This is a genomic window from Micromonospora sp. NPDC049139 (assembly GCF_055586845.1).
This window is the reverse complement of record NZ_JBVJHK010000008.1, coordinates 230,687-275,380: the sequence shown is the minus strand read 5'-3', so window position 1 is coordinate 275,380 and position 44,694 is coordinate 230,687. Positions and strand designations below refer to the sequence as shown.

The 44,694-nt window shown below is 74.4% G+C and carries 36 protein-coding genes (1 of these 36 running past the window's edge); 13 read left to right on the top strand and 23 right to left on the bottom strand.

Translation table 11 applies throughout. The annotated features are described in order from the left end of the window. The coding region (locus tag ACZ6Q9_RS16990; RefSeq protein ID WP_396829338.1) for a helix-turn-helix domain-containing protein at positions 1–396 on the bottom strand (396 nt) is incomplete at its 3' end. Positions 397–439: 43 nt separating this feature from the next. Continuing rightward, the gene (locus ACZ6Q9_RS16985) at positions 440–3,904 is read right to left on the bottom strand and encodes a BTAD domain-containing putative transcriptional regulator (RefSeq protein ID WP_396829337.1); all 3,465 of its coding nucleotides are present in this window, start codon (positions 3,902–3,904) and stop codon (positions 440–442) included. Between the two features lie 172 nt (positions 3,905–4,076). Between ACZ6Q9_RS16985 and ACZ6Q9_RS16980 the strand changes: the two genes are divergently transcribed. Further along, a complete protein-coding gene (locus ACZ6Q9_RS16980) occupies positions 4,077–4,955 on the top strand; it encodes an alpha/beta fold hydrolase (protein WP_393460996.1) in 879 nt (292 codons plus the stop codon). A 107-nt stretch (positions 4,956–5,062) separates the two neighbouring features. Here ACZ6Q9_RS16980 and ACZ6Q9_RS16975 read toward each other — a convergent pair whose 3' ends face one another. From ACZ6Q9_RS16975 to ACZ6Q9_RS16955, 5 genes are all read right to left on the bottom strand, one after another. Continuing rightward, on the bottom strand, positions 5,063–6,619 hold the full coding sequence (locus ACZ6Q9_RS16975) for a protein kinase domain-containing protein (protein ID WP_393267956.1): 1,557 nt from the start codon (positions 6,617–6,619) through the stop codon (positions 5,063–5,065). A gap of 131 nt (positions 6,620–6,750) precedes the next feature. After that, entirely contained in the window at positions 6,751–6,954 is a 204-nt protein-coding gene (locus ACZ6Q9_RS16970) for a hypothetical protein (protein WP_396829336.1), read from the bottom strand. Positions 6,955–6,956: 2 nt separating this feature from the next. After that, positions 6,957–8,012 (bottom strand): LacI family DNA-binding transcriptional regulator, encoded by a 1,056-nt coding sequence (locus tag ACZ6Q9_RS16965; protein WP_396829335.1) that lies wholly within the window; start codon positions 8,010–8,012, stop codon positions 6,957–6,959. Between the two features lie 165 nt (positions 8,013–8,177). Continuing rightward, the gene (locus tag ACZ6Q9_RS16960; RefSeq protein WP_396829334.1) at positions 8,178–9,065 is read right to left on the bottom strand and encodes a helix-turn-helix domain-containing protein; all 888 of its coding nucleotides are present in this window, start codon (positions 9,063–9,065) and stop codon (positions 8,178–8,180) included. Positions 9,066–9,198: 133 nt separating this feature from the next. Then, positions 9,199–9,438, bottom strand: coding sequence for a DUF397 domain-containing protein (locus ACZ6Q9_RS16955; protein ID WP_393267947.1), 240 nt, complete (start codon positions 9,436–9,438; stop codon positions 9,199–9,201). Between the two features lie 265 nt (positions 9,439–9,703). On the opposite strand from ACZ6Q9_RS16955, the gene ACZ6Q9_RS16950 reads away from it, so the two are divergent. After that, complete coding sequence (locus ACZ6Q9_RS16950; RefSeq protein WP_393267944.1) at positions 9,704–10,354, top strand: GGDEF domain-containing protein; 651 nt, start codon at positions 9,704–9,706, stop codon at positions 10,352–10,354. Positions 10,355–10,406: 52 nt separating this feature from the next. On the opposite strand, the gene ACZ6Q9_RS16945 is transcribed toward ACZ6Q9_RS16950, so the two are convergent. Further along, positions 10,407–11,429: a phosphotransferase enzyme family protein gene (locus ACZ6Q9_RS16945; protein ID WP_396829333.1), complete on the bottom strand. Its 1,023-nt coding sequence runs from the start codon at positions 11,427–11,429 to the stop codon at positions 10,407–10,409. Between the two features lie 171 nt (positions 11,430–11,600). On the opposite strand from ACZ6Q9_RS16945, the gene ACZ6Q9_RS16940 reads away from it, so the two are divergent. Then, the gene (locus ACZ6Q9_RS16940) at positions 11,601–12,251 is read left to right on the top strand and encodes a flavodoxin family protein (protein WP_393267939.1); all 651 of its coding nucleotides are present in this window, start codon (positions 11,601–11,603) and stop codon (positions 12,249–12,251) included. 44 nt (positions 12,252–12,295) lie between these two features. Here ACZ6Q9_RS16940 and ACZ6Q9_RS16935 read toward each other — a convergent pair whose 3' ends face one another. Then, the gene (locus ACZ6Q9_RS16935) at positions 12,296–12,778 is read right to left on the bottom strand and encodes a type II toxin-antitoxin system PemK/MazF family toxin (RefSeq protein ID WP_350684091.1); all 483 of its coding nucleotides are present in this window, start codon (positions 12,776–12,778) and stop codon (positions 12,296–12,298) included. Positions 12,779–12,866: 88 nt separating this feature from the next. Between ACZ6Q9_RS16935 and ACZ6Q9_RS16930 the strand changes: the two genes are divergently transcribed. The 4 genes from ACZ6Q9_RS16930 (at position 12,867) to ACZ6Q9_RS16915 (ending at position 17,902) form a co-directional block, all read left to right on the top strand. Beyond that, positions 12,867–13,469, top strand: a complete 603-nt coding sequence (locus ACZ6Q9_RS16930; RefSeq protein ID WP_393267937.1) for a DUF4291 domain-containing protein — start codon at positions 12,867–12,869, stop codon at positions 13,467–13,469. A gap of 92 nt (positions 13,470–13,561) precedes the next feature. Then, on the top strand, positions 13,562–13,942 hold the full coding sequence (locus tag ACZ6Q9_RS16925; protein WP_393458697.1) for a hypothetical protein: 381 nt from the start codon (positions 13,562–13,564) through the stop codon (positions 13,940–13,942). A gap of 913 nt (positions 13,943–14,855) precedes the next feature. Continuing rightward, positions 14,856–15,077 (top strand): nucleoside monophosphate kinase, encoded by a 222-nt coding sequence (locus ACZ6Q9_RS16920; RefSeq protein ID WP_393267932.1) that lies wholly within the window; start codon positions 14,856–14,858, stop codon positions 15,075–15,077. Positions 15,078–15,280: 203 nt separating this feature from the next. Then, entirely contained in the window at positions 15,281–17,902 is a 2,622-nt protein-coding gene (locus tag ACZ6Q9_RS16915) for a tetratricopeptide repeat protein (protein WP_396829332.1), read from the top strand. Between the two features lie 110 nt (positions 17,903–18,012). On the opposite strand, the gene ACZ6Q9_RS16910 is transcribed toward ACZ6Q9_RS16915, so the two are convergent. The 9 genes from ACZ6Q9_RS16910 to ACZ6Q9_RS16870 form a co-directional block, all read right to left on the bottom strand. Further along, positions 18,013–19,497 (bottom strand): aminotransferase class V-fold PLP-dependent enzyme, encoded by a 1,485-nt coding sequence (locus ACZ6Q9_RS16910; RefSeq protein ID WP_393267928.1) that lies wholly within the window; start codon positions 19,495–19,497, stop codon positions 18,013–18,015. Beyond that, a complete protein-coding gene (locus ACZ6Q9_RS16905; protein WP_393267925.1) occupies positions 19,490–20,791 on the bottom strand; it encodes an amino acid adenylation domain-containing protein in 1,302 nt (433 codons plus the stop codon). The genes ACZ6Q9_RS16910 and ACZ6Q9_RS16905 overlap by 8 nt, the downstream gene beginning before the upstream one ends. Further along, positions 20,788–21,996 carry a cytochrome P450 gene (locus tag ACZ6Q9_RS16900; RefSeq protein ID WP_393267922.1) on the bottom strand — a complete coding sequence of 403 codons (1,209 nt, stop codon included), beginning with the start codon at positions 21,994–21,996 and terminating at the stop codon, positions 20,788–20,790. The genes ACZ6Q9_RS16905 and ACZ6Q9_RS16900 overlap by 4 nt, the downstream gene beginning before the upstream one ends. Continuing rightward, the gene (locus ACZ6Q9_RS16895) at positions 21,993–22,229 is read right to left on the bottom strand and encodes a phosphopantetheine-binding protein (protein ID WP_350708107.1); all 237 of its coding nucleotides are present in this window, start codon (positions 22,227–22,229) and stop codon (positions 21,993–21,995) included. Before ACZ6Q9_RS16895 ends, ACZ6Q9_RS16900 begins: the two co-directional genes overlap by 4 nt. Continuing rightward, complete coding sequence (locus tag ACZ6Q9_RS16890) at positions 22,201–23,292, bottom strand: condensation domain-containing protein (RefSeq protein WP_393458703.1); 1,092 nt, start codon at positions 23,290–23,292, stop codon at positions 22,201–22,203. Before ACZ6Q9_RS16890 ends, ACZ6Q9_RS16895 begins: the two co-directional genes overlap by 29 nt. Beyond that, a complete protein-coding gene (locus ACZ6Q9_RS16885; protein WP_393458706.1) occupies positions 23,285–24,616 on the bottom strand; it encodes an MFS transporter in 1,332 nt (443 codons plus the stop codon). Before ACZ6Q9_RS16885 ends, ACZ6Q9_RS16890 begins: the two co-directional genes overlap by 8 nt. Beyond that, positions 24,613–25,794: a condensation domain-containing protein gene (locus tag ACZ6Q9_RS16880; protein WP_393267915.1), complete on the bottom strand. Its 1,182-nt coding sequence runs from the start codon at positions 25,792–25,794 to the stop codon at positions 24,613–24,615. The genes ACZ6Q9_RS16885 and ACZ6Q9_RS16880 overlap by 4 nt, the downstream gene beginning before the upstream one ends. Positions 25,795–26,064: 270 nt before the next feature. Continuing rightward, entirely contained in the window at positions 26,065–27,354 is a 1,290-nt protein-coding gene (locus ACZ6Q9_RS16875) for an MFS transporter (protein WP_396829331.1), read from the bottom strand. Positions 27,355–28,064: 710 nt separating this feature from the next. Continuing rightward, positions 28,065–28,388 (bottom strand): GNAT family N-acetyltransferase, encoded by a 324-nt coding sequence (locus tag ACZ6Q9_RS16870; RefSeq protein WP_393267910.1) that lies wholly within the window; start codon positions 28,386–28,388, stop codon positions 28,065–28,067. 134 nt (positions 28,389–28,522) lie between these two features. Between ACZ6Q9_RS16870 and ACZ6Q9_RS16865 the strand changes: the two genes are divergently transcribed. The 6 genes from ACZ6Q9_RS16865 to ACZ6Q9_RS16840 all read left to right on the top strand — a co-directional run bounded on the left by ACZ6Q9_RS16865 (position 28,523) and on the right by ACZ6Q9_RS16840 (position 34,357). Further along, entirely contained in the window at positions 28,523–28,645 is a 123-nt protein-coding gene (locus ACZ6Q9_RS16865; RefSeq protein ID WP_393267907.1) for a hypothetical protein, read from the top strand. Between the two features lie 134 nt (positions 28,646–28,779). Next, positions 28,780–30,270 (top strand): glycerophosphodiester phosphodiesterase family protein, encoded by a 1,491-nt coding sequence (locus ACZ6Q9_RS16860; protein WP_396829330.1) that lies wholly within the window; start codon positions 28,780–28,782, stop codon positions 30,268–30,270. A gap of 244 nt (positions 30,271–30,514) precedes the next feature. Continuing rightward, positions 30,515–31,471: a class D beta-lactamase gene (gene blaOXA, locus ACZ6Q9_RS16855; RefSeq protein ID WP_396829329.1), complete on the top strand. Its 957-nt coding sequence runs from the start codon at positions 30,515–30,517 to the stop codon at positions 31,469–31,471. Between the two features lie 32 nt (positions 31,472–31,503). Then, positions 31,504–32,406 carry an alpha/beta fold hydrolase gene (locus ACZ6Q9_RS16850; RefSeq protein WP_393267902.1) on the top strand — a complete coding sequence of 301 codons (903 nt, stop codon included), beginning with the start codon at positions 31,504–31,506 and terminating at the stop codon, positions 32,404–32,406. A 99-nt stretch (positions 32,407–32,505) separates the two neighbouring features. Then, positions 32,506–33,021, top strand: coding sequence for an NUDIX hydrolase (locus ACZ6Q9_RS16845; RefSeq protein WP_396829328.1), 516 nt, complete (start codon positions 32,506–32,508; stop codon positions 33,019–33,021). Between the two features lie 64 nt (positions 33,022–33,085). Then, the gene (locus ACZ6Q9_RS16840) at positions 33,086–34,357 is read left to right on the top strand and encodes a hypothetical protein (protein ID WP_396829327.1); all 1,272 of its coding nucleotides are present in this window, start codon (positions 33,086–33,088) and stop codon (positions 34,355–34,357) included. A 39-nt stretch (positions 34,358–34,396) separates the two neighbouring features. On the opposite strand, the gene ACZ6Q9_RS16835 is transcribed toward ACZ6Q9_RS16840, so the two are convergent. The 5 genes in view from ACZ6Q9_RS16835 to ACZ6Q9_RS16815 are tightly spaced (at most 29 nt apart) and all read right to left on the bottom strand, a layout consistent with a single transcriptional unit that may run on beyond the window. Beyond that, positions 34,397–39,904 (bottom strand): amino acid adenylation domain-containing protein, encoded by a 5,508-nt coding sequence (locus ACZ6Q9_RS16835; protein WP_396829326.1) that lies wholly within the window; start codon positions 39,902–39,904, stop codon positions 34,397–34,399. After that, positions 39,904–43,023 carry an amino acid adenylation domain-containing protein gene (locus ACZ6Q9_RS16830; protein WP_396829325.1) on the bottom strand — a complete coding sequence of 1,040 codons (3,120 nt, stop codon included), beginning with the start codon at positions 43,021–43,023 and terminating at the stop codon, positions 39,904–39,906. Before ACZ6Q9_RS16830 ends, ACZ6Q9_RS16835 begins: the two co-directional genes overlap by 1 nt. After that, entirely contained in the window at positions 43,020–43,208 is a 189-nt protein-coding gene (locus tag ACZ6Q9_RS16825) for an MbtH family protein (protein WP_393458733.1), read from the bottom strand. Before ACZ6Q9_RS16825 ends, ACZ6Q9_RS16830 begins: the two co-directional genes overlap by 4 nt. Continuing rightward, on the bottom strand, positions 43,208–44,161 hold the full coding sequence (locus ACZ6Q9_RS16820; protein ID WP_393267892.1) for a TauD/TfdA family dioxygenase: 954 nt from the start codon (positions 44,159–44,161) through the stop codon (positions 43,208–43,210). Before ACZ6Q9_RS16820 ends, ACZ6Q9_RS16825 begins: the two co-directional genes overlap by 1 nt. 29 nt (positions 44,162–44,190) lie before the next feature. Further along, positions 44,191–44,694: the 3' end of a type I polyketide synthase gene (locus ACZ6Q9_RS16815; RefSeq protein WP_393267889.1), read on the bottom strand. 4,959 nt of this gene lie beyond the right edge of the window; 504 of the gene's 5,463 nt are visible here — the last part of the coding sequence; its start codon lies off the right edge, out of view; it ends in the stop codon at positions 44,191–44,193.

The window sequence follows — 44,694 nt, the reverse complement described above, 5'->3', positions numbered from 1 at the left end:
GATCCGCGACACCGCGGTCTGCGACAGCCCGGTCTCCTTCGCCATCGACCGCGTCGACCAGTGACTGTCCCGATTGGACGGCTGGCGCTCCAGCGTCTTGACGATCACTTCCTCAATGCGGTCGTCGGTGATTCGACGCGGCGCCCCAGGCCGCGGCTCGTCGGTGAGCCCCTCCAGCCGGCGCGCGAGGAACCGGCTACGCCACTTGCCCACCATGTCCCGCGACACGCCCAACCGCTCCGCGACGTGCGTATTCACCAGACCATCGGCGCACAGCAACACGATCTTCGACCGCAACGCCAACGCCTGCGACGACTTACCTCGCCGTGCCCACCGGGTCAGACACGCACGCTCGTCATCAGTCAGTTCCACCACGCCACGCGGACGACCAGCCATCCCGACAGCCTACTATCTGCCGGCGAATTAACGGCTCAGAACACTAGCGGGCCGCCCGCGCCGCGACCGCGCGGGCGGTCCGGCGGTGCGCGGCGGCCTCGTCGGGGCGGCCCAGCGCGGCGGCGAGGTCGCCGAGGTGGTGGGCGACCGGGCCGAGGGTGAGGATGCCGCTGCCGGCCCCGGCCAGCTCGTCGGCGGCGGGCGCCAGTTCGGCGTACGCCCACCGCATCGTCGCGCCGTCACCGAGGGCCAGGGCGGCTCGGGCGGCGAGGCAGAGCCGGGCCTCGCGGAGCAGGTCGTGCGGTGACTCCGGGAGGGCGCGCAGCGCGGCGGCGGCCTCGCCCCGGTGGCCGGTGGAGAGCAGCACCAGGGGCCGGGCCCAGGGCTCGTACGGCCCGAAGTCCCCGTCCGTCCGGTCGTGCCGCCCCGGCCCGCTGGCTCCCTGCTCCCCCGGTGCGGGTGACAGGCGCAGGCACAGCAGCGCGAGGGCGAGCAGGCCGTGTTCCATGCCGGGCATCCCGCTGCCGGTGAGCGTGGCCTGTGCGGCCCGGTACGCGGCCTCCGCCCCTTCCGGGTCACCGCCGACCGCCAGCCGCAGGGCGGCGTACCACCGGGTGAAGACGCCCACCAGCGGCAGGTCGTACCGCTCGGCGAGGCGGTCCGCGGCGTCGGCGTGCGCGTCCGCGACCGTGAGGTCGGCGAGGGCGCAGTGCGCCTGCAGGAGGACGAGGTGGCCGAGGACCTCGAAGCTCACCAGCTCGTGCCGGGCGGCCAGGTCGACCAGTTCGGCGCCGATGCGGGCGCGCTCGGCGGCGAGACCGGCCCGGCCGAAGGAGTGCAGGAAGCGGGCGTTGAGCGCGTGCGCGAGCAGCGCCGGGTGCGACAGCCGCCGGGCGATGGCCTCCGCCTCGCGCGCCGCCCCGTGACCCCGGTCGGTGGTCGTTCCGCGCAACTCCAGGGCGAGGGTGCTCAGCAGCCGGCTGCGCCGTTCCGGCTCGTCGTCGCCGAGCGCGGCCAGCGTGCGCTCGGCGGCCCGGACGACCTGGCGGGAGAGCTGCTCGTCGTCGTTGCGGGTCCAGATCGCCGGGACGTCGAACGCGGTCAGCACGCTCGTGGCCAGGCCCGGATCGTCGAGCCCGACGGCCGTGGCGATCGCCGCCGACCGGAGCCGCCGCGCCTCGTCGAGGTGGCCGGTGACGGCGAGTGCCCGGCCCAGTCCCATCGCCGCGTCCAACCGCCCGCGTACGTCGTCGTCGCCCGCACGGTCGTGGGCGGCGACCGCCTGCCGCCACAGGCGGGCCGCCTCGTGCGGGTGGAAGCGGCGTTCGGCCTGCGCTGCCGCCGCCCGGGCGTAGCGCGCGGCGCGGGGCGCGGTGGCGCGGGTCGCCGCGCGGGCGAAGTGGTGGGCGAGGGCAGCGACGTCGTGCGGGTACAGCCGCTCGATGGCGTCCCCGGCGGCGGCGTGCCAGCGGGCCCGGCGCGGCCCGGACAGGTCGCCGTAGAGCGTGTCCCGCACCAGGATGTGGGTGAACCGCAGCCGCCCGTCGGCCTCGTGCTCGCCGAGGAAACCGGCCGCCAAAGCGCGGTCCAGGGCGTCCAGCACCGGCGCGGGGTCGCCGGCCAGCGCGGCCAGCACGTCCGGGTCGACGTCGCGGCCGAGCACCGCCGCCTGCCGCAGCACGGTCTGCGCCGCGTCCGGCAACCGGGCGAGGCGGTGCCGGATCACGTCCCGCACCCCCGCCGGGACCTGGTGCAGCGCCGACTCGCCCTCGGCCGCGAGCAGCCGCGCCAGTTCCCGGACGAAGAACGGGTTCCCGCCGCTGCGACGGTGGATCAGGCGTACCACCGCGTCGTCCAGCGCAGGCCCGGCGACGGCGCGGGCCAGGTCGCCGGTCGCCGGCTCGGGCAGGCCGCCGAGGTAGACCCGGACCGGTTCGGTGGGGGCCACCCGGGCCAGCGCGGCGGTCAACTCCGGGGTGATCTCGGCGGCGCGGTACGTCCCCACGACCAGCAGCGGGCCGGCGACCGGCTCCGGCTCGCCGACCAGGGCGGTCAGCAGGTCCAGGGTGTCGGCGTCGGCGCGGTGCAGGTCGTCGACGACCAGCAGCACCGGCGCCCGGCCGGCCGCCGCCGACACCACGGCGGCGGTGGCGCGGTGGACCCGGAACCGGGCCGCCGCCGGGTCCTCGCCGGGACCGACGGCGTACGGCCCCGCGCCGGTGCCGTACGAGCCCGGGCCGGTGCCGTCCGACCCCGCACCGACGGCGTGCGGCCCCGGGTCGGGGCCGCCGGGCGACGGCGCCTCCCGCCAGCCGGTGGCGTGCGGCGCCGGGTCGGTGGCCCCGGTGAGCGCGTCGGTGATCTGGGTCCACGGCCAGGCGGCGGGAGCGCCCTCGTACTCGGGGCAGTGGCCCCACGCCGTCGTCCAGCCGTCGGCGGTCAACTCCCCGGCGAGCGCGTCGGCCAGGGCCGTCTTGCCCGCGCCCGCCTCGCCCGAGACGAGGGCCAGCACGGGGGCGACGTGCCGGGCGACGTGCCGGGCGGCCTGCCGCAGGAGGGTCAACTCCTCGTCACGGCCGACGAACGGGCGGCGGTCGTCGCGGTCCCGGGCACCGGTGGGCGAGGTCCCGCGCGGCGCCGCCGGGCGGTCGCGTCCCTGCTCGGTGCCGCCGCGAGCGGGCGGCACGGCGTCGGCCCGCGCCGGCGGGGACACCTCGGGCGGGATGAGTTCCGGCGCCTGGGCGAGGATGTCGGCCTCCAGTCGCCGCAGCCGGGGGCCCGGGTCGACGCCGAGTTCCGCCACCAGGGTGTCGCGGGCCTGCCGCAGCACGGCCAGTGCCTCGCCCTGGCGACCCGACCGGTACAGGGCCGTAGCCAGCAACTGCCAGGCGTCCTCCCGCAGCGGGTGACCGGTGGCGTGGGCCCGCAGCCCGGTGGCCGCCTCGGCGGCCCGGCCCAGGGCCAGCAGCGCCTCGGCCCGCTGCTCGACGGCCAGCATTCGCAGCTCGTCGAGCCGGTCGATCTCGGCCCGGGCCCAGGGCTGCCCGGCGAACTCGGCGTACGCGGGGCCGCGCCACAGGGCGAGCGCGCCGTCCAGGCACGCCAGCGCCGGGCCAGGCCCGCCCGCTGCCAGCAGCTCGCCCGCCTCGGCGACCGCCGCCTCGAACCGCCAGGAATCCACCGCCTCGGGCGCGGCACGCAGCGCGTACCCGGGTGGATCGGTCACCAACAGCCGGGCCGGCTGCCGGGGTGGCCGGCCCGGTTCCAGGGCCCGGCGCAGGTCGGCGACGAACGTCCGGATCGCCCCCACCGCGCCGTCCGAGGGCTCCTCCCACAGGTCACCGACGAGCCGGTCGACCGGCACGACCCGGCCCCGGGCGACGAGCAGGCGGGCCAGCACCGCCCGCTGGCGGGGGCCCTTCAGCGCGACGGGACCGAGGTCGTTCACCGCCTCCACCGGCCCCAGCACGCCGAAGGCCACCGGGGGTGCCGCCGACTGCCTGGTCATGTCACCAATCTAGGCACGCCCGAGCGCCGGCTCTCCCACGGCCGGGTCCGCGCGCCACTCACCCGTTGCTGACCGTTCACTGACCGGCCCCGGGCAGGCTCGACGCCGGACGACGTGGTCCCCGAGGACCACCGCGCCCGCCACCTCACCCGCACCGCAGAGAGGACCACCCGTGAACCCGACCATCAGGGGATTCGACTACCGGCGCGTCACCGTCGCCGACGGCGTCACGCTCAACGCGGCAGTCGCCGGCTCCGGCAGCCCGGTCGTGCTGCTGCACGGCTTCCCACAGACCCACCTCATGTGGCGGCACGTCGCCGCCGATCTCGCCGCCGACCACACCGTGATCTGCCCGGACCTGCGCGGCTACGGCGACAGCGACAAGCCCGCCGACCCCGACGGCACCGCGTACGCGAAGCGGACCATGGCCGCCGACGTCGTCGCGCTGGCCCGCGCGCTGGGGCACGACCGCTTCGCCCTGGCCGGGCACGACCGAGGCGCGCTGGTCGCCGTCCGCGCCGGCCTCGACCATCCGCGGGCGGTCACCCACCTCGCCGCGCTCGACGTGCTGCCGACCCTCGACATGTGGGACGTCCTGCACGGCACGACCGCCGCCGTCGGCTTCCACCTCTACCTGATGGCCCAGCCGCCCGGCCTGCCCGAGCAGCTCATCGGTGCCAGCCCGGACGCCTTCTTCGGCCACTTCCTCGACGCCTGGACCCGGGACCCGGACGCCCTGCCCGCCGACGTGCGGGCCACGTACCTGCGGGCGTCCCGGGAGGCCGTCACCTCGATCGTCGCCGACTACCGCGCCTCGGCCGGCATCGACGTCGAGCACGACCGGGCCGACCGCGCGGCCGGCAACAGGCTGCGCATGCCGGTGACGGTGCTGCAGCAGGACTGGGGCGCAGCCCTCGGCTACGACGCGGCCGGGCTGTGGCGGGCGTGGGCGCCGGACCTGGAGCACCGCACCGTCTCCTGCGGCCACTTCATGGCCGAGGAGTCGCCCGCCGAGGTCGTCAAGGCCCTGCGCGCCCTCCTGGCCAGGTGACCGGCCGGCGGCCGTAGTGGGCTGGGGTGACCCAGCGCACCCCGCACGCCGGCCCGGATCCGGGGTCCGGGTCGGCTGAGCGGGGCGTCGGATCGGCTCGGCGCGGCTCAGTCGTCGTCCTCGTCGTCGCCCGGCGAGCCGATGTCGACCCGGTCGAGCAGGGCATCGAGGCGGGCCGCCGTGTCGGGCGAGATCCGCCCCTCCTCGACCGCCTCGGCGAGCCGCTCCCGCAGGTCCTCGACCCGCTTCGGCCGGTCCTTCGGCTTGCCGCGGCTCAGGTCGGCGAGCTTGTCCCGCAGCTGCTCGACCGTCTTCCGGTCGATCTCGCCCCGGGCCTGTGCCTGCACGAGCGCGGCGGCGAACTCGGCGGCGAGTTGACGCAGGCCGATCGGGGCCGACTGGGCGGTCGACGGCGGGGCGGAGGGGCTGGCCTCCGGCGTCGGCGACGCGGTGCTCGGCTCCTCGGCCGGCGTGACCACGGACGGGGCGGCGGTCGGCGGCGGATTCCCGTTGTCGTCGAGGGCGAGCACCCCGACGAGCCCGACGAGCAGCGCGACGCCGGCGGCGACCAGCACGGCGATCGGCCGGTTCCCCGAGGCCCGCGAGCCGGTGGCGGGGACGGGACGCGGGCCGCCGGCGGCCACGGGTCGGCCGCCCGCCGCCGGCACGCCGGCCCGGCCGGCGGTCACCGGGGATCCCGGCCGACCGGTGGAGGCCGCCGCCGAGGTGGGCAGCGAGCGGTCGACCAGCGTGGGCGGGTGCGCCGGCGGGACCGCGCCCGCCGCCGGTGCGGGCAGGGTCGGCAGGACCGCGGTGTGCGGGTCGGCGGGCGCCGCGCCGGCGAGGCGGGCGGCGAGCTGGGCCGCGGTGGGCCGGCGGGCCGGGTCGGCGGCGAGGCAGGCCAGGGTCAGGTCGGCGACGTCGGCGGGCAGGCCGGGGATCCGCAGGGGCGGCACGGGCGTGTGCCCGGCGTGCACCTCCAGCGCGTCCTCCCAGGTCCGCACGGGCAGCGGGGCCCGGCCGGTGAGGGTGCGGTAGAGCAGCGCGCCGAGGGCGTAGACGTCGCTGGCCGGGTTCGGCGGCCCGGGCCGCATCCGCTCCGGCGCGAAGTAGGCGGGCGTGCCCATCAGCAGCTCGCCGGTCTGCCCGGCCAGCGGGTGGTCCGGGCCGGCGAGCGCGGCGATGCCGAAGTCGAGCACCTTGGCGCCGGTCTCGGTAAGCATGACGTTGCCCGGCTTGATGTCGCGGTGCACCACGCCGATGCGGTGGGCGGCGGCGAGGGCAGCGGCGACCTGACCGGCAAGCCGGACGGCGTCCGGCCAGGCGAGTGGGCCGTCGGCGAGCCGGTCGGCGAGGTTGCGCCCCTCCACCAGCTCCATCACCAGGTACGGCACGACCGCGCCACCGGCCAGGCTCGCCTCGCCGTAGTCGTACACCTGGGTCACGTGGGGGTGGGTGAGCCGCGCGGCGGCGCGGGCCTCGCGCTGGATAGTGGCCCGCAGGTGCGGGTCGGTGCCGAACTCCCCGGCGAGGGCCTTGACCGCGACGGGGCGGTGCAGCACCTCGTCGTCGGCGCGCCACACCTCGGACATCCCGCCGAGGCCGATGCGCTCGCGCAGGACGTACCGGTCGTGCAACCGAAGGGTGGGCGAGAACGGCGACATAGCCGTTCAGTCTGCCTGGCCCGCCGGGGCGGCCACCACCCGCCATGCCCGGTTGGGCGCCGGCCGTCCCGATGCTGCCGCGACGACCGGCCGCGCGGGTGACGCACACCACCCGCGCGGCTCGCAGCGGGTCAGGAGCAGCGCTGCGGCGCGGGCAGCGACGGCGGCTGGATCCGGTCGGCGAGCCGGCGCAGGGCGCCGGCGGCGGCCAGCCGGGTGGGGGCGAGCCGCGGCGTACGGGGACGCTCGGCGCGGACCGGTGCGTCCGGCCGGGCGGAGTTGACGTGCCGGGTCACCGCGTCGATGGCGACGACGATGCCGGTGGGCTGTTCCATGGTCAGCTCCTCGGGACGGGTCCGGTGGAGGTCCGGACGACGAGTGCGGTGGGCAGCAGGACGTGGCCGGCCGCCGGGTCGGCGGGCGGGTCGAGCAGGAGTCGGGCGGCGATGCGCCCCTTCTCCTCGGCGGGTTGCCGCACGGTGGTGAGTCCCGCCGCGGCGGCCTCGGCGATGTCGTCGAAGCCGGTGACCGAGACCGGTGGCGAACCGGCCTCGGCGAGCGCGTCGAGGACACCGAGGGCGAGCACGTCCGAGCAGGCCAGCACCGCGGTGGGCGGCTGCGGCGCGGCGAGCGCGGCGGCGACGGCCGCGGCGCCCGCCGCCCGGCTGTTGCCGGTGGCGGCGAGCAGGGTCAGCTCGGACCAGGCGACGCCGACCTCGGCGAAGGCGTCGGCGAACCCGGCGAGCCGCGCCCGGGTGGTGGGGTGCGCGACGTCGGCCACGTCGGCGAGCCGCACCTCGCCCGGGGCGGCGCCGGGCCGGACGGCGTCGCCGAGCAGGGCGACGCGGCGGTGCCCGAGCCCGGCCACGTGCGCGGCGACGGCGCGGGTGGCGGCGCGCTCGTCGATGCCGACGTAGCGGTCGTCGGGGCCCGCGTCGTCGCGGGGCGCGGTGGTGACGACGGGCAGGCCCCGGTCGCGGAGCACGTCGACGATCCAGCCCTCGTCGCCGACGCAGTAGACGCAGAAGCCGTCGACGGCGGCGTTCTCCACCGCCCGCCGCGCGGCCGCCTCGTCGGCGGGCAGGGGCACGAGCAGCAGGCTGGTGCCGTGCCGCTCGGCCGCCTCGGCGACGCCGGCCAGGAAGCGGACCGCGAAGGGGTCGGTGAAGGCGTACGACAGTTGGGACTCGAAGAGCACCCCGAGGGCGCCGACCCAGCCGCGCCGTAGCGACCGGGCCGTGGGGTTGGGACCGGGGTAGCCGAGCTGCCGGGCGGTGTCGAGGATCCGCTGGCGCAGCGCGGCGGAGAGCTGGTCGGGGCGGCTGTAGGCGTTGGAGACGGTGCTGCGGGACACGCCGACGGCGTCCGCGACGGCCTGCAGGGTCGGCTTCACCGCGCGCTCGCTCCTCTGTATCGATTCAGTCTGGATCGATACAGAGATTAGTGCCGATGGGCGGCGGCGTCAATGCGACGCAGCGATCGGCGGCGCCGACACGCCGCGACGGGCGGAGAGGAGAAGGTAGCCGCACCGCCGCCCGGGGCGGGGCCCTGCGGCCGGTCAGCCCGGGTAGAGGTCGTCCAGGATCCGGCCGAGGATCTCCGGCGTACGCTCCGGCGGCTCGGCCTCGACGCAGAGTCGCTCCATCGCCACCGCGTAGTAGTCGAGGTCGTCGCGCTTGTCGAGGTAGAGCGCGCTGGTGAGCTGTTCGATGTAGACGATGTCCGGCAGGTCCTGGTCGCCGAAGCGCAGGATCGTGAAGGCGCCGCCCGCCGCGGCGTGCCCGCCGGCCGCGAACGGGATGACCTGGAGCCGGATGTGCGGCGACTTGGTCGCCTCGATGAGTGCCGCCACCTGGCCGCGCATCACCTCCGGGCCGCCGATGGGCCGGCGCAGCGCGGCCTCGTCCACCACCGCCCAGAGCAGCGGCGGGTTCTCGCGGCGCAGCAACCGCTGGCGCTGCATGCGTAGGGCGACCCGGCGCTCGATCTCGGCCGGCGCGGCCGTCCCGTGGCCGAGCAGCACCACCGCCCGGGCGTACTCCCGGGTCTGGAGCAGGCCGGGGACGAACTGGACCTCGTAGGACCGGATGAGTGCCGCGGCGGCCTCCAGGCCGAGGTACGACTGGAACCAGCTCGGCAGCACGTCGCCGTAGCGGTGCCACCAGCCCGGGCTGTTGGCGTCCCGGGCGAGCTTGAGCAGCGCCTCGCGTTCCTCGGGCGCGGTGACGCCGTAGAGGGTGAGCAGGTCGGCGACGTCGCGCTCCTTGAAGCCGACCCGGCCCAGCTCCATCCGGCTGATCTTCGACTCGGAGGCCCGGATCTCCCAGCCGGCGCCTTCCCGCGTCACCCCGCTGGACTCGCGGAGACGACGCAACTGGGCGCCGAGCAGCATGCGCAGCACGGTGGGCCCGGTGTCCGGGCCGCCCTCGGCGGGAACCATCGTCACTGCCGACCTCCGCATGCCGGATCGTGCCCGGCCGGGAGCCCCACCCCCGGCCGACGTGTAAGCATGCCATGGACCGTGAGTGAGGAGAACTCCCAGGGAGCGGGGCCGTCGGTACCGCAGGCGGGACGAGCGCTCAGCCGATGAGGTGATCGAAGTCGCCGTCGCGGGCCCCGAGCACGAAGGCGGCGATCTCGTCCATCGTGTAGATCAGCGCGGGTCCCTCCGGGTGTCGCGAGTTGCGCAGGGCGATGCCGGCGCCGCCGGGCAGTTGGGCCAGCTCGACGCAGTTGCCGCTCGGATTGCTCCGGCGGCTCTTCTGCCAGTTGAGCGGGGGCAACTGGGTGGCGGGAACGCCGTTCGGTGGCTGCTGCATGGGGCGTCTTTCTCTCCGCGGGACGCCGCTGCCGGGCGGGCGGGGCTGCGGAGAGTCGCACGGCATCGACGAGAGGGGGTGGCTGCACGTGCATCTGCTCTTGCATCTGCACGGGCCAGCGAGCATGATAACGCAGGTGCGCGGTGCCCATCCGCTCACTCTGCGTCACCAACCGCTGGGCTGCCACCAGCGACGAAAGGGCCCCGGGACGGGGCGCGGCACGCCGCGCGCCGGGGCCACGGGCATCGTGACGATGGGAGGTCTCGTGCCGGATCCGTTCACCGTCGCGTCCGGCATCTGCGCCGCGGGGGCCCTCGTCACCACCTGGCAGCTACGCAGCCGCGCGCTGCGCGCCGAGGCCGAGATCCGGCACCTCCAGGCGGAACTGACCGCCGAGCGGCACGCCGCGAGCCACGACCCCCTCACCGGCCTGCCCAACCGCCGCGGGTTCTACCGGATCGCCGCCACGCTGCTCACCGACGCGGCCGGGCAGCCGCTGATCGCCGTGGTGCTCGACCTCGACGACTTCAAGCAGATCAACGACCGCTACGGGCACGCCGCCGGCGACCAGGTGCTGATCAGCGTGGCCCAGCGGCTCGCCGCGTTCGCCGGGGACAACCTGGTCGCCCGGCTCGGCGGCGACGAGTTCGCCGGGCTGCTCACCAGCCCGACGGTGGACCGGCGATGGATCGAGCACGCCACCCGCCGGCTCTGCGAGAGCCTCGCCGCGCCGATCCCCCTCGGCGGGCTCAGCGTCCGGGTGACCGCGTCCGTCGGGCTGGCGCCGGTCACCGGGCCGACGCAGCTCACCGAGGCGCTCGACCGGGCCGACGCCGCCATGTACCGGGCCAAGAGCCTCGGATCGGCGGGCGCACCCCGGCAACTCGTCGACACCACCCACCTGGCGGAGTGCTGACCCGGCGGAGCCGCCCCGGCCGACCGCGGCGACCGGCCCCGTCGGGCGTCGGTCAGCGCTGGCAGGCCGGGTCGGCCAGCGCCGCGTCGGCCAGGGTGACCAGACCGTGGGGTGACACCAGCCCCCGCACGATGTCGAGCGCCTGCCGCCGGTCGGCCTCGGCGGAGGCGGCATCGAGCACCTGGCGGGACCAGTCGCCGATGTCGTCGAGGGCGCGCACGCTCAGGAACCAGGCCAGCCGGGTGGCGTCGACGTCGACCCGGCCGTAGCCGGCGAACGCGGCGGCCTGTTGCGCGGCGGTGACGGGAGCGAAGGCCAGCACACCGCCGATGAGGAACATCAGGTCGCACTCGCGCGGGGCGAGCACGGCGTCGTCCCAGTCGATCAGCCAGACCTGGCCCCCGGGCCCGAGCAGCAGGTTGCCCAGGTGCGGGTCGCCGTGGCAGACCACCGCCGGCCCGGGCCGGTCGCGCAGCTCGTCGCCGAGCCGCTCCACCCCCCGGGCCAGCGCCGCCACCGCCCCCCGTGCCCCCGACCAGATGCGGGCCAGCTCGTCCACCAGCGGATCGCCCTGGTCGCCGGGCCGGGGACCGCGCAGCCGGGCGTCGATCCCGCGCGCCACCGCCACGATCGCCGCGTGCGCGGCGCCGCCCGGAGGCAGCAGCGCGGCCAGGTCGTCGGTCACCGCCACGTCGTGCACCGCCGCCAGCAGTTCGCCGTACGCGCGCCAGTGCTCAGCCGTCATCGCGCCACCGAGCGCCCGCGCGCCGGAGACCCACGGCACCAGGGACAGCCGGCGACCGTCCCGGTCGCTCCACAGCCGCCCGTCCCGGGTGCGCAGCGGGACGACGATGCCCGGCACACCCCGCGCCCCCAGGTACGCCGACACCACCAGGCCGGCCGGACTGCCGCCGCCGCTCAGCTTGACGGCGTACCGCATACCGTCGGCGGCCCGGGCCTGCCACAGCCGCGCGTGCCGGTCCGCACCGTGCCCCACCGCCTCGGCCCCGGTGAGGTCCACCCCGAAGTCCTCGCGGACCCAGGCGCGCAGCGCCTCCGGCACGTCGTCGGTCATCCCGACATCCTGGCATTCGCCGCACCGCCCGGCCCACCCGTCTACGGCGTCGGCAGAGACGCCCTCGACGCCGGGCCGCTGTGCGCCGGGCGCCGTGGTTTCGACGTGTCTCGCGCCGTCTGCCGGGTATGCCGACAGGGTCAGCGCAGCGCCGGCGGAGAGGAAACGCTCGTGGCCACCATCCGGGCCCTGGTCCTGAACTGCACCCTGAAGCGGTCACCCGCCCCGTCCAGCGCGGAGGTGCTCGGGCGCGAGGTGCTCGAGGAACTCGCCGAGCAGGGCGTCGAGGGCGAACTGGTCCGGGTCGTCGACCACGACGTGCGGTTCGGGGTCTCCACCGACGAGGGCGACGGGGACGGGTGGCCGGACATCCGGGCCAAGCTGCTGGCCGCGCAGATCCTCGTCGTCGCCACGCCGATCTGGCTCGGCCAGCCGTCGGCCGTGTGCAAGATGGTCCTCGAGCGCCTCGACGCCGAGCTGTCCGAGACCGACGCCGAGGGTCGGCTGCTCACCTACGGCAAAGTGGCCGGCGTCGCCGTCGTCGGCAACGAGGACGGCGCGCACCACACCATCGGCCAGGTGCAGCAGGCCCTCAACGAGGTCGGGTTCACCTGCCCGGCGGCCGGCGCCAGCTACTGGGTGGGCGAGGCACTGCACAAGGTCGACTACATCGACGCCCGGCCGAAGCCGGACACCACGGGCCGCACCACGAAGGCCCTGGCGCTCAACAGCGCACACCTCGCCCGGCTGCTGGCAGAGCAGCCGTACCCGCCGCCGGACGCGAAGGGCGCCGGGGTCGGACCCAGCCGGGAGCCGGCCTGACCATCAGCGCCCGGCGGTCGTCGGCACCGGCAGAAGCCGAGCGGTCAGCGCCAGCCGTAGCCGGCGCGCAGGGCCTGCCCGACCCGGTCGAAGCGGGCCCGGTCCAGCACCGCGCCCTCCCGGCGGATGCTGTCCTCCCGCATGGTCAGCACGCGGTCCAGGCGCACCCAGCTCGGCCGGTTGTCCCGGTCCCACTCGCCCGGGCCGAGCGCGAGCCAGTGCCGCTGGCCGTCGCGCTCGCTCTGGCTGGAGAGCATCAGCCCGAACAGGGTCCGGCTGTGCCGGCCCACCACCAGCACGGGGCGGTCCTTGCCCTGGCGCGGGTCGTCCTCGTACGGCACCCAGGTCCAGACGATCTCGCCCGGGTCGGCGTGCCCGTCGAGCTCCGGCGCGTACGCCAGCACGCGGCGCTGCAGCGCGGCGACCTGGCGGCGCCGGGCGACCTGCGCCGGGGCGGGGCCGGGCCGCCGGGGCGACGGGATGACACCGCCGATGCGCGCCGCGACACTCCTCAGAAGACCTGCCACGAGCGGCAGCCTATCTGCCGCCGCGCGGCCCGGGCGGACCGGGACAATCCGGTGGACCCGGGGCCCGTGGTCGATCAGGATCGGCGACATGACGGTCCCCGCCCACCAGATCCGCGCCGACTTCACCGCCGACACCGTGACCGTGTACCAGGCGTACCCGCCGGAGATCGCCCGCGCGGCGCTGGCCGCCGGCCGCTTCGTGCCACCGTTCAAGCGGGAGCGGATGACGTGGATCAAGCCGTCGTTCCGCTGGATGATGTACCGCTGCGGCTGGGCCACGAAGCCCGGCCAGGAACGGGTGCTGGCCGTTGAGATCACCCGGTCGGGCTTCGAGTGGGCCCTGGCCCACTCCTGCCTGAGCAGCTTCGACCGCGACCGCTACCCCGACCGGGAGACCTGGTCTCGGCGGCTGCGCGCCAGCCCGGTGCGGGTCCAGTGGGACCCCGAGCGGTCGCTGCGGCTGGCGCCGCTGCCGCACCGGTCGCTCCAGGTCGGGCTGGCCGGCGAGGCGGTGCGCCGGTACGTCGACGAGTGGCTGGTCGCCCTCACCGACATGACCCCGACGGCCCACTCGGTACGCGCGGCGCTCGACGCCGGCGACGACTCGGCCGCCGAGGCGCTGCTGCCGCCGGAGCGCCCGTATCCGCTGCCGTCGGACGTGGCCGCCGTCGTCGGCGCGACGATCCCGTGAGGGGATTCCGCGACCGGGCGGGCGTCGGCCCGCCCCGTGGTGCGGCACGTGCTTGACTGAGGTGTCGGTGCCAGAGCAAGGAGGCGGTGCAGGTGGCCTTCGAGGTGCGGGGCCTGCCCGACGCCCGCCGGTGTGAGCCGTACCGCCCACGCGGCCCGTGGCCGGCTTGCCGCAGGCGGAGCGTCGCGGGCGCGACGGCTCTCGCCCTGGCCCTGCTGGCCGGCGCGGCCGGTTGCGCCGGGAGCGAGCGCCCGCAGCCCCCGCCGACCGACGGCCCGTCGGCCACCGCCGCCTCACCCTCGCCGGCTGCGCCGGCGGTCGAGACCCGCGACGACCTGGCGAGCCTGTTCCGGCAGGCCGGCCTCCAGGGCACCTTCGTCCTGTACGACGTGACGGCGGCGCGCGTCGTCATGGTGGACCGCGCCCGGGCCGAGCGCCGGTTCATCCCGGCCTCGACGTTCAACGTGGCCTAACGACCTCGTGCACGGTTGGGCGGGACATCGCCTGCGGCGGAGAACTGCTTTCACCGGCTGTGGGGTCTGGCTGGTGGGGCCCTGAGCGGCGTCACACGGCATTCCGCTGAGGCCGCCCTATTCTGGTCGCTCTTACGCCCCCGTGGTGGTGTCGAACCGAATGCCGCTGGAGCCTTCGCCGCGGCCCGGGCCCTTGCGGCGTGCCCGCCACAGGTGACTCCGGCCATCCGCAGACCGACCCAATGTCCACAGTCGGGTCAGCCTCACCCCTGTCTGTGGCACCTCCTCGTCATAGATCTCCAACGGGGTACCAGGTTCCGGGAGTCTTCCGCGCGGTGGGATGGCGGCGCCGCCGACTGGTTCACGTATGGCGCCCCGCGCCAGCCATCGCCCGGTGACGCTACCGGTCCCGTCGCTGTCGAACCTGGGCAGCAGCGGAACCCAGTTGCGGGGTACCAGCGTCTGTAGCAGGTACCGCCGAAGGCCGTCGCCGTCGGGGCCCTGTTGCCCCGCCCGCCGGGTCACCTCGTCCTCGTGCAGATCCAGCGGGCGGCCGGTACGGCTCTGGACGGTCTTCTCCACCGCCCAGGCCATGTTCGCCAACTCGCCGCGTAGCAGCAGGACCTGATCGGCCGGAGCCACCCAATGGCGACCGACCCCACCGGCAACTGAGCCGTCAGGCGCCAGACCTGCACTCCCTTCGCACGCCCTCGGCATCTCCGCTCGAATACCTCGCGCCCCGGCAAACGAGAGCGGCAGATCCGTGCGCCGTTCCCGAGGCAACTCTCGGCGCGAACGGACCGCTGCCAGAAGATCCGCGATGTCCGCGACGGGGAACAAATCGACGAGCAGCCGACCATGCATCCCGCGCAGGGCAGCGGCGAAGCGCCGGCTACAACGATAGGCTGCGTCGATGCGCCTGGCCGTCCTCGGACCACCCGGCTCCGATCGGGATACCATCGCCGGCTCCATCGCCGCGAGCCTCGGCGTTCCGTGCCTCAGCCTGACGGACGCCGTCCAGGCCGAGATGCAGGCGAAAACCCCTGCCGCGCTCCAGGCCCTACAGCATATGAACGCTGGCGAACTCGTACCAGACCAGGTTCTCCTGTCCATGATCCGTAACCGCCTCGCCTGACGTGGTGTTGCGCCCGTACAACGCTGAGCGGACTCTCCAAACCTGTTCCGGGTGCTGGATGACCCGATCGTCTGGCTGCACATCCCCGTAGGATCGTCCATTTCGGAGTATCGGGGCGACGGTGCCTGGCCCGGGCCCTGTACCGTGTGACGCACTCTGGCAGAACCGCCCGGCGCCCTCGGCCCGGGCACATGACATCTGACGTGAGGGCGCGCATGACGGCCGCCGACTTCGGCGTCGACCCGACCACCGCGACCAGTCCGGAGCAGTACGTCAGGCTGCTGCGTCGCGTCCGCGACCAGTCCGGCCTCGCCTATCGCGAGATCGCCCGCCGCGCGCAGCGCAACGGGGACGTGCTGCCGGCGAGCACCCTGGCGACGATGCTGGGCCGGTCGACGCTGCCCCGCCGTGATCTGGTGTCGGCGCTGCTGCGGGCCTGCGACGTGCCGGACGACCGCGCGACAGCGTGGCTGGCCGTCTGGGGCCGGCTGGCCGCCGCCCGTACGGCGGCGACGCCCCCGACGGCCACGCGGGCGCGCTCCTCGGGCCGGCCCGGTCACTCCCCGATCGGTCCGGCCGCGCGCGTCAACGGTCCGAGCGGCCCGGTCGGCGGGCCGGACACCACGGGTGCCGGGCCGAGATCCCACCCGCAGCGCTCCGCCGGCCTACGCCTGATCCCCGCAGGTGGCGGGACCGGGTCGGCCGGCCCGGAACGGGGACGGGTCGCCGCGTCCGGCGGCGGCCGGGATCGGGCCGTACTACGGGGGCTGTCGTGGCCGGCGGCAAGCGAGCCGCCGCCGGTGGAGAGCGGGTCGGGGACACCGGTCCCCTATCAACTGCCACCTGCGCCCCCGATGATGACGGGCCGCTCGGCAGAGGTCGGCCAATTGCTCACGGCCACGGAGACCGACGCCGCGGTGTGCCTCGTCGAAGGTGCCGGCGGGGTCGGCAAGTCCGCGCTCGCCCTGCACGTCGCGCACCGGATCGTGGGACGTTACGACGGCGGTTGCCTCTACGCGGACCTGCGCGGGGCCACCGACGGCGTCGCGGCGGCCGAGCCCGCGGACGTGTTGGGCCGGTTCCTGCGGGCGCTGGGCCTGCCCACCGTCCCTGCCTCGCTCGACGAGGCCTCGGCGTTGCTGCGCACGTGGACCGCCGGACGGGGCGTGCTCATGGTGCTGGACAACGCCGCATCGGCGGCGCAGGTCCGACCGCTCCTGGCCAGCGGGCCCGGATGCACCACGATCGTCACGAGCCGGTGGATGCTCCCCGACCTCGACACGACGGCGCGGATCCGCCTCGGCCCGTTACCCGACGACGAGGCGCTCGCCCTGCTCACCGGGCTCACCGGCGCCCACCGCGTGCAGGCGGAGCCCGCCGCGGCCGCGACGGTGGTCCGCCGGTGCGGCGGGTTGCCGCTGGCGTTGCGAATCGTCGGCGCCCGCGCCGCGGCCCGGCCGGACGCCTCGCTGACCGGCCTCGCCGAGCGGATGGACGACGAGGGCATGCGGTTGGACGTCCTGGAGGTCGGTGACCTGTCCGTACGGGCCAGCCTGCACCTGGGCTACCAGGTGTTCGGGGACGCGCGGCAGGGCGGACGCTGGCAGGCGGCCCGCCTCTTCCGGCTCGCCGCGCTGCCCGACTGGACGCACCTCACGCCGTACGGCTGCGCGGCACTGGCCGACCTGCCGGTGACCGTCGCCGAGCAGGCCCTGGACGCGTTGGCCGACGCGCACCTGATCGAGTCGGCCGGTGGCGGCGGATACCGGTTCCACGACATCGTCCGGCTCTACGCCCGGGAGCGGGCGCAGGCGGTGGACGACCCGCACCACCGGGAGTCGGCCCTCGGTAACCTCACCGCGTGGCTGCTCGCGGCCACCACCCGCGCGGCGCGGCTGCTCTACCCCGACGACCGGTTCGGCATCGACGAGCCGACCGGCCCGACTCGACCCGGCCCGCCCCTCGCCGACGCGGCCGACGCGTGGACCTGGTTCGAGCGGGAGCACACCAACCTGTTGCTGGTGGCCGGCCAGCAGGCGACGGCGGGACGGGCCCTCACCGAGGTCCGCGACCTTGCCCTTGTGGCGGTCAAGTTCCTCGACTACGCCGGGCACATCGCCGAGCAGCAACAGTTCGGCCACCTCGCCGCCTCGGCGGCGAGCCGATGTGGCGATCGCTCGGGCGAGGCCGCCGGGCTCAACATCGTCGCCGTCGCGCTACTGCGCCAGGGCCGGCTCGACGAGGCGATCCCCATCCTCGAGCGGTGCCTGGCCGTCCAGCGCGAACTCGGCGACCGGAGCCGGGAGGCCGCCATCCTGAACAACCTCGGCAACGCCCTGCGCGACGGCGGCGACCTGACCGGCGCCCTGAACCACCTGCGGGCCGCCCTGGTCATCCGGCGGCAACTCGGCCACCGGCACAAGGAGGGGTTGGTGCTCGACAACCTGGCCCTGGTATACCAGCGCCTCGGCGACCACGCCCGGGCCGTCGCCTGCCACGAGGCGGGACGCGCCGTGGCCGACGGCGGCACCGATCCGTTGCGCGAGGCCCAGGCGCTGGTCAACTTCGCCGAGACGCTGCACGCTGGCGGTGACCACCGGGAGGCGATCGCTCGCGCGACCGAGTCGCTGGAGATCTGCCGACGCTACGAGCACCGGCGGGGCATCGGCTTGGCGCTACAGGTGCTCGGCAACGCCCACGCGGGCCTCGGACACCGCGCCGTGGCGCGCCGGCACTGGCGGGAGGCCTTGGGCCGGCTCGACGGGCTGGACCCGCAGGCGTGCACCCGCCTCCGCGCCGCCCTGGCGGCGGACTCGACTGCCTGACCGTCGCTGGCGGGGCAGCGCGGTTCCGGGTGTCGACGCCACCCCGGTGCGCTCCCGCCCGCGGCCTCACGACGCGCGTCTGGCGGCTGCCGGGCGGGCGCTCGCCGTGCTCAGCAGCGTATCCGTGGTGCCAGCCGGACGTCGGCGGGGCCGGCGCGGTCCAGGTAGGTCGACTCGGCGAAGGCCAGGAAGCGTTCCGCGTCGGCCGCGGTCGAGGCCAGACCGAAGGAGACGCGTACCGCTCCGCCGGTCGGCAGCCGCAGCGCGGCGAGATGCTCGTCGATCGTGCCGGCGTGGGCGAGGTTCGTACGGCGCAGCGAGCGGCGGCTGATCCCGAAGGCGGCCTCGGCCGCGCCCGGGTTGCAGAAGCAGCCCGTACGCAGGGCGAAGCCGGCCGCCGACGATTCGAGCGCGACGAGCCGCTCGTCGACCAGCGAGCCGTCCGGGTAGCGGAAGTTGAACGCCACGGTGCCGCCCCGGGCGTCGCCCGTCGACGGCCCGTAGACGTGGACGAGCGGCCGGCCGTTGCGGTGTCGCAAGGCGGTCAGCCGCTCCAGCAGCCACCCGGTGAGCAGGCCGACCCGGGTGTGGACGAGGTCAACGCCGATCGAGTCGAGCCAGCGCAGCCCGAACTCCACGTCGGGGAGGCTGAGGAAGTTCAGCGTGCCGTCCTCGAACCCCGACTCGTCCCCCATCGGCTGGTGCCAGTCGCCCTGCACGCTGACCGCCCGGACGGTGCCACCGGCGAACCAGGGTCGGCGCAGTCGGGCCAGCGCCTCGCGCCGGGCCAACAGCGCCCCCACCCCGGTGGGGTAGCCGAAGAGCTTGTACCAGCTCAGGCAGACGAAGTCCGGCTGCACGACGCTCAGGTCCAGCCGGTTCGTCGGGGCGAAGGCCGCGGCGTCGAGCAGCACGTCGTAGCCGCGCTGCCGGGCCAGTTCCACCCACCCGAGCGGATGCTGCACGCCGGTGAAGTTGCTCTGTGCCGGGTAGGCGAAGAGCCCGGCGGGGCCGGACCTGCCCCGCCGGCCACGACCGCCCGGCCCGCCTCGGCCGGCGGCCAGCGCGGCGATCACGTCGGACTCGGCCACCCGCAGGTCGGGCCTGGCCAGCGGCACGTAGCGGACCGGCGCGCGGGCCGCGCGGGCGTACTCCCGGACGCCGTTGACGGAGTTGTGGTTGTCCCAGGTCAGCACGAGCGGGCGGCCGCGGCCGAAGACGTACGCCTCGCCCACCAGGCGGCAGGCGCCACTGGCGTTCGGGGTGAAGACGACCACGTACTCGCCGGGGTCGGCGCGAAAGAAGTCGAGCACCGCGCGTCGGGCCGAGGCGAGCAGCGCGCCGGTCGCCTCGGAGGTGGGGTTCTCCGAGTGCGGATTGCCGTACGGGCCGGCGAGCAACCGGTCGTGGTGGGCGGTGACCTGTGCCCGGGCGGCCACCCCGGCCCCCGTGTAGTCGAGGTAGACGCGTCCGTCGCGGTCGAGGTGCCGATACTCGGTGGCGCGTAGCTCGTCGATCCGGGCGGTGCTCGCGTACGCGGCGGTCGCGGCGACGCGCACGCCGGCCGGCGCCGGGGACCCGTGCCGCTCAGCCATGAGGTGGAGTGTGGTCGGACCGGCCCAGAGCGCGCCTGTCGAGTTTGCCGTTGGGCAGGGTGGGCAGCCGCTCCATCCGCTCGAAGGCGGTGGGTACGGCCACGGCGGGCAGCCTGTCGAGCAGGTGCGCGCGCAGGGTCCGCTGAGGCACCGGTTCGGCGCAGACCACGTACGCGACGCCCTGGTAGGGGACGGCGACGCCGGCGAGGAGCACCGCCGGGTGGGACATCAGGGCGTGCTCGATCTCGGCCGGTTCGATGCGCATCCCGCCGACCTTGAGCTGCTCGTCGACGCGCCCGTGGTAGCGGAGCAGGCCGTCGGCGCCCAGGCTGACCCGGTCGCCGGTGCGGTAGGCCGGTCCCCCGGACACCACCCCGGGCGAGGAGATGCACAGCTCGCCGTCGTCGATGGAGATCGTGGTGCCGGGGATCGGCCGGCCGATGGGGACCGGGTCCTCGCCCGGCGCGCACCTGTGCACGGTGCTCCAGACGGTGCACTCGGTGGGACCGTACTCGTTGTAGAGCGTCGCGTGGGGCATCCGCTCGTGGTGCAGGTCGACCAGGCCGGGCGGGCAGCTCTCCCCCGCCACGATCACGGTGGTCAGGCTGGGCACCGGCGAGCGCAGCACCAGCCGGTACAGGGACGGCACCATCAGGGTGTGGGTGGGCCGGTGCACGGTGCCGGCCCGGACCAGCGCCCGCACGTCGAACGGCCGGTCGCTCGGGATGACCAGTGTGCCCCCGGTGCACAGCGTCCAGTAGATGCCCGCCACGGAGCTGTCGAACGAGATGGACGAGCACAGCAGGAACCGCTGCGGCGCACGACCGTAGTACTCCAGCCGGGCGCCGGTCGAGTAGCTCAGCGCCGCCCGCGACACCGTGACCGCCTTCGGCACGCCGGTCGAACCGCTGGTGAACAGCGTGTACGCGTCGGGTCCGTCCCGCCAGCCGGAGCGGGCCGGGCGCAGCGACGCCAGCAGGCTCTCGGTGAGTGTCACCCGGGCACCGCTGCCCGCGGCCATCAGCTCGCGGCGCGCCGCCGGGAAGGCCGCGTCGACGGGGACGTAACGTGCTCCCGCCCGCAGTACGCCGAGCATGGCCACGACGGCCCAGCACGACAGCCGGGTGTGCACGACCACCGGCTCCCCGGCGGCCACGCCCCGCTGCTGGAGATGGAGGGCGACCGCACCGGACAGGCCGTCCAGGTCCGCGTACGTCAGGGCCTGCTCGGGATCCGTCACGGCCGGCGTCTCCCGGCGGGAGCGCAGCTGAGCGGCCAGCGCCTCGGTGATCATCGTCGCCCGGCCACGACCGGCATCCGCTTGATCCCGCCCAGCCAGGTCGACCGTACGCGCTCGACCTCGCCGGCCGGCTCGAAGGACGCGAAGGTGGCGAAGAGTTCCTCGAAGAAGACGCGCAACGTCAGTCTGGCGACGGCCGCTCCCAGGCAGTAGTGCCGCCCGTCCCCGAAGGCCAGGTGCCGGTTCGGGTGGCGGTCCGGGTCCAGCGTGTCGGGGTCGGGGAAGACGGTCTCGTCGCGGTTCGCCGACCCGAGCCACACCACGACGGCGTCGCCCGCCGCGACGCGTACGCCGCCGACGGTGGTGTCCCGTGTCGCCAGCCGCATGAAGTGCCCGGCGGGAGAGGTGAACCGCAGCGCCTCCTCCACCGCGCGGCCGACCCGCTCGGGCCGCTGGGCCCACTGCTCGTAGCGGTCGGTACGGATCAGCTCGGCCAGGGCCGCGCGGGGCACGTGCGGGATGGCGGCGCTGCCGCCGAGGAGCAGGCTGTAGCAGTTGGCGACGATCGCTCCGGGGCGCAGCGGCATGGCCCCCAGCAGGTCCACCAGGTCTCCGCGTGGGCGCCGACGGTGTTCGAGCACCAGGTGGAGCAGGTAGGCGAAAAGTTCCCGGTGCCCGCGGTCGAGGGTCGCCGACGGGCCGTCGGGCAGCGCGACATCCGGGTCGTGCTCGGCCACCGACATGGACACCCACCGGGCCAGGTCGGGCCAGTCCGCGGCGGGAATGCCCATCAGCGGCCCCAGGAAGGCCAGCGGCAGGGCGGAGGTGAGCTCGGCGAAGTCCAGGGTCCCGGCGGCGGGGCGGAGCAGCTGCCGGACGAAGGACCGGATGGCCGGCGCGTGCCGCGCCACCGCACGCGCGGTCATCTGCCGTTGCAGCGGCCCCCGGATGAGGCCGTGCCGCGGCGGGTCGGTCGCCGCGAACTGCTGGTTCTGCGCCGGCTCCGCCCGGCCGAGCATGGTGAGCATCACCCCACCGGTGGAGGTGAACCTGGCGTGGTCGGCCAGGACGGTCCTGGCGTCGGCGTAGCGGGTGACCGCCCAGAAGCCCGGCCTGCCCTCGACCGGCTGCCAGCCGACGGGATCCCACCGGCGCAGCGTCCGCCAGGCGGCGTGCGGGTCGCCGACGCCGTGCAGGGCGGGGTCGGCGAGGTCGATCCGGCCCGGTGGCCGGGTCCGGAGGCAGGGCGGGGTCCTCATGCGGCCAGCACCTCGTCGACCAGTTCGGCGATGGTCGGCTTGAGGAACAGCACCGCGGCGTCGACCTCGACGCCGAGCTGCTCGTAGAGGTCCATCAGCAGGTCGGCGGCGAGCAGCGAGTCGCCGCCGAGGGCGAAGAAGTCGTCCTCGACGCCCACCGGCGTGACGTTCAGCTTCTCGCTCCAGAGCCGGGTCAGCATCGACTCAAGCTCGCTCCGCGTCGGCACGGACATCCTCCCAACTGTCGATGAATCGCCGGGTCAGGGCCTGCATCTCGGCCTCCCGGTAGGAGCGGCGGTACCGCAGGCAGGCGGTGTAGCCTCCGCCCGCGCCCGGCTCGAGCCAGAACGCCAGCCCGTTGACGGGCAGCACCGGCCCGCCCAGCCCGAGCCCGGCCGGGATCGTCAGCGGCTCGATCCCGGCGCCGTCGGGCACCTGGATGACCTCGAACTGGGCCAGAGCCGGTCCGCCGTCGGCGAACAGCGCGTCGGCCTGCGGCACCGCGTCCAGCAGCACCGGAAACGGAATCTCGTGGGCGTACGCCTCGGCGAACGCGCGGTGCACCGCGCCCACCGTCGGCGTGCCGAGCCGCACCGGCAGCACGTTCATGTACAGCCCCACGGTGTCCCAGTCGGACCGCTGCCGGCCGTGGGTCAGCACCGGGACGACCGCCTCGCCCGGGCACAGCGGGCCGAGGGCCCGCGCGAACGCGGTGAGCAGGACGACGAATGGCGTGCTGCGCACGGTCCGGGCGACCGCTGCCGCCTGCTGCTGGGTGATGCCGCTCGGCGTCCTGATCTCGGCCGTGCCGGTGTCGCCGCCGGGGTCCGAGGCCAGGGTCGGCACGTCGGCCAGCATCCGGCGCCAGAACGGCAGGGACCGGTTCATCCGCCTGGGCGCGGGGGAGGACACGCTGGCGCGGTAGGCGGGGGCCGGGCCGGTCCCTGGTTTCATCACCTCGCGGAGCAGCAGCCGCATGGACCACGGGTCGGAGACGGTGTGGTGCGCCACGAGAAGCAACTCGCGGCCGGCCAGGTACGCCCAGAGCAGGCACCGCGCGTCGGGCGGGTACCGGCCGGCGGCGGCCGCCGCCCACACGTCGTCGACCGTTCGCAGCGGCACCGGCCCCTTACCGAGTACGGGATGCCGGGCCAGGAGCGCGTCCAGGGCCCGGCGCAGGGCTGCCGGGTCGGGCTCGGCGGGCAGCCGTGCCCCGCCCAGCGCGACGAACCGGTCGGTGTCCGCCGGCCCGCCCGCCCAGGACAGAATGTGCTGCGCGTACGGCTGGTCATCCACCTCGTACACCTCCCATGGCCTTTCCGGCCGGGTCGACCGGCGACCGCCCGTGCGGCGCCGAGAGTCTCGGCGGCGGCTGCCCGCCGTCCGGCGTGCCGGCCTCTTCCGGCAGGTCGCGCCACCGCCGCAGCGGCGAGAGGTAGAGCAACAGACCGGACGCCCACACTCCGGCGGCGGCGATCCACAGCGTCGGGCGCACCCCCAGCCAACTGCCCAGCAGTCCGCCCGTCAGGGCGCCGACCGGCATCACCCCGAAGATCACCCACCGGACCGACGCGGTCATCCTGCCCAGCAGGTCCGGCGGGCAGACCCGCTGCCGGTAGCTGACCGCCGCCGCGTTGTAGATGGCGAACACCGCGCCCAGCCCCGCCATGCCGGCCGTGTAGGCGATCGCACCCCAACCGGGCTGGGCGAGCGGTACGAGCAGCACCGTCCAGCCGAGCCCCAGTGGGGCGATCCAGATGACCCGGGCCGTGCCCACCAGGCGCGCCAGCCGCGCGGAGACCAGGCCGCCGCCGATCCCGCCCAGCGTGGTGAGCGCCAACACCACACCGACCATGTGCTCGCTCAGGTGGAGGTCACGCACGAGGTACAGGACCGCCAGCGCGAAGATCATCTGGCTGAAGAGGTTGAGCGACGCCGAGGCCGCCACCAGTCTGGGCATGATCGGGTGGCGGAACACGAAGGAGAGCCCGGCGCCCAGCTCCCGGCGGAAGTTCCGGCGCCGCGCCACGGCCGGCGGTTGCTCTGGACGGCGGAGCAGCATGAGGGACACGGCGTTGACCACGTAGGCGAGCGCGTCGATGCCCGCGGTACGCGCCACGCCCAGCGCCGACACGAGTACGCTGCCCACGCCGTATCCGGCAATTCGCGAGACCGAGTACGTGGTCGTCAGCTTGCCGTTGGCGTCAAGTAGCTGGTTGCCGGCGACGACCGACGGCAGGAAGCTCTGGTGCGCGGTCTCGTACAGCACGGTGCAGACGCTGGACAGCAGCGCCACGATCCACAGCTGCGCCATCGTGACCCAGCCGGCCCACGCGCCGATGGCGACGGTGGCCACCAGCCCGGCCCGCACGAGGTGACAGGCCACCATGACCCGTCGTTTGCGCATCCGGTCCACCCACACCCCGGCGGGCAGGGAGAGGAACAGGTAGGCGATCATCCGGGTGGCGCCGAGGACGCCGACCTCGACGGCGGAGGCGTCCAGCACGGTGACGGCCAGCAGCGGAATGGCCAGCATCGAGACGGCGTCGCCCACCTCGCTGAGAGTCCGGCCCGACCACAACACCATGAAGTCACGGTGCCGCCACAGACTGTCGCTCATGCCGGGTCCTCGACCGCGCGCAGCAGGAGGTCGGTCATGGTGGTCAGGAAGCGTTCCACCTCGGCGCGCCCGTACCCGCTGCGCATCACCCGCATGGTGAGCTGCACGCAGGGGTGCACCCAGGCGATCAGGTAGAAGCTGGCCCCGCTGTAGGCGCGGGGCGGAAGGAACTCAACACGCCGGGGCGTCACCTCGGACGGCGCGGGGTCGGCGTCGGCGGGGGCCGGGATGAAGGTGAAGAAGCTGCCGTGGTCGAAGTCCATGGGCGCGACGGCGAACGGGTCGTACACGCCGTGCTGCATGGCGCGCACCGCCGCGACGTTGACCTCGCGGGCCATCGGGCGCAGCGGCCCGTCGGGGTCGCAGGCGGCGAGCATGGGCACCCACTGGGTCATCGACGACACCAGGTGCCGCACCGCGCGGTCCATCCGGTTCGCGGCCAACTGCCACAGCAGTTGGTCCGTCCGGCCGGTGGTCGCGGCCAGCGCCTGCGCGTAGACGGTGAGCAGCAGGGTGGGCACGGTGACCTGCAGGCGCCGCGCCGCGTGGCGAACCGCGCCGTACGGGATGCCGGTGTGCGCGCGAGCCCGCACCAGGGAACCCCGGGACACCGGAACCCGCGGTGCGGCGGCGACGATCCGCCGGCGGTACTCGCCGGCCGCGGTCAGCCTGGCCCGGAAGTCGTCGGCGCGCTGGAGTTCGGCCACCTCGCGGGGCGCGGGGGCGTCGGCGAGGCGGTCACCGCGCAGCAGGGCGCGCAGGTCGGATTCCAGGATCCGCACGGCGGCGCCGTCGGCCGCGAGGTGGTGGATCACCAGATGGACCCGCGGCGGTCCACCGTCGTCGGAATCACGCACCCAGGCCCGCCAGGCCGGCTGGGCGGCCAGGTCGAACGGCTCCCGTACGGACGCCTCGGCGAAGCGCACGAGCGGGTCGCGCAGGACCACCTGCCGCACGGCGTCGGGCTCGTCCGCCGGCCGGTAGACGGTGCGCAGCGACTCGTGCCGCACCGCCAGCGCGGTGAGCGCCCGACGTACCTGCTCCTCGGTGGTTCCGGCCGGAACCGGCCAGACCACGTCCTGGTTGGACTCCCAGAGTTGCTCCGGAGGGCGCACCGAGAGGGCTCGCCACATGGAGAGCTGACCCATGGTGAGCGGGTGGCCACCCTGACCGCGCATGACTCCTCCAGCGTCGAGGGGGGGTGGGTGGTCACCCGCGGTGACCACCCACCGTGGTTCACGGATCTCAGGCAGTGCAGTCGTCCTTCCGCATCGCCCGCACCTCCTTTCGTGAGAGCGGTCGGCTTCCTCCGGCGGTGAGGTCGGAGCCGGAGGCACGTCGCCGACGTGATGGAACGTCAGGGTCAGGTCCAGCTGACGCCACGCTTGCGGACGCTGCGCATGCGCTTCTCCTCTCCCTTCGTGGCGGCCCCGTGCCCGCCCGTGATCTCAGCGTCGGCCGCCGCCCGCCTCGGCGGTAGGGCTGTCGGCGGTCGAGGTCGTTCGGCATTGTTCGACCGGGATCTCGAACGGCGTCGGCGTGCAGGCAGACCGCCGCGGCCACAGCGGCACGAGGGCGAGGACCGCCGCCGCGCCCGACAGTCCGCTGAACCCGATCACCGTGGTCGCCGGCCACCGGTCCGCGGCCACACCCGCCATGACCATCGCCGCCCCCTGGAGCCCGCTCAGACAGGTGATGGCCACCCCGAACGCGCGTCCCCGGTACTGCGTCGGCACGGCCCGGCCGAACAACGCGTTCAGCGGAATGGCGAAGGCGCTCGCGGTGCCGGCCAGCACCAACAGCAGAAGGACGACCCACAGTGGAGGGACGAGCCAGACCGCCGCCAGCACCCCGGCGGAGAGCGCGGCCAGGGGCAGGATCAGTCGTGGCCGGGCCGCCGGCGGACAAAGCCGGGTGAGGGCGACCCCGCCGAGGGCCATCCCCGTCGGCGCCGCCGCCAGCAACAGCCCGACGGTGCCGGCGCCGCCTCCGTACTGTCGGGCCAGCGGCGCCATCAGTCCTTCGGCGGCGTAGGTGAAGGCGCTGGCTGCCCACAGGACGAGGACGTAGGCGCGCAGCCGGGGATCGGTGAAGATCACCCGCAGGCCGGCCGCCCGGCCGCGGCGGGCCGGGCGGCCGGGCGGCTGGGGCGCGGGGCGGGAACGAACGCCGATCATGATCAGAAGGGCGGAGACGAGGAACGTGCCGGCGTCCGCCAGCAGCGCACCGCGCAGCGACAGCAGCGCCACCAGGCTCCCCCCGACGGCGAAGCCGAGCACCTGCACGACCTGGGCGCAGATGTTGTCCACGCCGTTCGCCACCGCGTAACGGTCACCGTCGAGCACTTCGGGCATCAGCGCCGCCCTCGCGGCCACGAACGGCGGCCGCATCAGGTTGACCGCGAACAGCAGCGCCACCAGGGCGGGCGCGGGGAGGTCCGGCAGCGCCGCCGCCGGGACGAGCGCCGCCCGGGCAAGGTCGCACGCGACCAGGATCCGCCGCCGGGGGAACCGGTCGGCGAGGCCGGACAGTAGCGGCCCGCCCGCGAGCCAGGCGAGGTAGGAACTGGCGTAGGCGGCCGCCGCCAGCGCGGCCGAACCGGTGCCGGTGTAGACGAGGTACGCCACGGTCACGGCCGTGAGCTGGTCACCCGCCAGGGACAGCAGGTACGCCACGAACAGGTAGCGGTACTCGCGCACCGCGAACACCTCGGCGTACGTCGCGGCGCGCTCGGTCACTCCGCCCCCGTCCTGTCCCACCGCCGGCTGCCCTCAGGGCACTGGGTCCAGAACGTATCCACGCGTTGCGCCGTCGGGGCCGGGGCCAGGCGTTCGGGGATGTTCGGATCCGTACGGGTGGGCTCGGGCGGCCGGCGGGCTCCGCTCGTGATCACGCGATCGCACCTGGCGCACTCACGGGCGGCGTGTCTGCGTGGGGAATGGCCCGACCGTGTCGATTGCGTCGAACAGAGCCCCACTGCCGCTGCGGTGTCCCCACGATGGGAACGACATGGTTGGACTCGACAGCGAGATGGGTGGGCGAGATGAGGCGTCGACGGAGCAGGAAGGTGCGCTGATGCAGGCGGCGGCGATGTCCGTGGCCGCGGTGGTGACGGCGGCGGTCGTCGTACCAGCCGCACGCCGCCACGATGACGCACATCCCGTACCGGGGTCAGACCCGTGCTGCTACACGCATTCGCCGGCCATGATGGTGGGAGCCGACGCGCCGGAGCCGGCAGTGCTCGAACCCGTGACCGGCAGCCCGTTCGGCACGCAGCGCGCTCCTTCTTCACCTTCGCCAGGACCGCAACCGCCAGCGACGCGCATCTCGACATCACGGTGCCGGATGTGCACGCGGCGTGCCGGAGGCGCTGGCCGCTAGTCGACGGCTGCCTCGCCGAGACCGGCCTCGCGATCACTGGCCACACCCCGACCCCGCACCGAAAGCCTCAGGAAGCGTTGCGATACAGGTCCCGTCTCTCGGGCAACTGCTCGAGGCCGGCCGACTGGTAGGTGGCGACGGCGGCGACGTTGGAGCTCGGGGTGCACACGTCCACGCTGGACGAGCCCAGATCCTGCAGTGCGCGCGCCGCGGCGACCGTGATCGCTCGGCCGTAACCGTGACCGCGGCGTGCCCGGTGCACCCCCATCGGCTCGATCAGCCCTGGCCTGCCCTCACCCGCCGACCAGACCGTCACGGCCGCCACCGCCTCGCCCTGCTCATTACGAACGACCAGGCACCGCGCGTCGACATACGGCGCACCTGCCGCCATCGCGGGCCAGCGCTCGTCGGTGACGCGCCATCCAGCAGCCCGACCGCCACAACCTCCCCAGCCCGACTCCAAGTCCGCGTGGCCTCCGCCGTCCGCTCCGCCCCGAACCGCCAGAACCACCCCACATCCCCCGGATGCAACTGCACAAGCCCTCGGTCGTACTGAACGTGGACATCCGCACCGACGCCGACGCGGACAAGCGACTGCCGCTCGGCCGGCAACTGCTGCGCCGCCTCGGCGCCATGCCCGCCGCCTGACCGTCCCTCACTGGTTACCCAGCGGCGGCGGCCCGTGGCCGGCTGGTCGGAGCGACCGACCTTCACCGGAACGTCAAGCAAAGTCAACGCCCGGTACGCGTAGCGCGGCTGGTCCGGCCCTAGGTTCGGCGACCATGAACCGATCGCCCATCAACCACGCCGTACGCGTCGCAACCGCGCTCTCCCTTGTCGCTGCCGGCGCTGTCGCCGGAGCAGCGCTCACGACCGGCCGGCAGGCACCTGCCGCCCTCGCCGTCGCCGCCAGCGGCGTAGGCGCTCCTCCCCCGGCGCTCCTCTATGGCGGGCCGGGTCGGGGTGGCGGCACGCCGGCCGAGCGCGCCTACCACGACATCCTCGACCACGGTCCGAAGGCCAAGATCCTCACCGCCGCGCACCGCGGCCAGTGGCGTGACGCCCCGGAGAACTCCCTGCCCGCGATCTCTGCTGCCTACGAGGACGGCGCTGAGATCGCCGAGATCGACGTGCGGCTGACCAGGGACGGCGTCCCCGTGCTCATGCACGACACCACCGTCGACCGCACGACGAACGGAACCGGCGCCGTCGCCGACCTCACTCTCGCCCAGGTCAAGGCGCTCCGCCTGAAGCAGGGCCTCGGCGGCGCTCAGGCGGCGGTCACCGACGAGCAGGTTCCGACTCTCGCCGAGGCCATGGAGGTTGCGAAGACGCGTGGTCTCGTCAATCTCGACAAGGGCTGGCCGTTCCGCGAGGAGATCTGGAAGGTGCTCGTCGAGACCGGGACGGTCCGCAACGGGCTCTACAAGAGCGCTGCGCCGGTGGCTGAGGTCCAGCGGTTCCTGGCCGGCCACGAAGGCGCGCTCTACCTGCACATGATCGGCGACGCCAATCTCGCCGACGTCGAGGCGTTCGGCGGCGACCAGCCGGTCGGCTACGAGGTCAACTTCGACAGCCAGTACGACGTCGTGGCACGCCAACCGTTCCTCGACCGGCTGGCGGCGAGCAGCAGGGTCTGGGTCAACTCGATGTGGAACGGCCTGGCGGACCACTTCACCGATGAGGCCTCGCTCATCGATCCTCGTCGCGGCTGGGAGGGGCTGGTCACCAGCTTCGGCGCCACCGTCATCCAGACCGACGACGTCGAGAAGCTCGAGCGGTGGCTGCAGACCGGCGACGGCGACCCGCTGCCGAAGGGTAGCGTCCGGGTCCAGGCCGAGGACTTCCTTCCGGGCGAGGGCGTGGGCTACCACGACCTCGACGCCGGTAACCGCGGCGGGCTGGCGATGCGCCCCGGCGAGGACGTGGACATCAGTGACGCCGACGGCAACGTGCGGCTCTCGTGGCTGCGCGGCGGCGAGTGGCTGACGTACGCCATCGAGGTGCCTCGCAGCGGCAGGTACGCCGTTTCGGCACGGGTGTCCTCGCCGTACTCTCCGGCCGGCGCGTACACGCTGTCGTTCGACGGAGGCCCGGAGAGCGAACGGGTGGCGGTCCTGAACACCACGAGCCACAACAAGCAGGTGCTCCAGCCCAGTGGCGTCGTCCAGGAACTCGCGGCCGGCCACCACACCGTGCGGGTGAGCCTGCCGACCGACGCCTACCAGAACTGGAACCTCGACTACCTCCAGTTCGACCCGGTCCGCCCCTGAGCGAGTGTTGTGACACCTGGACGTGATCTTCGCTGAGGCAGTCAGCGAAGATCACGTCTGTGTCGCTTCGGCCGCTGCGGTGTCCCCGTCGGCTGGTCATCGACACGATCCTGTACGTGCTGCGTACGGGAACCGCCGCATGACCTCGTGCCGTGGGACGTGGCCTACCGGTGTTTCGTTGCTGGAGCGCCGACGGCACGTGCTTGACTGAGGTGTCGGTGCCGGAGCAAGGAGGCGGTGGCAGGTGAGCTTCGAGGTGCGGGGCCTGCCCGACGCCCGCCGGTGTGAGCCGTACCGCCCACGCGGTCCGTGGCCGGCTCGCCGCAGGCGGAGCGTCACGGGCGCGACGGCTCTCGCCCTGGCCCTGCTGGCCGGCGCAGCCGGTTGCGCCGGGAGCGAGCGCCCGCAGCCCCCGCCGACCGACGGCCCGTCGGCCACCGCCGCGGCGCCCTCGCCGGCCGCGCCGGCGGTCGAGACCCGCGACGACCTGGCGAGCCTGTTCCGGCAGGCCGGCCTCCAGGGCACCTTCGTCCTGTACGACGTGACGGCGGCGCGCATCGTCATGGTGGACCGCGCCCGGGCCGAGCGCCGGTTCATCCCGGCCTCGACGTTCAAGGTCCCGCACAGCTTGATCGCGCTCGAGACCGGCGTGGTGCGCGACGAGCACGAGAAGGTCCCGTACGGCGGCCGGCCCCAGCGCGTCGCGGCCTGGGAGCGGGACATGGGGCTGCGTGACGCGGTCCGGGTGTCCAACGTGCCGGTTTTCCAGGAACTGGCCCGGCGGATCGGGCCGGAGCGGGAGCGGGAGTGGCTGCGCCGACTCGGCTACGGCAACGCCGAGGTCGGCGCCGCGGTGGACCAGTTCTGGCTACGCGGGCCGCTGACGATCTCGGCCGACGAGCAGGCGCGGTGGCTGGCCCGGTTGGCCCAGGGCGAACTGCCGGCCGACCGGGGGCACCAGGCGACCGTCCGGGACATCCTGCGCCTGGAACGCACCGCCACGCACACCCTGTACGCCAAGACCGGCCAGACGGACGCCACCGAGCCGGGCACCGGGTGGTGGGTCGGCTGGGTCGAGCGCGGCGACCGGCTGTACTGCTTCGCGCTGAACGTGGACATCCGCACCGACGCCGATGCCGACAAGCGGCTGCCGCTCGGCCGGCAACTGTTGCACCGCCTCGGCGCCCTGCCCGCCGCCTGACCGTCCCCACAGCGGGCACCGGAGAAGCGCTCGTGGATTGGCTTCAGCTTGCCGGACAGACCTTGCCATCGACTACCGTCAGGACCATGCTCCCCTTGCATGTCACCACGTGGGACGCGCCCCACGCACGCGACGACCAGGTCATCCTGATCCACGGCACGATGACATGGGGACTCGCCGCCTTCGCGGCGCAGCAGCCGCTCGCCGGTCACCGACGGATCTTGGTGGTCGACCGGCGCGGCTTCGGCGCCAGTCCGGACACCGAGCAGAGCGACTACGACGTCGACGCCGACGACATCGTCGGGCTGATGGATCGGCCCACTCACCTCGTGGGTCACTCGTACGGCGGCGTGGTCGCGCTCCTCGCCGCGGTTCGCCGCCCGGAGTTGCTGCGGTCGCTGGCGTTGATCGAGCCATCGGCGCTGGCGGTTGCGGCCGACCATCCAGTCGTGGCCGCCGCGCTGAGGAACAACCGGCGGTACGTGGCGGCCGCGCGATCGATGTCGGCGGAGGAATACCTCCTCGCCGCGTACGGCGCCGATCAGCCCGTGCCCGAGCCCTGGGAGTTCGCGGTGCGGGCTGCGGGGACCGCCCTGCGGGAACGGCCGTGTTGGGAGGCTGACCTGCCAGTCGACGCGCTCCGGTCGCATGACTGCCCCAAGTTGGTGCTCGCCGGAACCTGGGAAACCGCGCAGCCGGACTACCGGTCCAGCGTCGGCGAGGCGCTGATCGTCACCGCCGGCATCGTGGCGAGCCGGATCGGCGCCCGTCTCCATCGGGTGTCGGGGGCGGACCATGCACCGCATCAGCAGCGACCGGAGCAGGTCAACCGCCTGCTACTGCAACTGTGGGAGGAGGCAGACATCGCTGCCTCAGCCCGTAGCGGCGGTGGTGGGCAGGTGCCCCAGACCGGCGGCCGCCGCATCGACGACTGACCCCGGCCGCGGGTGCACCGCCGGCACCGGACCCCGCGGTGCCGTTCACGGTCGAGCGTGAGGCCGGACCGGCCGCGCGTACACCAGGGAGGAACGCGGATGGTCGAACTGCCCGACGACCTGCCGGTCGTCGAACGCAGCGCGGTGCGGCTGGTGGTGCTCGACGGCGACGGCCGGGTGCTGCTGTTCCACACCCGCGACCCGGACCATCCCCGCCTGGGCACCTGGTGGGAGCTGCCCGGCGGCGGGATGGACCCCGGCGAGACATACCTGGACACGGCGGTGCGCGAGTTGCGCGAGGAGACCGGCATCGTGGCCGACCCCGCGCAGATCGGTCCGCCCACCTGGCGGCGCCGGGCCAGCTTCGTGCACCGGCAGCGGCGGCACCTCCAGGACGAGGTGATCGCCCCGGTACGGCTGAACGGCCCCGGGCCGGACGTGGACGAGGCGCACCGGCTCGACTACGAGGTGGAGGACTACTTCGGGTTCCGGTGGTGGCCAATCGCCGAGGTGGTGGGCAGCGGCGAACGGTTCTACCCGGGCCAGCTTCCCCGGCTGCTGACCCCCTTCCTCGCCGGCGAGGAGATCGACGAACCGTTCGAGTTCTGGTCGTGACCGCACCGGAGACCGGTCGGCCGATGGTGGTGACGAGCGCCCGACCAGCGGGCACAGTGGAGCGGTGACGACCGACATCCGCACTCCCCTGGCCCGCTACGCCGACCGCCTGCACGCCGTGATCGGCGACGGGCACCACGTCGCCTCCCCGCTGGGCGCGTGGTTGCTGCTGGCGCTCGCCGCGCCGGCGACCACCGACGCGACCCGCGCGGCGCTGGAGGAGGCGCTCGGCACGGACGCGAAGACGGCCGCCGAGGCGGCCCGCGCCCTGCTGGAGACGCCGCACCCGCTGGTGCCGTCGGCGACCGCGTTCTGGCACCGGCCGGGGTCCGGGACCGCCGGGCTCGACGGGTGGCGGGCGACCCTGCCCGGGCCTACCGCCACCGGGCCGCTGCCGGAGCAGGCCGGGCTCGACGCGTGGGCCCGCGAGAACACGTTCGACCTCATCGAGACGTTCCCGCTGACGGTCACGCCGGAGGTGCTGCTGATCCTGGCCAGCGCCCTGGCCACCCGGGTCTCCTGGGCGGACCCGTTCGAGGTGGCGCCCGCCGACGCCCTCGGGCCGGGCAGCGCCTGGGCCGGCCGGCTGGGCCGGGCGCTGCGCGCCCCGGAGTACGGCCACCGGTGCTGGATCGCGGACACCGCGCGGGCCGGCACCGTCGCCGTGCACGCCGCCGCCGCCCGGCCGGCGCGGACCGCCGACCGGGTGGCCGGGCTGCTGGTGGTCTCGGTCGTCGCCGCCTCCGACGTGCCCGCCGGGGACGTTCTCGCCGCCGCCCACGAGGTCGCGGCGGTCGCCGCCGCCACGCCGGAGGACCACCCGCCGGCGTCCCGGCGTTCCCTGTACGACCTTCCGCTGGGCGATGCTGCGCTGTGGACGCTGCGGGAGGAACTGACCCACACGTTCGCGCCGGGCGGCCGGGAGGAGCGGGCGACGGCGGTGCTGCCCTGCTGGTCGGCGGAGAGCCGACACGGGCTGACGGCACCCGAGCTGGGCTTTCCCGCCGTCGCGCGGGTCTTCGGCGAGCTGCTGGGCGATGCGGGGCTGAGGTTCGAGGCGGCGCAGGCCGCGATGGCCCGCTACGGCCGGTACGGCTTCGAGGCGGCCGCGGTCACCGGCTTCGCCACGATCGAGAGCCTGCCGCCGGAGGGGACCGTCCGGATCGCCGAGCTGCGCTTCGGCCACCCGTACGCCGTGGTGGCGGTCGCCACCGACGGTCGGGTCGGCGGCGGCGCGGCCGGCCCGTGGGACGGGGTGCCGGTCTTCTCGGCCTGGGTCGCCGAACCGGAGGACGTGCCCGAGGCCGACCTCGCCGACCGGTACGAGGGCGAGTGAGCCCCCGGGGGCCCGTCAAGCGGGCCCCCGGGGACCGACTCACACCCCTGCCGGCACCTTCTCCTCGGCGCGCTCGGCGGCGCGGGCGGCGAGCCGCTTCTCCCGCTCCTGCGCGCCGATCAGGTCGTCGGGCAGCGAGTCCTCCACCTCGATGTCGAACCGGCGCAGCAGCCGGATCGCGAAGCCGCCGAGGGTGATCAGCACCAGCGCCGCGCCGAAGCAGACGTACGCGAAGCCGATGCCGCGGCCCGGACCGGTGCCGATCACCGCGCCCACCGAGCCGGCGAGCGACCCGCCCGGGGCGAGCATCGGCTCGAACAGGGCGGTCGCGCCGGGGGCGATCAGCGCGAACCCGATCGGCAGGGTCGACCAGGAGATGGTCTGGTTGAGGCTGAACACCCGGCCGTGGAAGCGCTGCGGCACCTTCACCTGGACGATGGTGGCGTAGATCGACTGCGCCGTGGTCATCGCCATCGCCAGCCAGAACGCGCCGACGCAGATCATCGCCACCGAGGCGTCCAGGCCGATCAGCATGCAGCCGACCGCCGTGCCGAGGTTGCCGATCAGCACGCCGATCATCCGTCGGTGCCGGGGGCCGCCCCAGAGCGACATGAGCACGCCGCCGGCGACCGCGCCGAGCGCCTCGGCGAGGGCCACCTGGGCCACCTGCGTCGCGGTGCCGAAGGAGAGCACCAGCGGCGTGGTGAGCACCAGGGCGGGCGCCAGGAAGATGTTGCCCAGCGCGAAGTAGCCGAGCATCAACCGGAAGCCCCGGTGCTGCCAGGAGTAGCGCATGCCGTTGGCGATGGCCACCAGCAGCCGCTCCTTGGGCCGCCACCCCAGCAGGTCGGGGAAGCGGACCACGGCCAGGGTCAGCACCGCCACCACGTAGCTCGCCACGTCGATGAGCAGGATGCCCTTGAGCTCGATGGCGGCCAGCAGGCCGGCCGCGAAGACCGGCATCAGCAGCATGGCGAAGCCGTTGGTGAGCTGGGTGATGCCCATCGCGTGGCCGAGGTAGCGCTTCGGCACGAGCTGCGGCACCGCCGACTGGAACGCGATGCGCTGGAACGACCCGGCGACCTGGCTCAACGCCACCAGCAGGTAGATGTTCCACAGCTGGAGGTTGTCGGTCCAGAGCAGCGCGGCCAGCACCAGCTGGATCGAGCCGGCGCTGCTGCTGGCGATCATCATGATCTTCCGACGGCTGACCCGGTCGGTGATCGCCCCGGCGATCGGCAGCATCAGCACGCCGCAGATCAGGGCGAGCGCCCAGAGCAGCCCGAGGTTGGCCACCGAGCCGGTCTGCGTGAACAGCCAGATCGGCAGGGCGAACGCGGTCAGCGCCGACCCGGTGGTGGAGACCAGCTGCCCTGCGGTGACCGCCACGAACCTGGCCATGGACGGCTTGACCACCGCCTTCTCCGGCCGGTCCTCGACGCCGATGCGCTGGTGGTCGGCGACCACCCAGCCGGCGTCCTCGTCCCGGGCGGCCGGGGTGAGTGCCGAGACGTCCCCGGCCACGACCGCCGGGTGGACCCGGGTGACGATCTCGGCCAGCTCCTCGGCCCGGTACTTCAGGAAGAAGTGCCCGGCCTGGTCGAGCACCACCAGGCCGAGGGTGTCGCTGAGGAACTGCCACTCGGCGTACCGCTCGGTGTGGTAGTCGGTGACCGGGTCCTCCGAGCCGACCACCGAGATGATCGGCACGCGCAGCTTCGCCGCCTGCCGGTCCAGCAGGCCGGTGAAGTACTCCTCCGAGGCCCGGGAGTCGGCCCGCATGTTGCTGATGATCCGGTCCGCCTGCTCCGGGTCCAGCTCGTCGGTGTCGACGCCCATCGACTTGAGCCAGCTCGCGTAGTGCCGGTTGCTGCGCAGCTGCTCCAGCCGGTTGCGCAGGGTGGCGAACGCGCCCTTCGGGCGGGCGAACGGGAACATCGCCCCGATGTAGAGCGCCTCCAGGTTTCGCCCGGCCGCCTCGACCTTGCGGGCCACCTCGGCGACGATCGCGCTGCCGACGCCGCAGTGGCCGTACAGGACGATCGGCCCCTCGACGCGTTCCAGGATCTCCTCGGCGACCCGGCTGGTCAGCTCGTCGAAGGGCAGGCCGTCCTCGCTGAGGCCCACGTCGTGGCCGGGGATGGCGAGGGACCACAGCGCGTGCCCGGCCGGCAGCGCGTCGGCGAGCGGCTGGTAGACGATCGCGCTGCCGCCGCCGTAGGGGACGCAGACGTACGACAGCACGCGCTTGGCCGCCGGGATCGGCTTGGTCAGCTCGTAGAGCAGCCGGCGCGGCCCGTCGGCCTCGGCGCTGCCGGACATGAAGGCGGCCAGCTCGCGGATGGTCCGCTGCTGGAACAGGTCCATCACGCCGACCGGGCGACCGCCGTGTTCCGCCTTGCGGATCTTCGCCACGACCTGGGTGGCGAGCATCGAGTGCCCGCCGAGATCGAAGAAGTCGTCGTCGATGCCGAGCGTGTCGACGCCGAGCACCTCCGACCAGATCCCGGCCAACAGCCGCTCGGTGTCGTCGCGCGGCTCCACCAGCGCCACGGACGCCTCGCGGGTGACCACCGGCGCGGGCAGCGCCCGGCGGTCGAGCTTGCCGTTCGGCGACAGCGGCAGCGCGTCGAGGGTGACGAACGCGCTCGGCACCATGTACTCGGGCAGCGTCTCCTTCAGCGCCGACTTCAGCGCGGCGTGCTCCGCCCCGCCGACCACGTACGCGGTCAGCCGCTTGTCGCCGGGGCTGTCCTCGCGGACGATCACCGCCGCCTCGGCCACCCCCGGCTGCTCGCGCAGCGCGCTCTCGATCTCGCCCAGCTCGATCCGCAGGCCGCGCAGCTTGACCTGGTGGTCGATGCGGCCGAGGAACTCGATGACCCCGCCCGTGCCGCCCGGGGCGGTCCGCCAGCGGGCGAGGTCGCCGGTGCGGTACAGCCGCGCGCCCGGCTCACCGGAGAACGGGTCCGGCACGAACCGCTCGGCGGTCAGCGCCGGCCGGCGGTGGTAGCCGCGGGCCAGCCCGACCCCGCCGATGTGCAGCTCGCCGGCCACCCCGACCGGGCACTCCTCGCCGCGCTCGTCGAGCACGTGCAGCCGCAGGTTGGCGATCGGCCCGCCGATCGGCACGCTGGTCAGCCCGGCCAGCAGGGCCGGGTCGCAGTGCCACGAGCTGACGTCGATGGCCGCCTCGGTCGGGCCGTACAGGTTGTGCAGCCCGCACCACGGCAGCCGGGCGGTGAAGTCCAGCGCCGAGGCCAGCGGCAGTTCCTCGCCCGAGCAGATCACCCGGCGCAACGCCGTCGCCGCCTCGACGCCGTCCTCGGCGAGGAAGACGGTCAGCATCGACGGGACGAAGTGGGCGGTGGTCACCCGCTCGGCGACCAGCAGGTCGCGCAGGTAGCCGGCGTCCTTGTGCCCGCCGGGCTTGGCGACGACCAGCCGGGCGCCCTCGCGCAGCGGCCAGAAGAACTCCCACACCGACACGTCGAAGCTGGCCGGGGTCTTCTGCAGCACGGCGTCGTCGGCGCCGAGCCCGTAGGTCTTCTGCATCCAGTCGAGCCGGTTGACGATGCCCCGGTGGGTGTTCGGCACCCCCTTCGGGCGGCCGGTGGAGCCCGAGGTGTAGATGACGTACGCCAGGTGCCCGGGGTCGACGACCGGCGCGGGGTCGTCCGCCGGCTGGTCGGCCCACACCCGCTCGTCGTCGAGGGCGAGGACCGTGGCGCCCGTGTCCGGCAGCACGTCACGCAGGTGTTCCTGGACCAGCACCACCGGCGCGGCCGCGTCGGTGACCATGAAGGACAGCCGGTCGGCCGGGTACTCCGGATCCAGCGGGAGGTAGGCCCCGCCGGCCTTGAGCACGCCGAGCAGCCCGGCGACCAGCTCCACCGAGCGCTCCGCGCAGACCCCGACCAGGGTCTCCGGGCCCACGCCGGCGGCGCGCAGCCGGTGCGCGACCCGGTTGGCGGCGGCGTTCAGCTCGGCGTACGTGACGCTGCGGCCCTCGAAGGTGACCGCCACCGCGTCGGGGGTGCGGGCGGCCCGCTCCTCGATCGGCCCGTGCAGCGTCTGCGCGGCCGGGAAGTCGGCGGCGGTGTCGTTCCACCCCGCCAGCAGGTCCCGCTCGTCGGCGGGGAGCAGGTCCAGCGCGGAGATCGGGGTGTCGGGGGCGGCCACCACCGCGCGCAGCAGGGTGCTGAACCGCTGCGCCACCCGCTCCACCGTGTCGCGGGTGAACAGGTCGGTGTTGAAGACCAGCTTGCCGTAGAGCCCGTCGAGGATCTCCACCGCGTGGAACTCGAAGTCGAACCGGGTGGCCCGCAGCTCCATCGGCGTCCAGTCGAAGGTGACGTCGGTGGCGTCGGAGACCTCGTTGAACCGGCCGATCTCGTAGTTCTGCAGCACGAACATCGCCTGGAAAACCGGGGAGCGGCTCACGTCGCGGGGCAGGCCCAGCTCGTGCACCACCCTGGCGAACGGCACCTCGCCGTGCTCCAGCCCGTCCAGCACGCTGCGCCGGGTGCGCTCCAGCAGCTCGGCGAAGGTCGGGTCGCCGGCCAGCTCGGCCCGCAGCGGCAGCATGTTGATGAACATGCCGACGACGTTCTCCAGCTCCGGCGCGGAGCGGCCGGCCACGGACGCCCCGACGGCGAAGTCGTCCTGGCCGGCGTGCCGGGCCAGCAGCACCTGGTACGCCGCGAGCAGCGTCATGAACAGGGTGCCGCCGTAGGAGCGGGTGAGCGCGTTCAGCCCGTCGGCGGCGGCCCGGTCCAGCCGGAACTCGACGAAGTCGCCGGCGTAGGTCTGGGTGGCCGGGCGGGGCAGGTCCAGCGGGAGTTCCAGCGGGGTGATGCCGGCCAGCCGCTGGTTCCAGTAGTCGAGGTGTCCGCGGGCCTGCGGCCCGTCCAGCTCCTGGGCCTCCCAGTGGGCGAAGTCGCCGTACTGGATCGGCAGGGCCGGCAGCTCCCCGCCGCGGTAGAGGGTGATGAGGTCCCGCAGCAGCACGTCGACCGACCAGCCGTCGCCGATGATGTGGTGCTTGCCGAGGAACAGCACGTAGTCCTCGTCGGCCAGCCGGATCAGCAGGGCGCGCAGCAGCGGGCCCTCGGCCAGGTCGAACGGCTCGGCGGCGGCGGCGTCCACCAGCGCCTGCGCGGCGGCCTCGTCGGGGGCGTCCACGATGGTCAGCGGCACCTCGACGGAGTCCGCGACCACCACGGTGGGTCGGCCGTCGGCGTCGGCCGGGAACCGGGTGCGCAGCGACTCGTGCCGCCGGCTCAGGTCGGCCAGCGCCCGACGCAGCGCCGCGACGTCGATCGGCCCGCGCACCCGCAGCGGCACCGCGATGTGGTACGCCGCCTCGCCCGGAGCGAGCTGGTCCATGAACCAGACCCGCTCCTGGGCGTACGACAGCGGCACCTCTGCGTCCGGCGGACGCGGGGTGATCCGGGCGGTGGGCGTGGCGGCCTGCCGCTTGCGCAGGCGCTGCGCGATGAGCGCCTGGCGGGCCGCGTCCCGCGCCGGGTCCTTCACGTCGGTCATCAGGGAGTGTCCTTCTCCGCCGCGAGCAGCGCGGCGACCTCGGCTTCGGAGAGCTCGTCGAGTTCGGCGGCGATCCGCTGCTCGATCTGGGCGGCCAGGTCGGCCACCACCGGGGTGCTGAACAGCGCCCGCATCGGCAGGTCCACGTCCACCTCGGCCCGGATCCGGGCCATCGCCCGCATGCCGCGCAGCGAGTTGCCGCCCAGGGCGAAGAAGTCGTCCAGCGCGCCGACCTTGTCCACCTGGAGGATGTCGGCGTACACCTCGGCGACGAGCGCCTCGGCGTCGGTGCGCGGGGCGACGAACGCGTCGGCGGCCGGGGCGACGGCCGGGGCGGGGAGCGCCGCGGCGTCCAGCTTGCCGTTCGGCGTCAGCGGCAGCGCGTCGAGGCGGACGAACGCCGCCGGCACCAGGTGCGCCGGCAACTCCCGGGCCAGGTCGGCCGCGAGCGCCGCCTCGTCGGCCGCGCCGACGACGTAACCGACCAGGGTCGGCTCGCCGGAGTCGATGCGTGCCACCACGGCCGCCTCGCGGACGTCCGGCCGGGCCAGCAGGGCCGACTCGATCTCGCCCAGCTCGATCCGCATGCCACGGATCTTGACCTGGTTGTCGCGGCGGCCGAGGTAGTCCAGCGTGCCGTCGGCCCGCCAGCGGGCCAGGTCGCCGGTGCGGTACATCCGCTGCCCCGGCGGCCCGTACGGGCAGGGCAGGAAACGCTCGGCGGTGAGGCCGGGCCGGCGCAGGTAGCCCCGGGCCAGCTGGTCACCGGCGACGTACAGCTCACCGGCCACGCCCGGCGGGACCGGGTTCAGCGCGGCGTCGAGCAGGTACACCCGGGTGTTCCAGGTGGGCCGGCCGATCGACACCGCCCCGGCGGGCAGCTCCTCCCCCGGCGCGACGCGGGCGGCCACGCAGCCGACCGTCGCCTCGGTCGGGCCGTACTCGTTGATCACGGCGACGCCCGGGTGGGCGGCCCGCCAGTCGGCGAGCTGCTCCGCGGTCAGCGCCTCGCCGCCGATGACCAGGTCGGTCGTCGGCGACAGCTCGGCGTCGAGCAGCGGCAGGTGGCTGGGCGTGACCTTGAGGAACGCCGGCCGGTCGCCGACGCGGGCCGCGGCCTCGTCGATGGCGGCGAGCCGAACGGTGCCGCCGGCGGTGAGCGGGCCGAGCAGGCCGGTGACGGTCAGGTCGAACGACACCGGCGAGTGCAGCAGCGCCGTGCCGGCCAGCCCCGGGTAGGTGTCCCGGGCCCACGCCAGGTAGGCGGTGACCGCCCGGTGCTCCACCACCACGCCCTTCGGGCGGCCGGTGGAGCCGGAGGTGTAGAGGACGTACGCGGGGTGCCCGGGACGCAGCGGGGCGACCCGGTCGGCGTCGGTCAGGTCGGCGTCGTCGCCGTCGAGCGGCCCGTCGAGCACCAGCGCGCCGGCGGGCACCAGCCCGGCGGTCTCGGGCGTGGCGAGCACGAGCGCCGGCTCGGAGTCCGCCAGCAGGTAGGCGATCCGCCCGGCCGGGTAGCCGGTGTCCACCGGCACGTACGCGGCGCCGGACTTGAGCACCGCGAGGATCGCCACCACCAGCTCCGCGGAGCGGGGCAGGGCCAGCGCGACCCGGGCCTCCGGTCCGGCACCCCGCGCCACCAGGACGCGCGCCAGGCGGTTCGCGGCGGCGTTCAGCTCGGCGTACGTCAGCGTGACGCCGTCGCGGACCAGGGCGATGGCGGTCGGGGTGGCCGCCGCCTGCCGCTCGAACTCGGCGACCAGGGTGGACGCCGGCACCTCGTGCGCGGTCTCGTTCCAGCCTGACAGCACCTGGTGCCGCTCGGCGTCGTCGAGCAGCGGCAGGGCGGAGATCCGCTGGGCCGGGTCGGCGACGGCCGCGGCGAGCAGCCGGACGTACCGGGCGACGACCGCCTCGGCGGTGGCCCGGTCGAACAGCGCGGTGCGGTAGACCAGCCGACTGGGGCCGGTGGTGATGTCGAACGCCAGGTCGTCCTTGGTGGTGCCGAGCTCCACCGCGTCGAGCCCCGAGTCCGGGATGAAGTTCAGCGCGGTCTGGAAGATCGGCTGCACCGACGGGTCCCGCTGCGGGGCGATCGACTCGACGATCTTCTGGAACGGGGTCGAACCGTGCTCCATCGCGTCGACCAGCCCGCCGCGCACCCGGCCCAGCAGCTCGGCGAAGGTGGGGTCGCCGGTCAGGTCGCAGCGCAGCGCGACCGGGTTGACGAACATGCCGATCAGCGGGGCCACCTCGGCGGTGTCCCGGCCGGCGGTGGAGACGCCCACCACCACGTCGTCGTCGCCGGAGATCCGGGACAGCAACGCGGTGAACGCGGCGAGCAGCACCATGTACGGGGTGGCGGCGGAGCCGGCGGCGAGCTGGCCGACCCGGTCGAGCAGGCCGTCGGGCAGGTCGAAGCGCACCTCGTCGCCGGCGAAGCCGAGCTGCGCGGGGCGCGGCCGGTCCAGCGGCAGGGCGGTCACCGGCGGCGCGCCGGCCAGGTGGCCCCGCCAGAAGGCGAGCTGCCGGTCCAGTTCCGCGCCGGTGAGCTGGTCGCGCTGCCAGACCGCGAAGTCGGCGTACTGGATGGGCAGCTCGGGCACGTCGGCGGGCGCGCCGGTCAGCGCGGCCCGGCTGAACGCGGCCAGCTCGTTGGTGAACACCACCGCCGAGTGGCTGTCGAAGACCGCGTGGTGCGCCACGAACAGCAGCGCGACCTCGTCGTCGGCGAGCCGGACCAGCCGGGCCCGCCACGGCGGCGGCGCGTCCAGCGGGATCGGCGTGCGGGCCAGCCCGCCCAGCAGCGCCGCCACCTTCTCGTCGCGCTCCGGCCCGGCGAGGCCGCGCAGGTCGTCGACCGGCAGCGCGACCGGCTCGGCAGCGCGGACCACCTGGGTGAGGGTGCCGTCGTCCATCCGCAGGTGGGTGCGGAGGGACTCGTGCCGGGCGACGACCTGGCCGAACACGTCGTTGGCCTGCTCCGGGGTGATCCCGGCGGCGAAGCGCCACGGGTTGGAGACGTTGTAGACCGGCGAGTCGGTGTCGAGTTGGTTGGCCATCCAGACCCGCTCCTGGGCGTAGGAGGCCGGGAAGGTCCACTCCTTCGGGGTACTCATGCGCCAGCCTCCCGTACCGAACGCGGGCGCATGTCCGTCCAGACGGTGTCGATGTGCGCGAGGCACTCCTCACGGGTGCCGGCGAAGCCGGCCTCGTGCCAGCCCGCCGGGAGGTCGCGGTCGGCCGACCAGATCGAGTACTGCTCCTCGTCGTTGCGAACGACCAGGAATCGGGCTTCGGCCATCACTTCTCTCCAGCGCTCTCGGGGGTGTGCGGTTCGGCCATCGCGACGGCGATCTTGCGGGGGCCGGTGAACGGCTCCCGCCCGTGCGCGGCGGTCATGTTGTCCACCACCAGCACGTCGTCGCGCTGGTAGTCGAAGCGGACGCTGGCGGCCCGGTACGCGGCCCGCAGGTGGTCCATGACGTCGGCGGGGATCTCGCCGCCGTCGCCGTAGTAGGTGTTCGACGGCAGCCCCTCGGGGCCGAACATGGCCAGCAGCCCCTCCTGGTAGTCCTTCGGGAGGGTGCTCAGGTGGAAGAACGTGGCGTGGTTGAACCAGCGGGGGGTGTCCGAGCCGGGCCGGTGGTGCACCACGTCACGGACCGCGCGGGTACGCAGCCCGTCCTTGCCGAGCCACTCCAGCTCGATCCGGTTCGCCGCCGCGTACGCCTCGACCTCGGCGCGGTCGTCGGTGTTGAACACGTGCTGCCACGGGGTGCCGAAGTCGCCGTGGAAGTTGCGCACCAGCATCCAGCGGCGGCGGACGAACTCCTCGCGGACCGCCGGGTCGATCTCGGCGTACACCCGGCGCACGTCGGCGAGCGGGGTCGCGCCCTGCGTCAGCGGCGGGGTGATGCAGTAGAAGAACAGCGTCAGTGGCCAACGGGCCTGGTACGAGTTCTCGTTGTGCAGGAAGATCTCCTCGTCCGGCGGGTAGTCGGTCGAGGTGTAGACCCGGCCGGCGATGGCGTGCCGGGGAGACGAGCGCTCGGTGTAGACGAGTGGCTCGCCGGCCAGCGCCCGCACCACCCGGTCGAAGCCCTCGACGCCGCCGACGTCGAACCCGCGGAACAGCAGCCCGCCGTGCTCCACGAGGCTCGCGCGCAGCTCCGCGCGGCGGGCGGCGATCAGCTCGGTCAGCTCCCGGCCGTCGTTCTCGACGACCACCGGCAGCGTGGCGATCGTGTCGCTCATTGCTTCCTCACTCCTGTTGTCGCTCGTCGTCACGCGCGGGGCAGCCGCGGGATGTTGGGGGTGGTCGGCGCGGCCGGTTCGTCGGTGGGGGCGGCGGCCCGCATCTCCTCGATCCGCGCCGCGATCCCGGCCACGGTGGGCGTCTCGAAGAGGCTGCGCATCGGCAGCCGCACCCCGGTCGCCTTGCGCATCGCGGCGATCAGCTGCACCGCCACCAGCGAGTTGCCGCCGAGGGCGAAGAAGTCGTCGTCGACGCCGACCTCGGCCACCCCGAGCCCGTCCTGCCAGACCCGGGCGATGATCATCTCCAACTCGGTGCGGGGCGCGGCCGAGCCGCCGCCGGTGCCGGACGGCGCCGTGGAGGTCGTCTCCGGCTCGTTCTCCAGGCTCTCCGTGGTCATCCGGCCGGCGCGGCTGCGGATGTCCGCCACCGTCCGAGTGGTGATCACGACCTGGGCACCCAGCCCGGCGGTGAGACTGCGCCGGAACGCCTCCACCCCGTCCACCGGCCGGATGTCCTCGGTCGGCCCGGC

What these genes read in the sequence shown, in the direction of transcription:
- ACZ6Q9_RS16985 (WP_396829337.1), bottom strand. Translation starts at nt 3,904, where the DNA reads ATGACCAGGCAGTCGGCGGCACCCCCGGTGGCCTTCGGCGTGCTGGGG.
- ACZ6Q9_RS16975 (WP_393267956.1), bottom strand. Translation starts at nt 6,619, where the DNA reads ATGTCGCCGTTCTCGCCCACCCTTCGGTTGCACGACCGGTACGTCCTG.
- ACZ6Q9_RS16970 (WP_396829336.1), bottom strand. Translation starts at nt 6,954, where the DNA reads ATGGAACAGCCCACCGGCATCGTCGTCGCCATCGACGCGGTGACCCGG.
- ACZ6Q9_RS16955 (WP_393267947.1), bottom strand. Translation starts at nt 9,438, where the DNA reads ATGCAGCAGCCACCGAACGGCGTTCCCGCCACCCAGTTGCCCCCGCTC.
- ACZ6Q9_RS16945 (WP_396829333.1), bottom strand. Translation starts at nt 11,429, where the DNA reads ATGACCGACGACGTGCCGGAGGCGCTGCGCGCCTGGGTCCGCGAGGAC.
- ACZ6Q9_RS16930 (WP_393267937.1), top strand. Translation starts at nt 12,867, where the DNA reads ATGACGGTCCCCGCCCACCAGATCCGCGCCGACTTCACCGCCGACACC.
- ACZ6Q9_RS16920 (WP_393267932.1), top strand. Translation starts at nt 14,856, where the DNA reads ATGCGCCTGGCCGTCCTCGGACCACCCGGCTCCGATCGGGATACCATC.
- ACZ6Q9_RS16910 (WP_393267928.1), bottom strand. Translation starts at nt 19,497, where the DNA reads ATGGCTGAGCGGCACGGGTCCCCGGCGCCGGCCGGCGTGCGCGTCGCC.
- ACZ6Q9_RS16905 (WP_393267925.1), bottom strand. Translation starts at nt 20,791, where the DNA reads ATGATCACCGAGGCGCTGGCCGCTCAGCTGCGCTCCCGCCGGGAGACG.
- ACZ6Q9_RS16900 (WP_393267922.1), bottom strand. Translation starts at nt 21,996, where the DNA reads ATGAGGACCCCGCCCTGCCTCCGGACCCGGCCACCGGGCCGGATCGAC.
- ACZ6Q9_RS16895 (WP_350708107.1), bottom strand. Translation starts at nt 22,229, where the DNA reads ATGTCCGTGCCGACGCGGAGCGAGCTTGAGTCGATGCTGACCCGGCTC.
- ACZ6Q9_RS16885 (WP_393458706.1), bottom strand. Translation starts at nt 24,616, where the DNA reads ATGAGCGACAGTCTGTGGCGGCACCGTGACTTCATGGTGTTGTGGTCG.
- ACZ6Q9_RS16880 (WP_393267915.1), bottom strand. Translation starts at nt 25,794, where the DNA reads ATGCGCGGTCAGGGTGGCCACCCGCTCACCATGGGTCAGCTCTCCATG.
- ACZ6Q9_RS16870 (WP_393267910.1), bottom strand. Translation starts at nt 28,388, where the DNA reads ATGGCGGCAGGTGCGCCGTATGTCGACGCGCGGTGCCTGGTCGTTCGT.
- ACZ6Q9_RS16865 (WP_393267907.1), top strand. Translation starts at nt 28,523, where the DNA reads ATGCAACTGCACAAGCCCTCGGTCGTACTGAACGTGGACATCCGCACC.
- ACZ6Q9_RS16860 (WP_396829330.1), top strand. Translation starts at nt 28,780, where the DNA reads ATGAACCGATCGCCCATCAACCACGCCGTACGCGTCGCAACCGCGCTC.
- ACZ6Q9_RS16845 (WP_396829328.1), top strand. Translation starts at nt 32,506, where the DNA reads ATGGTCGAACTGCCCGACGACCTGCCGGTCGTCGAACGCAGCGCGGTG.
- ACZ6Q9_RS16835 (WP_396829326.1), bottom strand. Translation starts at nt 39,904, where the DNA reads ATGACCGACGTGAAGGACCCGGCGCGGGACGCGGCCCGCCAGGCGCTC.
- ACZ6Q9_RS16830 (WP_396829325.1), bottom strand. Translation starts at nt 43,023, where the DNA reads ATGAGTACCCCGAAGGAGTGGACCTTCCCGGCCTCCTACGCCCAGGAG.
- ACZ6Q9_RS16825 (WP_393458733.1), bottom strand. Translation starts at nt 43,208, where the DNA reads ATGGCCGAAGCCCGATTCCTGGTCGTTCGCAACGACGAGGAGCAGTAC.
- ACZ6Q9_RS16820 (WP_393267892.1), bottom strand. Translation starts at nt 44,161, where the DNA reads ATGAGCGACACGATCGCCACGCTGCCGGTGGTCGTCGAGAACGACGGC.